This window comes from Collinsella sp. AM40-7AC (genome assembly GCF_003468125.1).
In the GTDB taxonomy this organism is placed as follows: Bacteria; Actinomycetota; Coriobacteriia; order Coriobacteriales; family Coriobacteriaceae; genus Collinsella; species Collinsella aerofaciens_O.
On the sequence record NZ_QSGK01000002.1, the window covers coordinates 229,092 to 286,421 of the forward strand.

Sequence of the window (57,330 nt, forward strand, 5' to 3'; positions counted from 1 at the left end):
GGCGAGCTTTGAGACCTATGTGGATAGAATCGTCGCCCAACTTAAGCATCAGGCCGAGCTCATGGACCCCAAGCGCGATCCATACGACGTTTGGCTCGACCAGTACGAGCGCGGCCTTTCCGCCAAGAGCTTCGACGCGTTTTGCGACGAGGTCAAGGCCACGGTCGTGCCGCTCGTGCACGCCATCGGCGAGCGCGGCCAGCAGCCGGCTGCCGACTTTTTGCACGCCCACGTGCCCGAGGCTGCCCAGCGCGCCATGAGCTTCGACCTTATGAAGCTTGTCGGCCTGGACCTGGACGACACCACGCTTGCCTTTACCGAGCATCCGTTTAGCGAGGGCTTTGCCGTGGGTGATGCGCGCATCGCGACGCACATCTACGAGGACGACTGCATCTCCAACGTCTACAGCATCATCCACGAGGCGGGGCACACCATGTACGAGCTGGGCGTCAATCCCGCCTACGCGCGCACCTGCCTGGAGGGCGGCACCTCCATGGGCATCCACGAGAGCCAGAGCCGCTTTTTCGAGAACACCGTGGGTCGCAGCCGCGCCTTTATGGGCCCGCTGCTCGAGGTGCTGCGTCGTCACGCGCCCGAGGTCTACGGCGACGTCGACGAAGACACGCTCTACCGCGCCGTGAACATCGCGCAGCCGTCGTTGATCCGCACCGAGGCCGACGAGCTCACCTATCCGCTGCATATTATGGTGCGCTACCAGATTGAGCGTATGCTGTTTGCCGGCGAGGCTGCGGCCAAGGACATCCCCGCGCTTTGGAACCGCTTTATGGACGAGTACCTGGGCATTCCCGTTCCCGACGACACGCACGGCTGCCTGCAGGATACGCATTGGAGCGGCGGTTCGTTTGGCTACTTCCCCACGTATGCGCTGGGTAGCGCCTACGATGCCATGTTTGTGCCGGCCATGTGCCGCGACGGCGTCGACCTTACCGGTGCCTGCGCGAGCGGCGATCTGGCGCCCGTCCGCGCCTGGCTGGGCGAGCACATTTGGCAGTGGGGCCGCGCCAAAGACGCGCCGGAACTCATCAAGGGCGCCTGCGGCATGGCCTTTGACGCCCGCTACTACTGCAGCTACCTGCAGGACAAGTTCACCACACTGTACGAGCTGTAAGGATTGACCAGCACGCCATCGCCAACGCCAACTATGTTGACGCCAATGTCTTGGCAACGTCAGCGAAAACGACCCTAAGCGAGCAAGGTGACGTGAAATGAAAGGGCGCTGACCTTCTGGTCGCGCCCTTGAAATTGAACGTCAGATTGCCGCTTAGGGGCGTTTGCAGCGTCGAGCAGTTACGCGGTTTGGTAAAACCGCGTAACTACAGAGCCTCGAACGCGTTGGCAATGCGCTTCATGGCGGCATCGGCGGATGCTTGGTCGGGTGCCTCGGCCAGCACGCGGATAACCGACTCGGTTCCACTCTTGCGTACGAGCACGCGGCCCTCGCCTGCCAGCGCAGCCTCGGCCTCGGCGATGGCGTTCTGCACGCCCATGTTCTCGAGCGCGGCGTCCTTGTCCGCCACGCGCACGGCCACCTGCGCCTGCGGCAGCAGCTTGCACGGAGCCGTGAGCTGCGAGAGCGTCTCGCGCTCGGCACGAATCACTTCCATCACGCGCAGCGAGGTCATAATGCCGTCGCCCGTGCGCTCGATATCGCCAAAGATCGTATGGCCCGTCTGCTCGCCGCCTAGGCTGTAACCGCCCTCGCGCATCTTGGCATACACGTGACGGTCGCCCACACCGCTGGTCACGGCACTTAGGCCGGCAAGCTCCAACGACTTGATCAGGCCAAAGTTGCTGGCAATCGTCGGAACCACGGTACCGCCCGAAAGGCGACCGTGCTTGTTCAGGTACACGCCGCACACGTACAGGATCTGGTCGCCATCGACCACGCGCCCGCGCTCGTCCACGGCCAGGCAGCGGTCGGCATCGCCGTCATAGGCAAAGCCCACGTCCAGGCCCTGCTCCACCACGTGGCGCTGCAGACGCTCCATATGCGTGGAGCCGCAGTCGACGTTGATGTTAAAACCATCGGGCGCGGCATTGATCACGCGCACGTCGGCGCCCAGCGCGTCGAACACCGGCTTGGCCACCGAGGACGCCGAGCCGTTGGCGCAGTCGATGCCGATCTTGACGCCCTGCAGCGAATAGTTCGCGCTGGCGATGAGCGAGGCAATGTAGCGGTTGCGGCCCTGCATGTAGTCCACCGTGGCGCCGATGTGGTTGCCCGTGGCCAGCGGCACCTCGCTCTTGCCATCGACGCAGTCCTCGATGAGCTCCAGTACGTCCTCGTCCATCTTAAAACCGTCGCTATTGACGAGCTTAATGCCGTTATCGCAAAACGGGTTGTGGCTCGCGCTGATCATGATGCCGCAATCGAAGCAGCCTTCCACGGTCTGATGCGCTACGCCCGGCGTGGGGATCACGTGCAGCATATAGGCGTCCGCACCGCTCGCGACCAGGCCACTCACCAGCGCCGCCTCGAACATATAACTCGAGCGACGCGTGTCCTTACCCACGATGACGCGCGCCTTGCGCTCGCGGTTGGCGCCGTAATACCAGCCCACAAAACGGCCAATCCTATAAGCGTGCTCTACCGTCAGCCCAACGTTAGCCTCACCGCGAAAGCCGTCGGTGCCAAAGTACTTCATGCGCTCTCCTTACAAAATAGGGGCGAACAGATTGCCTGTCCGCCCCAAAATGGTACTCGATTATCTGCGCTACCAGAAAAACCCTACGCCGACGCGCTGTCGCGAGCCGCCTGGCATGTAGGAGTCTGACGCAGCGTAAGCGGCTTGTCCCCCGCCTCGGCTGACGTGGTCAGCGTATATGTGATCGTCGTCGTCTCGCCAGCATGCAGGTCAACGGTGCCCGAATAGAAGGGGATTCCATGCCACGTAGCGGCGCCAAGACCAAACTGGGTGCCCTCGACGGTCAGGCCAGTAATGTTGCCGCCCGTCGGGGCAAACAACGAGACATTCAGACGTTCGTCGTCGCGCGCGGCATCAGGCGCGCTCGCCGCGACGTAGTCGGGCAGCTTGCCGGCCTCCTCCTGCGTCATGATGTTCGTCAGGGTAACGGTGATGCGATACGAGCATGTGCCGTCACCGTTCTTGATGCCCTGGCCAATCTGCGTATCGGCATTCAGGTACCAGTCGAGCTTGGAGAAGCTCAGGTTGTTAAAGTAGACACCAGCAACGGGATCTTCACTCGGGTCATCCGGATCGGGCAGCGAGGCGTCGATGTTCATCTCCTTGATAGCGTTCTGCTCGTCATCGTTTTTCATCCACGCGATCAGGCGGCCCTCTTCGGCACCGCGCTCAACGGCGCTGACAAGCTTCGTAACATCGACATCGCCGATACCGCCAAGGATCTTGTCGAAGGCGGCGCTGGCAACAGCCGCAAAGATACCGTCCGACTCCTCGACCGGATAGTTCCAGTACACATCGTGCATGAGGACCTTTGCGGCGTTGGTGCCGTCGACAACCGTTCCGTCGGGCAGCGACACGTTACCGACCAGGCCCAGCAGATACTGCAGGAACACCGGGTCGATACCCACGACGCCGTCAACGTCCTGGCCATATTGAGATTTCCACAGGGCTGCGACACGCTGCGAGTTGCGGGGCCAATCAGGCGAATAGGTATTGCCCGAGTTGTACAGGTTACTGTGGTTGCCGAACAGCGCCTCATCCTCTTCGTCGACGCTCTCGACTGCCTCATCCTCGCTGAGTCCAATGCGGGGAACAAACTCGCCAATCGACATCTGGCCGTCGGTGACCGAAATCAGGCCCTGCGAACCGCCAAAGCCGCCGCAGGCACGAATCTCGACGTTGTTCATGGCGTACACAAGGTAGTTGCGCGTCTGGCCGTTGGCGCCGAGCATCTGGGGAAGGACGGGGGCGACCTTCTCCGCCGCGTCAACCGCGCCGTTGAGGGTGGCAAAGCCGTCCTTGGCCTTATCGACCAGCTCGGTCACCTGGGAAATATGAGTATCGCCAATGCCCTGGACCTTCTCGTTGGCGCTCTTGAACACCTTTGAGCTATCGGAAAGCGAATCGGCAACGGCCTGCAGCGCGGACACGTTAATCATGCCGTCCTGAAACAACTTGCCGGGCGTGGCCTGCGAAAGGTTGTCGGCCATGGGAACCAGCGCGTTGCTCGAGACATCGGACAGGGCGTCGATCATGGTGCGGGCCGCATTGATGTCGCCGCCATACACCGGAATAAACGAAGCCGCCGTCCACAGCGGGCTCGAGGTCTCCGCCTTCATGCTGTCGCAGAGCTCATCGATCTTCTTCGCGTCGTCAGGCAGCGTCGAAAAATCGCCCGACGTGACCTTGTCCTTAAGGCCACCGACGATCTCGACAGCCTCCTTCGCTTCGCTCTTTACGGTCTTTGCCGAGTTAAGCAGCATAAAGCCGCTTGCGCCAAGCGCAACGAGAAGCACCGCGACCACAGCGGCAACAATGGCGCCGGTGTGACGCTTTTTGCGCTCGCCCTTGCGATGGCGATGACGGACCAGACCGTCAGAGGTCGAACTCGACGAAGCGTCGCTACCGTAGTTCAAGCCAAAATCGTAATAATCTTCCTTGGAACCCGAGCCCGCAAACTCGGCACCGCTATCATCCAGGCGGGCGAACGTGCCAGTCTCGGAGGCACCGGTGTAAATCGTACCAAGGTTACCCGTAAGCCCCGCGCCACCGGCAGAGGGAGTATTGTTGGCGGCCTTGCCGGCATTAACGTTGCCGGCGGCATTTGCGGCGTTGGCAGCACCTGCGTTGTTCGCAGGTACCGAAGGAGCCCCGCTCGGCTGCGACGCGGAGGTTGCACCGCCCGCAAAGACATTCCCTCTTGCACGGCCGGTCTTTTTTGCCTTTTGAGACTGCTCGTACAGAGCGGTAAACATCGCCGTCTCGCCCGGGGACACGCGCTTACCGGAACCGCCCTGTCCAGCGCCGCCCGGCGTGCCGGCCTTACCAGCCCCGTTCGGACGCGGCGGAACTGCAGGACGGCCGCTATCGCTGCCCTTAAAGTGATTACCAGCCATAAAGAAATCCTCGCAATTGAGTCGCAATGAAAAAGTCCATAACGTTACTAGTTTATGGCATTTTGAGCATCGACAGCTAAACTCCAGACACGGACATCAATTGGCGAAAATGCGGCACAACACCTTTTCCGTCCTGGCGGCGGCGCCAGCTACACCGTCAAAAACACCATCGCGATAATCATGGCAAAGCCCGCCAGGTCGGTGGGCAAAAACACCGTTCCCAGCATAAGGGCGCTGGTGATGGTGGCCGAAACCGGCTCCATGGTTCCAAGAAGGCTCGCGCGCACCGAGCCAATCTCCTTAACGCCCTGCATGTAGAACATATAGGCAAAGAACGATCCGACCACGATGAACACCGCGAGCGCGACGACGCCCGAGGGCTCGAGCGCCGGTACGTGGGCCCACGGCTGGGTAAAGATGCTCATCACGATTCCCGCCGAAAGCATGGCCGAGCCCGTGACGACCGGGCTACCGTATTTGTTGAGGATTCCGGCAGGGATGATTGCTATGCAGGCACCGCCCACTGCGCACAAAAGGCCCGCGAGCAGGCCCATTGGCGAGATACTGAGCGTACTAGGGTCGCCGCCCGTGGCAATTAAAAACGTTCCGCCTAAGGCGAGCAAAATGCCAAGCGCCTCGCGCGTGCGCGGCAGTCGATGCGCGGTGACGCAGGCATACCCCATGACGACCACCAACTGCAGACACTGAAAGACGGTCGCGGTGCCCGCGTTGGTCAGGCGCACGGCTGACAGATAGCAAAGCTGGTTGAACAGCAGGCCAAAAATCGTAAATAGGATGAGCTGCTTGCGGTCGGCGGGGGTGGTCCACAGTTTAACCAAGCGGTCGCGATCCTTTTTGAGCACGACGAGCATAAAGAGCAGGCCAGCACAAACCTGGCGCACGCTCATGAGCCAAAACGTCTCGATATGGCAAACATGGAAGAGGTAGCTGGCACAGGTGCCAGAAAAGCCCCAGAACGTTCCGCCGGCAGCCGCGGCGAGCACACCCAAGGCCATCTTGCGCGTCTGGGCGTCGTTGAGGCGGTCGCGCCATGCACGGCGGGTGCTGCGGCTCAGCTCGTCAGTCCCCTCGGGCACGACAAAATTGGACGCCGCCGTCATCGGCACCGAAGCCTTTTCGCATGCACGCTGCGCCGAGCGCTCCTGTTCCATTCCGCTCCCCCGAAATCAATTGGCAACAAAGCGCTCAAACTGTAGCACGAATATTGGTATGAAAAAGCGGATGATTCGGAACATCTATAGGCGTCCAAATTGCAGGGACGAAAGGCACAGACGCACTATGCCGAGCGGTTGGAATCGTCGAGGGCACCGGGGTCGGCTTTCGCACTCCCCTCAGCATGCCCACCGTCGCCCTGCTCCTTGTCGCTGTCCTGGCCTTCCTGCTCGCGACGGCGCTTTTCGCGAATCTGCTCCACGGCAGCACGCAGGGCGGCCTCGTCCTCGGCACGCGCCACCTCTTGCGTGGCTTTAACCATATGGCGAATCTCGAGCACCAGCAGCACAGTCAACGGCACCACGATAAACGGAAAGAACAGCAGCGGGTTGGTGAGCAGCGACACCACCACGCCCAGGCCTGCCGAGACAAAGACCACGCGGCCCACCACATCGGCGGCGGGCACGGGCGCGGCGTCCTCGACCGGATTGGCATCGCCCTTAGTGTGATAGACCAGCGAGCCGTCGGACGCGGCCTCCACGGATACGATACGGTGCGTGTTGAGCGAACCCTCCAGCGCGTCATCGGACGAATGGAAGGTGATGATATCGCCCGCCTGGTAGACCTGGCTGTTGTCGGTATCGACGACGATAAACGAATGCACGGGAATCGCCGGCTCCATCGAGCCGGTCAGCGTACGCATAAAGCCGTAGCCCATGATGGTGGGGATCTCGCCGGCGGGCGTGAACACCGTGCGCAGCAACACCACAAAGGCGACCAGGATCACCACGGTCGCCAGCACGTTGATCACGCGGAGCACGTGCTTCATCACTTGTCGGCGTCCTTTGCGGAAGTCTCGGGGTCGGCAGCGACCTCGGCCTCGGTGGCATCCGTCGCAGAAGCGCCATCCTCGTCAGGCGCGGCGGCCACGCCCTCGGCAGCCTCGCCGCGCAGGCGGGCCAGCAGATAGCGCGACAGGCTGTTGCCCTCGGCGCGGCGCTCGGCACGCTCGCGATTGCGCTCGGCCTGCTCCAGTTCTTGCGCCAGTGCATCCAGGCGCTGCTGCATCTCCGCGCGAGCGGCTTCGACCTCGCGCTCGCAAGCGGTGCGAACGGCAGCGACCTCCTGCTCGATGCGCTCCCCGGCCTCGAGCCCGGCGGCGGCAATGCGCGCATCGGCATCGGCACGAGCTTCCTCGGCGGCACGCGCGGCGGCGTCGCGCTCGGCGGCAGCGGTGGCGACCTTTTCGTTGGCATCCACCGCAGCCCGCTCAACAGCAGAGTCGGCGGCGGCGCGGGCGGCATCGATCGCGGCATCGGCGGCCTGCTGAGCAGCGGAGACCTTCGCCTCGGCCGCGGCAACGGTGTCGGCGAGCTTCTGCTCCACTACAGCAGCGGCGGCATCGGCCGCCTCCTGCGCGGCGCGGGCATCGCGCTCGGCCGTCAGCTGTACTTCCTCGACCTGCAGCTTGGCGGCAGCAATCTTGGCATCGGCATCGGCGCGAGCGGCCGTGACCTCGGCATCGGCCTCGGCGCGCATCTGCGCCAGCTGCGCTGCCGCGGTCTCACGCGCCTCGACAGCGTCGGCCTCGGCAGCTTTCTTGCCCGCCTCGACATCCTCCAGCGAAGCGCGCAGCTCCTCAACATCAGCCTCGGCCATCTGAGCGCGCTGCGTCAACGCCAGCTCGCGCGTCTTTGCCTCGTCCAGCTCGTCGGCCAGGTCGTCGCGCTCGTCGGTCAGCGCATGGGCCTGAACCTTCCAAGACTTAAGCTGCCCCTGCAGCTCCTCGATCTGCTCGCGCGCCTCGGCCAGCGCCTGCTCGGCATCGAGCTGGGCCTGCGTGACCTCCTCCACAAACACGCGACGGACCTCGACATCGGGCAGGTCGGGGCTATCGACCTGCACCTCCTGAATCTCCTTAATAAACTTGGGCGCCACCGGCGCGTGTTGCACGCTCTCGAGCTCCTGCAGGTTGCGCTCGTCGTCGGTCAGGCTCTTAAAGACGGTGTAGTTGTTAATGAGGTTGGTGTACATCTGCACCATGTACTCGTCATCGAACGCCAGCGCCTGCTGCTGCACGTCGATGTTGTAGCCCACCTTGTCGTAGCGTTCCATAAACAGCCACAGCTGGTAACACTTGCGGTAGTTGGGATCCTTCATGATGAGGTTGGTGCGCTGGATGGGGCTGCGGACCGCGCTGCAGCCGTTCATGATCTGGCAGAACGACGCGCCACGCAGCGCCATGACCAGGCGGCGCACGCGGTCGATGCGCATAAAGACGTCCATGTTGTCGGCGTCGTTCTCGGCAAAGCTCTGGCGGTTCTTGACCGTCATCTCGACGTTGTACTCGATCTCTTCGTACGCATCGTCGATCTTGCTGTGCATCTTAAAGCGGTTGCGGATCTCGTTGCCCGTCGACCAGAAGATCACGTCGGTACGCTTGTCCACAAACGTCAGCAGGCGCTGAATCAGGTGGTAGATAAAGCGGTTCTCATACAGGTCATACGTCTCGACGGTATTGACGTTGAGGATGCGCGTAGGGTGGACACTGCCGTCCTCGCTCGGCGCCAGGAACTGCGTGTTCTGGCTCAGGTGACGGACACTGTCGGCGCTGATCTTTTTGGCGAGCGAGACCGGCACCACCTCTTCCTCGGTGGTGATGAAGCGGCGCGGCTTTTCGATAATGGTGTTGATGGCGTCGAGCGAGTCCTCGATCATGCTGATCCATTCCTCGTCCACCACCTTGACGAGCTCCTCGCGCTGCTGCTCGATCGTAGTGCCCGAGGCCTGCGCCATCTCAAACAGATAGCGGAAGTAGCGGCTGTCCTCCTGGATGGGCTCCATCTGCTCGGAGAAGCTGGTATAGAGGTCGTGAATGGTCTCGGACATGGGTTACTCCATAGATTGGATCGATCGGAAAGGGGCGGGGCGGCATCACGCCGCCCCGCACTTATAGCATTAGTAGAAGTTCTGGATCCGCTGCAGGTACATGACGGAATCGGGCAGTCCGCCCTCGCCAAAGGTCTTCTCGATGTACTCGATTAGGCCCTTCATCTCGTCGCGCACAAAGCTCACGTTCATGGACTCAAACTTCTTGAGCACCTTGCGGGCGATGATGTAGTCCATGCCGCCCAGCTCGGTGCCGCCGCACGCCACGTACACGGGGATAAAGTCGTACATCTGCTTGATGATACGGTTACCAAAGGCCAGCTTAAAGCGAGTCTGCAGGTACTGGTCCAGCTTGTGCATCTTCTGGAGCAGCTCGTCGTCGATCACGTACTCAACCTTGGCCTTCTGGAACAGATACTGCAGGTGGTCGGCCGTCACGTGCACGCGCTCGTGCGGCTCGCACTCAAACGCGTCGGCACGCTCGTTGAGCTCGATGGGGATCGCGCGGTCGTACACCTTGTCCGTGATGGTAAAGGTGGAGTCGTCGTTGTTGGCCGTGCCGATGAACCACAGGCTGTCGGGGATGGTGAGCTTGCCGTCGTGCAGGCCCTTGGGGTCGGCGGCCCACTGGGTGGGCACCAGGTCGAGCACCCACTCGTCGTGGCTGGGCATCTCGAGCACCGATAGGATCTCGGCAAAGTAGTACTCCACGCGGGCGAGGTTCATCTCGTCGAGCACGATCATGGACGGGTCCTGGCGAAGGCCCGCCTCGTACACGGCACGGAGGAACTCGGTCTCGTTAAAGCGCTTGGAAAACTCGTTAAAGTAGCCGAGTACCTCGGTGCGGTCGCGAAAGCTCGGCTGCACCGACACGATGGTCGCGGGGTTGTCCAGGTAGCGGCTAAAGCTGTAGGGCAGCGACGTCTTACCGGTACCCGAGATGCCCTCCAGGATCAGCAGCTTGGAGGCGGCCATGCCGGCCACAAAGCGGCGGATGATTTCGGGCGTGTAGTAGAGCTTCATCTGGCTGCACGCAAACGCGCGGAAGCTGTCGACAAAGTCCTCCAGAGAGATGGCATCGTCGTAGACCGGCGTTTCCCAGTCGCGGTACTTAAGGTCCACCAGGGACAGCTTGGGGAAGCGGTTGGCCTGGGCGATTTCTTTTTCCTCGGCAAGGGTCTTGGCCTCGACGGTGGCCTTGGCCATGGCGGCCGCGGCGTCCTTGACGCCCGCGCCATCGAGCGCGAGCGACGCGTTGCCCGACATGACGGCCGTCGCCGGTGCGCCCTCGCCCGCAGGCGCACCGGCGCCCGCAGCGGCGCCCACCACGTTGCCCACCGTGGGCAGGTGGTCGTCGGCAAGAGCCGAGGCACCCACGTACGGAATCTGCTTGGTACCGCCCATGGCATTGACCTTGAGCGCCAGCAGCTTGTTCTTCTCGTCCATGAGGTCGAGTACCTGCTTGTTCAGGCGGCCGATCTCGCGATAGAGCGCCTTGTTGGACGTGTCGTCGCGATGCAGGCGGCGGTTGATACGGTAGCGGTAGACCAGGATGGCCACGATCAGCACGGGGACCGCGATGAGCATGGCAAACAGAATGACCGCGCCGATCTTGCCCACCAGGTCAAACGTGGTGAAGTAGGTCATAAAGATGTTGAAGTACTCAACCCAGCCAAACACCAGCAGGTTAAGGATGGAGCTCACAACGGCAACGACGTTGTAGACAACCTTTGCCAGCAGCTCCCAGGCAAATCCCAGAAACTCACTCACCGTCGGTATCCTCCTGCTTGGTCGCGTTCATCGCCGCCTCGGCCTCGGCCTTCAGACGACGGGCTTCCTCGAGCTTGGCCTCGGCCTGGGCGAGCTGCTCGGCGGCGTTATCGGCGGCAACGGTGGCGGTGTCACCCTTGCCCTCGGCATCCACGATGGCAGCCGCGGCGGCCAGGCGGTCTTCCTCGGCCATAGCGCGCTTAAGGTTCATGCCCACCACGATAAGGTGATACACCTGGTAGATAAAGAACAGCAGCATGGGCAGGACAATCACGATGAGGAAGCCCATAGAGCTGGACAGGAAGTCCATGACCTTGCCCATCTGCGGCAACGCGAACAGGTACTTACCAACGATGTCTCCGTCGCTGATGATGTGCGTATCGGCCACGTCGTTGTTATCGCCCTTGGTGGTAAAGCTGCGCATGCCGTTGACCTCGTCGATGGCGGCGATGCGGTGCGTGTTGAGCGCGTACTCGTTGTCGATGATGGTGTGGAACGTCACGATGTCGCCCACCTCGAGCTTAGAGGTGTCGCACTTTTGGATGACGATGAGGTCGCCCTTGTTAAACGTGGGCGCCATGGAGTCGGACTGCACGGCGAGCGGGGTGAAGCCGGCGATGTCCGAGACACTGCCGTCCTCGCGCGTGGCGAGCGTGGTGAACGCGTACAGGGCCGCTACCAGGATGATGATCCACATGACGACGCTCAGTGCGATGGATGCGGCTTTTTTAACAGATTGCATGATGTCCCTTACTACCGTGTCTGACTAGGTCGTGCGCGGCCCGGTGGCCGCCGTGCGTATCTACTGTTCCTCGATGCCCTCAAAGCGCATCGAAACCGAATAGTTAGCTCCCTTTAGCATATTAGTGCAATTTGGGTCCGTCCCCTCGAGCCATATGCGAACGGTCACCGGCTTGTCCGTTTCTTTTATCAGGTCGAACATATCGCTGGCCGAGGTTGCCGTACCCGAATCGAGTCCAAAGACCGTGACAGAACCCGATGAGCCGCCACCCCCGTTGGGGTTGTAGACCCAGGTGTGGCCGTCGGCGGTAAAGCTCATGCGCATGGCGCTGGCCATGCCCTGCGTTTCGGAGCTAAACCGCGTGCCGGATGCGCCGTTGTCGCCGTCCTGGCCGGTCAGGCGCACGCGCAGGTCCGTGCTGCTCATAAAGTGCAGCGTAAACTCCAGGTAGGCGCCGGCGGCGGGATCGGCGGTGGAACCATCCTCGAAGGTAAAGGTCTGGTAGTCGCTCGTGGTGACGGGTTTGAGCTTGGATGCGTCGATGTCCACGCCCTTTTCGCTGGCGATGCGCGCCGAGATCTGGTCGAAGCCCAGGCTGTGGACGTATTCGTCGAAGGTGGCATGCTCGTCCAGGTCAAAGCGCAGCGAACCGTCAGCGTTGGCGTCGATCATGAGCATGCGGGTTTTGGCGCTATCGGCGATGGAGAACCAGGCAAAGGTTGCCATGGCTATCGCCACCAGGGCAAACAGGACCAGCACCACGGTGGTGGTGAGCTTGCGGCGCAGATCGGTGTCGGCGGGCACGGCGGCGTTGGGCTTGCCGGTGGCGGGCGTGCAGTTGGCGGCGGGTTGCTTACGCGCCATGGCTACTCACCGTCCAAGGTCGCAAAGAGGGCCAGGTGCAGGGTGCCTGGATCCTGATAGAGATAGTCGGCGCTATCGGGGTCGGCTCCCTCGATGTAGTAATAGATGTCCAGGCGATAGGTCTGGCCCAGCGCCAGCGTGGCGAGCGAGTTTTGCGGGCGCTCGGCCGTCTCGCCGGCGTCCAGGGTAAAAGCGGCCGGGTCCTGCGTCACGTTGGCACCGCAAGCGAGCTGGCCGTTTTGCCAGCCCAGCAGCATGCCATCGGCGTAGCCCGCCAGGCCCGCAGGCGCGGTCGTGGGATGCTCGCCGCGATGGCCGCTGTCGGAACTGTCGAGCTCAAAGATGTTGGTGGCAAGCACCTGGCTGCCGCTCGAGATCTTGATGCCCACGCGGGCCGCGCGCAGCAGCTCGGCGTCGGCACCCTGCGGAACCAGCGATTCGGCCAGATACAGGCTCACCTTGCCCTTAACCTTGCTGGCGCCCGTGCCCGTAATGGTGGGACGCAGGTCAATCCAGCCGTGATAGTAGGTGGAGCCGTTGTCTTTTGCCTGCTCAAACACCGTGGCATCGCCGGCTGAGTTGTTTTGCGCGCAGGCCGCAAAGCCGTTGAGGTCAAAGGTCGAGACCGGGTAGAGCGTCGCGACCCCGCTCGCGGTGGAGGCCAGAGATGCATCGCCTTGCTGCGACCAGCTGCCGGCATCGGCGTCGCCCAGCTCCAATACCAGCTTGGACGTGTCGCTGTGCACGCTCACCGAGTTGGTGTTGACCTTCATGTTGCTGGTGAACCAGGCATAGGTTGCGGCACTCAGCGTGGCGGCGAGTGCCACCATGACGAGCACGATGTAGGCACGCGCGCGACGGGCGTGACGGCGGGCGGCGGAGTCCAAACCCACAGCGCGCTCGGCGGCAGCGGCGGGTACGGTCCCCGGGGTTGCGCCCGCGGACTCGCTGGCGCCTACCTGCATGTGCTTATTCTTGTGCATTTAGCTCGCCCCCTTATGCCTTGGCTGCGGCAAAGGCAAGCTGCAGCACCACATCGCGGGCCTGAGCCTCGTCGATGCAATTGGCGTCGCAGCCTTCCATGTACACAACGTAGCGAACGCTTGCCACTTCGTTGGCGGCTAGCGTACAGACGGGCGTGGCGCCTGCGCGCGCCGCGGGCGTGTCGCCGGTGCCGTCCATGCTGTAGGCGCTTATGGCGCGCGCGGGATCGGCGGTGTAGGCCCAGCCCGAGGCGCCAGCTGCCACGACCACGCCGTCTTGCGCGGTGGTGCGCCTACTGGTGGCGCCCGCGGTATTGCCCAGATCGTCGCAGGTAAAGATATGCGTTTGCGTGCCCGACTGGGTTGCAATTACCAGGCCCAGGCGCAGCGCGGCCAGCAACTGCGGATCGCTCGTCACGCCCATCTGGCCCTGATACAGGTACACGTTGAGTGCGCTATCGCTGCCCTTAAGGTACAGCGTGCCCGAAAGGGCGTAGTCGTCCAGCTGCGCGGTGCAGTCGGCGTAGTCGGTCGTGATGCCCGCGGCGTTTTGGAACGTGCCGCGCCAAAAGCGGGAAAGGTCTGCCGTCGAGATGGGATAGAGTGTCTTGTCGGCAGCGGCAAGCGTTGCCGTCGTGTCCCAGGGTCCGTTGGCCGAAAGGCCAATCTGCAGGTCGGAGCTCTCGTCGCTTACCGTGTGCGCCACGGGCGTCACGTTGGTGAAGCGCGAGTTGCTAAACCAGGCGTAGGTGGCGGCGCTCAAGGCGGTTACCAGCACCAACATCCATGCGGCCGCGGCAACCATGCGACGGCGCGAGCTCAGGATGTCTTTGATGTTCGACGCACTCATGTCCAGCCCCCTTACGAACGCTTGCCGGCAAAGCGCAACGCCAGCGATTGCAGGCTGGTGGCGGCCAGGTTGTTGGTGCAATCGGGGTCGCAGCCTTCCAGCCACACGTATACATCCACACGCACGGGCGTGCTACGGTTGGCGCCCTTGGCAGCGGCGGGCAGGCTGCAGATCTTGGTCGTGGCCTCCTTGAGGCTCACGATGCCGGTGTCTTCGTTGTAGTCGCAGAAATTTGCGCTGGTCAGCTGGTCAAAATGAACTGTTGTTCCATCGGAGCGGGTGCTGTCGAGCACCAGGTGATTCTGCTCGTTCTCGCCGGCATCCTTGCCGTCGAGCGTGTTGTAGCGCGCCTGGGGATTGCGCTCGCCCGAGACCTCAAAGACGTACTGGCCCGTAACGGTGTCGCCCTGCCCCGGAGCATAGGTAACCAGGCCCACGCGCAGGGCGGTGGAGATGGGGTTTGCCGGGTCCTGCTCGGTAAAGTCGATGCCCGACAGGTACACGTCGGTCGCGGCCGAATTGGTAGCCAGGTACAGGGAGGTCTTGTAGTAGTCGGAGTGCTCAGCGGCGCCAAACATGCTGGCAAAGAGCGAGTCCTGGGTGGTTCCGCCGGTAAAGCCCGTTACCTTTTGGAAGCCGTTGAGCACGTTGTCGGTCGAGACGGGATCGAGCAGGCCCGAAAAGCTCAGGCCGGCGTTGGTCTTGTACTCGCCGTCGTATTCGTTGGAGATAAGGAAGGTCACGCCCGTGCCGGCGGCCATCTTGACGTCGGTGATATGGCGGTTGGCGTTGTAGATGTACCAGGCATACGTTACGGCTCCGGCAGCAGCAAGGGCCACCAGCAACGTGGCGAGCATGCGATTGAACTGTTTTCGCAGCGAGCGCGCGTCCGACATGCCCCTCCCCCATTTGCCGCGTTGTAAACTGCCTGGGCACGACTTGCCCATAATGAAACCATTTTACGCGAACGTGCAGTTCATCGGGGGTACAAACGCGACTTTCCGCGTGCTGTTCGCGCTGCATCGGGGCGGATAGGGTCGCAAATCGGCGCTTTTTAAAAAATAGTTCTTGCCACTGGGTGGGAGCTCCGTTATATTATTCCCTGCGCACTCGCGCACCCTTGATCGGGCGTTTAGCTCAGGGGGAGAGCGCTTCCCTGACACGGAAGAGGTCAGAAGTTCAAATCTTCTAACGCCCACCAAATGTTCAACCGGTCTAGTTGCGGAAATGCGGTAGACCGGTTTCTTGTATATAGTGCTGTATCCCAAATGTATCCCAAAAGGCGGCGCGCGAGCACTCGCTGGAGGCGGCGATGAGGGACATCGCCAGAAACGACCTGGTCATCCTGGACGAGTTCGGCTACGTGCCGCTGGACCTCGACAGCGCGAGGCTGCTGTTCCAGGGGGTGTCGGACTGCTACGAGAGGCACAGCCTGGTCATCACCACAAACATTGAGTTCAGTAAGTGGGGCACGGTCCTGGGGGACGACAAGATGGCGGCGGCGATGATCGACCGCATCGTCCACCACGGCCGCCTGGTCGAGTTCACCGGCGCGAGTCACCGTATGGAGGCGACGCTCATGCTCGGCAAGGCGGTGGGATAGGTTAACGCGGCGTGTTTGCCAAAGTGCTCAATTTGGTCGCGCCACAATGTTCAGTTTGTCGTCGACACAAACAGCGGCTCCCGCGTTTGGCAGCCCCGTGGTCCCAGCGGGCGCGGGGGGGACCGAGAAGAGCCAGGGCTCCGCCTCCTTGAGCGCGCCCACGTCGCCCCCGTGTTCGTCGAGAAGGGCACGCGCGGCCTTGACGCTCCGCGCCCCAGCGAGCCTGAGCTCAGTACTCCACGCGCTCGTCGGCTGCTGCGCCCTCCACCGCTTCGATCTCCGAGCGAAGGGCGTCCGCCACCTCTGCCGACCTCGCGTCCTCTTGCCCTTCCGCGAGCTCGACCTTCGCCGCCTCGTCGCCATGAGTCTCACCGTCCATGTATCCTGCTTTCAAATCGCGGCAGGCACAACAAGGCGCCCGCCCAGTTATTCGATACGAGCAGCCTAGACGGGCGTCACAAAGTGGCAGAGGGGCACGACTCTAATGCCAGGCATCTGCTGGTATCATTAGAGTGCAGCATTGGTTATGGGAGAGGACTTCACATCCCACAGCCAGTCAGACCTAAGTTGGCTTCGTCCTGCTATAGATTGAGGTGAAGGCGATTGACTGATCAACAAAGTGAGACGATCGAGATTTCCGAACAGATTCGCGACAAGAAAAAGGATGTGCGATTCAGCACTCGCGAATACGTTGCGGAATACCTCATCAATAAGTTCAATGCTGATGCATTCTACATTCCGCTTGACTATCAACGGAACTTCGTTTGGACGGACGTTGACTGCAGCTACTTTATTGAGTCTGTGCTGATTGGCCTGCCCATTCCCTACATGTTCTTTGCCGATGCTGAAGATGGCAGAACGGAAATCGTTGATGGAGCGCAAAGGATGAACGCCTTGGTGAACTTTGCCAGAGGCGATTTAACCTTGTGCAATCTAGACATCCTTACATCTGTCAACGGAAAGACCTATTCAGAACTTCCCATAGAGGTACAAAGAAGATTCGATAACGCGAGCTTTCGAGTGGTTTACCTTGAGGAAGGGACCACCTTTGACGTCCGACAGGAGATTTTTCGTCGTATCAATTCATCGGGCAAGCAGCTCAAATCGCAAGAAATTCGCCGTGGCTCCATGGGCGGCGATTTTACAAAACTAGTAAGCGAGCTCTCCAAAGATCCGCTCTTTATAAAACTTGCCCCGTTAAGCGAGACGGCCCGCAAACACTACGATGACATGGAACTTGTCACTCGTTTCTTCGCCTATGCAGACGGCTACCCAGATTTCGAGGGTTACAAAGACCGCGTTGCTAGTTACCTGGATGAATACACGAAACGCATGAACATCGAGCTTGCCGAGTCACCTGACAAGCGCAATGAACTCGTCGCTCGCTTCAAAGAAATGTTGGAATACGTTGAGAAGTGCTTGGGAGACAGGGGTTTCAAAAAGACACCGACAGGAAAAACGACTCCTCATGCGCGTTTCGAAGCTATTGCGGTCGGCGTTGCCGTGGCGTTGTCGGAGGACAAGGACCTTTCGCGCAAAGACATGTCTTGGGTTGATTGCGAAGAGTTCCAGACCCTTGTGCGGTCAGACTCGGCAAACGTAAAGGCCAAGTTGAAAGCTCGCATTGATTTCGTTGCCAACAAGCTGAAGGCGGAGCGGTAAACCTTATGGATTCCAATGACTTTAACTTGGGGTACGAAGAGGTCTACAACGACCGCCTTGGTGAGACCAAGAGCATGATTACGCTCGCGACCCTGCTCGATTCGCTTGACCAAGGTGCAGAGGGCGTGCGCTACAATGCTGTAATGCGGGGAGCGTACGAAATCGCTGAAAAGGCAAATCCCAGTGGCCTGCCCTCATCGACACCAGATGTGACCCTCGTTTCCAGTGTCATCCGCTCCAACGTCAAGCTTATGATCTACAACATCATTGAGTACTCAGTCACTAATCTCATGCAGGCGATTTACGACAGAGTAAAGGACGAGGGTTGCGGCTACGCTGAGGTTTCCGAAAAGCTTCAATCGATTTGGCACCATACCCAAATGTATAACGGGTTGAGCGACCCAAAAGCCAGCAATAGTACTGCCGAGTCCATAAGCAAGAGGTTGCTTGATCATGCTGTTAAAAATAACGTACTTCAATTCAGCGTTCGGAACACCATCGCCGGTGGAAATCTAGATGCAGACAAAATCCTCAAGCTCTTTGATGACCACGGAATATCGATTCATGATGATATAGCGAACTGCAAGAGGGATGAGATTAAGAGCGAGCTTAAAGACATCAAGAATCGACGGAATGACCTAGCTCATGGATCAATATCGTTTGCAGAAGCAAGCAATCAGGTGACAACACCGGAGCTTGCGGAGCTAGTCAATCATGTTGACTCATTTTTGATGCAGCTCCGCAAGGATGTTTCGACCTACCTCAACGCCGGTGAATATCGGCGCGGTATGACCGAATCAGAAGAGGGCTAGTGTACGCAAGCGGCAATTATGCTTTTGCCAACCGCTTCGCCGAGCTTTGGTGGCACGGCGTTTCCAATATGCCGTGCCACAGCTTTCTTGCTGATCTTCTCGCCAGGCCTAATGAACTTGTAATCCTGCGGGAAGCTCTGCAAGACGGCACCCTCACGCAAGGTTAGGGCTCGATTTTGCTCTGGATGCCCAAACCGGCCCGTACCGTACATATAGAACTGCGTAGTTATAGTTGGGGACGTCTCGTCCCAAGCCATCCTCCCGTAGACCGCAGGGTACGTTTGGCCAGCAGCCTTTTTATGACAATCAAGCCTCAGGTCCTCAGGCCAATCTCGCCACGTGCCATTAGGCGTCGAAGCCTTAATGCGCTTCAAGTTTAGTTCTGATAGCGCCGACGCCGTTTGCAGAGAGTCCCCCCTGCAAGAGCCGCCAGCGCTCACGGCAGGCAGCGCACCTATTGCCTGCCGAACCGTAACAGCATGAGCGTTATCATTCGTAGGGTCAATCAAGCTGATGGACCCATTTCTAGAAGCTAGCAGAATCAATCGCCGCCTATGCTGGGGCACACCGTACTCCTCAGCCTTTACGACGCTGTATTCCACCGAGTATCCGGACTCCTTAAGCGTGTTCAAGAAACCAGAGAAGATGCTCTCCTTCTCGAGCTCGGGCACGTTCTCCATGGACACGTAATCTGGCTGCACTTCACGTACAAGCCTCCCAAACTGCGCAAGCAACCCCCAGTCCTTGTGCTTCTCGCGATGCTTCTTGTCCTTGCGGTGCTTCGAGAAGGGCTGGCAAGGAGCGCACCCTACCAAGACTTTGATGTCAAAGTCCTTCAGGAGCTCCTTGACTTCCTCCCCGGTGACCTCGGCGATGTTCTTGCAGATGAACTTGTCCTTGCCGTTGTTCGCATCGTAGGCGTACTGGCAAGAGGAATCGAGGTCAAACCCAGCCACCACATCGATGCCAGCGGTGCGTAAACCGTAGGTCAGGCCCCCGACCCCGCAAAACAAATCCACAGCACCAATGGAGGCGCTCTGAGCCTTATCCTCCGTGGAACTATCAACGCTCATCGCAATCACCCCTTCGGCGTCCTAGAATGACCGTATGCGAGCGTCACAAACTCGAAAAGAATTCAACTCGCTAACTTTATAGATTAGCAGCAATCAGGGGGATTGGAGACCTGAGCTTGAAAACGTCACCGAACGGCTGTTTGCTTCTCGTAAACAGCAGAAGTGCAGGTAAAACGCCTTGGCCTCGATTTGCTTGATCGCCTGCTCCAAGTACGGCAATACGGAGAGGTCCTGGCCGCCGGAGGCCGTGCAAAGCGCTCCGCTTGTATGGTCGCCCGTGCTCTTTCAGCCTGCGTTCGCCGCATGCCAGAAGAGCGTGCCCGCCGTGATCCTACCGCCCTCGTCCACATGCTCGAAGAGCTTGCGGGTAACGGCCTCGTCGTACTTCTCGGGGTCGTGGGAGCACCAGCTGAGGAACGTGTCGTGGTCGCCTCCAGCGGCCTCGTAGCTGATGCCGATGTTCTTCCAAGTCTCGTAGTTCTTGGGCGGCTCCATAGAGAGGAACGCCAAGTCGGCCTTCTCCTTATCGTTCATGCTGGCTCACCCCGCAATCGAGCTGCGAGGCGGCGCTCCCCGTGACCGAGCTGTATGATGCAGCCACGACAGGCCCCCGTCCTGTCCACTCGCCGCCGGTGGCCCCACCGCCAAGTATACGGCCACCGGTGTCATTTTCCTTGAATGCTTCCATAGGCATCGCTAGTCCTCAATGCCGAGCATGTCGCAGATTTTCTGCCCGCTGATCGCCCAGGTGCCGCCGATCATCATCGCGGGGAGCGTCCCGTCCGCGCACCACTTCTGGACTTGGCGCAGGCTCCACCCGCCGATCTCGGCCACGTGCTTGGGGGTCTCGCACACCTTCACGTCCGCGCGCCGGATTTGCGAGCAGCCGAGCGGCTCCTTCCCATGCCCTATTCTCGCCTTTGTACCGAGCCATTCAGTCACCGCCCTAACCTCTGAGCTACTAATGACGTGTGATCACGGTTAAGACTGTACAAGAGCGAATTGCCGCGTTTAACTGTGGTTATGTAGTGCAGCAGTGGCAAAACTGCTTGACGGCGCGGGACTTCCATTTTGCTTTGCGACTGCTTGGACGGCCAAATTGCTCATTTGCTGACTTATAGCAATGCCCCAACGGCACCGTCGCGTTTGCAAACAGCCGCGGCCAACAGCAAGAACATCAGCAATTCCGTCGGCATGCATCGGACGTTCGCCGCTGGGGTATCCTTGGAGCACATGCACCGCAAGCCGCACAAAGGAGCCGCCATGCGCACCGAGCTCGATGTTCCCTTTTCGCACAAAGACCAGGCCAAGGCCCTGGGCGCCAAGTGGGACCGGGTCAAGAAGATCTGGTACGTGCCCGGTGGCGTCAACCCCGAGCCCTTTGCCGCGTGGCTGCCCGGCGTGGATCGCTCCGACCCCAGCGCGCCCTACATCTACCTGGTGCTGGGCAAGCGCGAATGCTGGAAGTGTCACGAGCAGACGACGGTCGCGGCCTTTGGCATTCCGTATTGGGCGGCCGAGGACTCGGGCAGCAAGGCTGCGCCCAGCACCGCGCCCACCATGGACGACACGGGGCACATCGCGATCGACACCGCCCGCGCCAACGCCGTGGCCATCGTCCCCGCGCTGGGCTGCGTGCCGGCCGAGATCCGCGACTACCTGCGCGAGCGCTGTGGCTACAAGCCCGTAACGTCGCGCACCACCAAGACCGCATCGCTCGCCAGCACTTGCACCGGCTGCGGCGCGCTGCAAGGCAGCCATTACCTGTTCGAGGAGCCCACGTCGCCGTTTGCACTCACGGCCATCAACAAACTGCCCGCGCTGGAGTTCGTGCGCGTGGAAGTCGCCGGCGTCTTTGGCATCCCCGCCAGCCAGGACAACTTTGACCAGGCGCTCTTCACCTGGGCACGCGATCACCACACCCAGTTTCACAAGACCCTGTGCGAGGGGATTTACCTGTAGGGCAAAACTCGAAAATCGAGTCCAGATATCCTCGGAAATCCAGTGCGAAAATCCTCGGAAATCGAGTATGTGCAGGTAGTTGAGTTGTTGGTGTAACGCAGAAAATGTCGAATCACCGGGTTTGCCCGACTAGATATTCAGTCTTCGAAGCTATGACTCCGGGTCGTCATAGGTAATGGCACATTCGCAGGTTGGGCATTGTTGAGGATAGATTGGAAGGCGCAGGCCTGCTCGAACCCGCTGGTTGGTAGCGTGTTTGTCGCGGACGTCGATGAAGCTGATGTCTAGGCATGGAAGGTCTGCGCCGCAGCGAGGACAGGGCAAGCAGATTTGACTGCAGCTGGCCTCGACGAGCGGAAATAAGCTCCGATCCATCAGGACGCGCGGCAGGTTTCCGTACACGCCTCGCGCGATATCGCTTCGCCATCCCATGGTCTCCCCTTTCCCGTTTTACCTGTTGAGGAAAGGATGGCAGGATCGCGCGACCATTGATGTGGCATGGCGCGATCCGATCAATCGACATGATTGGGTTGAAACGGGCGGCAGCCGACTAATACGGAGCAACGGCCTCCGCATGACGTCGCGATTCCGAGAAATCGAACTCGGCGCGATGGGCCTCGAGGAATCGAGCGTTGGGGCGAAAGCGATGTTCGTCCGGCTCGCGCAATACCGAGCCCGCAAACGTCGCATAATCCGTATGCTGTAGAAGGTACGAACCGCAAAGTTGATAATCGCCGCGTACCAGCTCAAACGAAATCAGATGGGCATCGAACAGCGAATGCAAATCGCGGCGCAGCAGAATACCGTTGCTGGCAGCCTGCGACTTGGGACCCGAGTAGTTCTCGATATGCGCAGCTTCGAGCGCTTCGTCGACATTGCAACCCGAGACGGCGCATCGACCGGCATAAGCTTCAAAGAGCTGCGTGCGGAAACGCTGCTGGCCGATTCGCTCGCGACGCAGCGCATAGCGAACCTTTTCGTCGTCGCTCGCCGGAGCGCCGGAAAACTCTGCCGCGACTGGGGCGTCCTTCATATAGCTCATATCGGGGTAGAAACGCGCATCGGGTCCACCTTTATGGACAGGACCATGCAGTACAAACCAGCTGTTCTCCGGCTCATAGCGCTCAACGAACGCTAGGCCCAGCACCTTGTAGCCAGCACCCGTTACAAAGAACACACCAACGGGAACGCCGCACTCCATGCAGTTGATCATTTTCTAGTTGTAGCGCTGATCGCGCCAGTTTTCGACCGAAGCACTTTACGATGAATACTTGAACACCCACGCGCCGTCCTCAAGATAGAGCGGGGGAACATCGGGGTAGGCGCCGCGCTCGGAATTGTGCACCGAAAGAGCGAAGGTCTTCTCGCGCGGCTGTTTAACGCGCCCGCGACCAGGTCAAAAGATGCCCGAATCGCGCGCACCGGAAAGAGCTCGGAATCAATCGTCAGGCGGAAGGGATATTGAGGGCTATCGGCATTGGTGCGATGAGGGAGCTTGTCCCACAGGCCGCCACGCTGCTCCTCGCGCAAGAACCATTCCCAAGCCTGGACATATTCGGACGGCACAAAGCTGCAAGTGCGGTCATAACTCGGCCGAGCAATCAGCGGAACACCAGAAGCGATGCCGTCCATAAGGAACCTCCAGGAAGAACAGCTCCCCACATTATCGCCGAATTACGTAGGCTCATGTGCAGCCGTTTTGTGCAAAGCCATCGCACAAGAAAGGAGCCGCTTCGAATTTGAACCGGCCCCTATCAGGCGGATTCAGTTAATGGCTTAGCCCTACTTGGAATCAGGCACGATGCCAACCAAGCTTACGGTGACATCAAAGGTCGGAGCAACGGTGTTCTTGTCCCGCTCGGACCAGTTTTGGCAGTCGGAGTCGGTGCCTTCCATCCAGATGACGATCTTCATGTTCGTGCCGTTGTAGCCAACGTTCTTTGCAATGGCTTTCGGATTCGCTCCAGCAGGTTTGGAATAAGAACCGCTCGATCCGGTGGCGGCCCAATCGCCGCCGCTCTGGTCGGTTAGACTCGCGCCGGCAACATGCGCATACGATGGCGCCTGAGTCGCCGTTCCTTCAGCCGCGACGCAGCTCCAACCAATCGTTGAGGAGGCGTCATTGCCATGCTCAGTAGTCGAAGGCTCTACGGGAGCATAAACAACCTTAAGCTCGTCATCAATAACAATGCCGACGCGCAGGCTGCCCTTAATCTTGCTGAACCATTCATTCGTTACGTTGTCGGAGGGCTTGATGGTAACAGGATTCGTGCCGTCTAGATAAACATCCGCGATGCCCGTGTTCGTCACGGTGTAGAGGGTGTAGTCAGCAGCGACATAGGCATAATAAGAATCGGTGCCGCTCGTCAGCGTGTACTTGCCGCCAGCGTCTGTGTTTACCTTCTGGTAGCCAGAGACATCAGTGCCCTGCCAGGACTTGGGAACAAACCAAGACTGCGCATCGTTCGTCGATGAAGGGCTGATTTCGTGACCATTGGAGCTGGCAGTGGTCTGCTTGTCCGAACCGTCATGGTTAACATTTTTACCCTGAGCAATTTGCAGCACCATGCCATTCGCTTGAGCGGAAATGGTGCTCGTAGTTGCGTGGACCCTACTGTTCGTGACAAACCATGCGTAGGTAGTTGCAGAAAGCGCCACCGCCGAGACGACGACGGTCAACGCCGCTCCAACAAGCTGAACCTTAAGCCTCTTTACTGAATCGTGCATACCCGTCGCCTCCCTTCGTTAAGGAAAAGGGCAGGATCCCGGGCTGGGGACCTGCCCTTCACAAGCTGTATATGGAACTACTTTATTTCTTATTCTGATTATCAGCAGTAAAAGTTACGGTCAGTTTGGAAGAATCGGTCAGCTTCTTGAGGTTGTTCGTATAAACCTTTGCATCGCTGCCCTCGAAGAAGACGTAAATATCGACCTCAGTATCCTTGTCGGCAGTAATAGTGTCAGCAAGAACGCCATTGGCAGCAGTGATGCCATTGGAACCAAGCTTGAACGTACCGTCCTTGTCAAGAACAACCCACCTTTCCCCACACTTCACCAAAAGACGAAGCGCAGAGTTGATGCCAGATGCGGTAGCAAGGTCCGTCGCCTTACCGTCAGCAGATTTCGCCTCGACAGAAGCGACCTTCAAGTTGGAGAGGTTCTGGCCGCGGGAACTGATATTGAAAACATTCTTCTTAGCAAAGCCATTGGTAGCGGCCTCATCGGGCGTACCTGTAGCGCCAACAGTGTTCAATTTTCCGGACAGAGTTCCATCGTCCACAGTACTGCCGTAACCCGTCATAAACTGGCCCTCGGTAGAACCATTCTGCTCACCAAAGGTGGCGGGATACAGTTTGGTTGCTTCCGTATCGCCGGCAACGTCAAATGTGCTGTCCGCTCCCACAGCAGTGGCGTTGTACTTGATCGTCATATACGACGCGTTGGACTGAGCGCTGATGCTGCTCGTCGTCGCCTTGACGGTGTTGTTCGTCACAAACCATGCGAACGTGGCAGAGCCCAACGCCACGGCTGCTACCAGCACCATGGCGATGGCGGCGCCCATCTGCTTCTTTAATGCCTTGGTATCCATGCGGACCCCTTTCTTTCCCCATTCATCCCAGATGACCCTCGAGAAGCCCGGAAGGGGAGCCCGCGCTTTCGTGTTGGATGTTGCTTGCCCATCCTTTAGATATGGAATCGAGAATACCATAATTCTTACGATTTCCTTATGAGTTTTTGGCAACCTACATTCCGACGGATTCATAGGTTTACCTCGGGTTATATGTGGTGCTATGTGAACATCGTTTACCTTATTTGATCACTCTCCAGCGCAGCCATAAGTCCCTCTTAAGCCTTGCGACCGCAGCGCCACGCCAACGCATGCATACGCCCCCCGCCATGCTTCGCCCTAGTCCTTCCCCCTCGCTATACTGGTGTAGAACGTGTCATTTTTGCCTGCTTAACGGGCTATTTGTTGGGAGGGCCCCATGGCTGCCGCCACTCAACCCAAGGGAAGCGTTTCTGCCGGATCGATCAAGCCGGTGACGCGCAAAGCCGTTCGCTGCCAGCGCGAAGTCGCCTGGCTGGTCACGCAGGCGGCCGGCAAGCTCGTCGCCACCACCGACGACGTCAACGCTCCCACGCCTAGCTTTGTGCTGGCGGCGGCGTTGTCGTACACCCACGAGCAGGAGCGGGCCGCACAAAACGGTGGACACACGATTGACTACGAGGCCGTCATGAGCCCCAGCCTTGCGAGCTTTTGTCACGCCGCGGGGCTGCCCACAGCACCCAACGCGCTTTCGGACGTGGGCTACATGTTCACGCTCTCGGGCGCGAACCTCATCCGCGACCTCTACGCCTACTGTAGTGACCTGGGCGAACGCATGGGAGACGCGGTGCAGGTCAAACCAGGTTACGCGATCAAACTAGCGCTGCGGCTGTTCTTGCTGGATGCCGCCACCGGCAACGACTCCACCTCCAAAGACAACACTTGCGCATAGCAAAAGCGCCGGGTCGGAACATCAATCCCGGCCCGGCGCTTGTTCGCCCTACTTGTCCCCATCGCCTGCAGGCGAGTTCTTTTGGTTGCGGCGGTTACTCCATGTCACGTTGTGCTCCTTGTAGTAATCGGGCGCCTCGTTACCGCTCGCGCTAATGGGGTCGTTGCCGGTCAGGGTGTCGGCAATATCCTCCACGAACTTAATGAACAGGCTCGTGTCATCGGTCTCGGACGAATCAAAATCGAAGCCAAACTCCACTGCGCCGCCGATAATCTTGTCCACGCACTCCGGGTCGTCGCCGTCCAGCCAAATGACCACGGTGTACTTGTCCACATCGCCCACGCGGAAGTTAGTGTGGCTAATGGTCGTCACCACGTCCTTGGACGCAAACGGCTCGGTATTGGGCTCGGGGTTGCCGTCGGCCGCGGTCGCCGCGTAGGTGGTGGGCTCGCCATTGCGATACACCCTCACGCGCGCTGCCTTCTCCACGCCCTTGCTGGCGCTGACCACCTTGAGTTTGGCACTGTAGCCCAGATCGGTCTTGCCGGCGTTGCGGATATAGAAGGTATACGCCACGTAGTTTTTGCCGTTGTGGCTACCGTCGATGTCGTCCAGGTTGTCGGGCAGGTCGTCGGTAGCGATATTGGTGCCGTTGTCCACGGCGTCGGCCGCCAGACGCGCGGTGGCATTTTTAAAGTCGCCGTTGTCGGCAATGGCCACGCCGCGGCGGAACAGCTCCAGGCGGTTGAGGTTGATGGTGAAGTTGCCCATGTTTTCCTGCATAAACGACAGGGCGAACAGCACGCCAAAGGCAAGCGCCAGCGCCACGAGGGCCTTTTGCAGCTTGTCCATGCGCAGCAGCGCCGCGCCGATGCGCTCCATACGGCGCTTGGGCATGTACATGGACACGACCGCATCGGGGTCGATGTCGTCGAGGTCCTGGTCGGCCAGCGCCTGCTCCAGCTCCTCGATGCGCACCACGCCGCGCAGGTCGCGCTTGGGTTTGGGCTTGCGGTTGCCGGAGCGTTTGCGTGGGGCGGGGTCGGTGCTGTGGGTGTCCTCGGGCTGGCCCTCGGTCAAATCCTCAGCCATGCCCTCGGCATGATTCTCGGCTACACCCTCGGCCAAATCCTCAGCAGCTTGCTCTTTATTGTTGTTACGCTTGAACAGAGCCATGGCGATCAGAGCTTATATTTGGCGCGAATGTAGCCGACGTATTCTTTGACGAGCTCGCGCTCCATGTCGTCGGCGTAGCGGAACTGCAGGCCGCAGACGTTGCGGTACAGGCTGCCCTTGGGCGCGCGGCGCACCCAGCACACGATGCCCAGCTGCTCGGGTAGCTCGTGGCGCTCGCCTTGCAGACGGATTGTGGGCATTTGCACAGCCAGGGCCTCGCCCACGTCGGGATAATCGTTGAGGTAGACGGCCAGACCGCCGGCCGAGACGTCGATGGTCATGGCGTCCTCGGGCTCGGGGGTCGGCGCGTTGTCGCGCTGGTAGGTCAGGCGCATGGCGACCTTAAAACGCTCGTCGCGGCGCCTGACGAAGGTGCGCTGCTCGGCGACTTTGCGCATTTTCCAGTAGGTGCGGATGCCCTTTTTCTCGACTGCCTCGGGATAGCCGGCGAGCACGAACGTTTCCTCGCCTACTTTGTACTGCAGCAGCAGCTTTTGGTTTTCGTCCATGAGCAGCGGTTTGCCGGCGAGCATGGGCGCGCTCATAAGGAAGTACGCGTCGTCCAGGTTCTCTTTGTACGTGGCAAGCATGTTGAAGTCGGTTTTTTGGCCCATGGGCACATCGAATGCCACCTGAAGCTTGGTCCCCGGCGTTATCTGTTGCTCTGCCATGTTGTCTCCCCCAGTCGCGGGCGCCGATATCATCGTCGTGCGCGATGCACATTGGGCTATTGTAGCTGCTTTGCTGCAGGTTTCGACGTGCAGTGCACGAAATGGCGGGATGAGGCGGGGCGGGCGCTAGTGCAGCTGCTTTGCGCGCGGCATCAATCTGACGGCGATGCATGTCCCCGACAGACCGTCTGCCTGTCTATCTCTCAGCTATCTCTCATAATTATCTCTCGTCTCTCATTTCTCTCTCACATTAGTGATGAGTGAGAGACGAGAGACAAAAATGCCGTTATCGGTTCAATCAAGTCACGTTCGCACAGGTAAACACATGTATACGGGAACTTTGACTCGATCCCCAGCCACCTTGCAGCATTGTTATCTCTCATATTTATCTCTCGTCTTTCTGCTATCTCTCGTATTAGTGACGAATGAGAGATGAGAGATACGTGAGTGATGGACGAGCGTGGATTATTGGACGGTCGGAAAATCCCTCGAACAAAAAACGGGGCCGGCCTTACGCCGAGCCCCGTTTTCAAACGGTCAGTTAGTTATCGAGCGCGCGAGCATAGCAGTCAACATTACGCCGCCGCGAACACTCCCAAGCCCGTTCCGATGATGCAGATTGCAAAGATGCCCAAGATGATCCAAATGGTCTTGACGCCCTTTTTGTACAGGGCGACGCAAGCGAACGTTGCCAGCAAGGGCAGCAGACCGGGGAAGATCGAATCGAACAGATCCTGCAGGACAATCTCCGAACCACCCACGTCAAAGGTCAAAGCCGTGGACAGCGAGACCTGTGCCGCAATCATGGCGCCGATAACGGTCATTCCGAGAACACCGGCAGCATGCGTCATGCGAGACATAAGGTTGCTCTCTTCGGACTGCTGCAAAAACTTGGTTCCCAGGTCGTATCCCAGATGGGTGGCGACGATACGCGTTGCAAAGTTAATCACGGAGTAGATGAGCGCGTACACGATGGGGCCGAGCGGGTTGCCCGTCGAAGCGATGCCGATACCAATGCCGGCGGCAACCACGCGGAACGTTCCCCAGTAGAACGAATCGCCAATGCCGGAAAGCGGTCCCATGAGACCAACCTTCATGGCGTTAATCGAGGACGTGTCGAAGTTCTTATCGGCAGCCGCCTGCTCTTCCATCGAAACCGTTAGGCCGGCTACAAACGGAAGCACATGAGGCGTGATGTTAAAGAACTCGGTATGGCGATCGAGCGCCGCATAGTAATCGTCGTCGTTGGGATAGATCTTTCGCAGGGGCTTCTGAATGGTGTACATGAAGCCCATTGCCATCATCTTGTCGTACGACTGCGAGCACTGGCTCGTAAACTGGCGAAGGAACATGCTCCGATACATATCGGGAGTCATAATCGCGTCCTTCTTGGCCTCTTTGAGGTCGGTGTTCTGGATAGCCATTAGAAGTCCTCCTCTTCATCTGCAGCAACCGTCTGCGGACCGGACGAGCCCTCGCGGAAGGCCAGGAGCAGCGCGACGCAAATGGCAGCTGCGGCGACGCCGATAACGTCCATCTTGAGGTAGATGACCATAATGAATCCCAGGAACAGCCAGGGAAGAAGCTTATTATCGCCCATGGTCCTAATGAGAAGAGCGAAGCCGATGCAGACCATGACGCCGGACGCAACGTTGAGGCCGTCCATCACAAACTGCGGAATCGCGTTGAGTGCATTGTTGATGAGGTCGGCACCAAAGAACAGCGAGCCAAACACCAGCAGTGCAGACGGAATGCCAATCGACAGCGGCACGATGGTCAGATGGTACAGATTCGCCTTGGCAAGATCGCGATTTGCCAGAGCGGTCTCAATCTTCTTGCAGGCAAAGGCACCCGGAACGGCGTAGCAGAAGTTGCGCCACACCTGAAGGAAGACGGAGACGGGAAGGGCAAGCGCGACGGCAGTTGCCGTGCCCGTACCCGTAATGACGGCAAACGCGCAGCCAAGCACACCGGAGGCATAGACCTCGGGAGGAACCGCCGCGCCGACCATGATGGCGCCCATGAACATGGACTCCAAAGCAGCGCCGACGATAACGCCCTGCTGGACATCGCCAAGGATCAAGCCGACAAACAGGCTCGTAAACAGCGGACGACCAAGCATCGTAATGCCAAATAATTGCTCGTCCATGGACGCAATAAATGCGACCAGTGCAACTAGAAGATACTGGACAACCATTTCGATCAACCCCAGAAATAGGTCTGCAGGCGAGGCGTTCTGCGCAGCTCGCCTGCAGACAACCGCAGCAATTTGAGAGGATTAGTAGTTCATCTGGTGATAGTAACGACGCGTGGTGAGCGGGTGGTTACGGACGTGCTCGAGATGGCAGCTCAGACGCTCGGTGATGGTGTAGGTGACCATCGGGGAGACAATCTTGCGGAACTCGGGGTCGCTGAACGGCAGCTCGACCTCGGCGGTGTCAAACTTGTTCACGCGGACGTTGACGCCCTTCTCGTCGGCGAGCATGTGGGTAAAGTTGTCCACGCGGTCCATGAGCTTACGGGTGTCGTCCTCGCCGTAGAGCATAATGAGGCTCGTGCCCTCCTCGCACAGCTCGATGGTGCCGTGGAAGAACTCGGCGGCGTGGATAGACTTGGTCTTGATCCACTGCATCTCCTCGAGGATGCACATGGCGTAGTCGTAGGCCTCGCCCCAGAGCATGCCGGATCCGATCACCATGTGGTAGTCGGTGTCCTTGAAGTCCTCGGCCATGGCGGCGCAGCGCTCGTCCTGGGCGTCCTTGGCCTTGATGAGGTACGGAGCGATGTTGCCGAACTCCTCCATGAAGGTGTCGTACTTGGGGAAGGCGCCGGCGTTCTTGAGGAAGCGGGCGACCAGCGTGATCTGGTAGGTGTAGATGGCCTCGCACAGGACGTCGTCCTCGGCGAAGCTGAAGAACTTGTAATCGGCGTACTCGGTGGCCGGGGTGTTGTCGTTGGAGACATACATCAGCGTGCGGGCGCCCTGCTCCTGGCAGAACTTGGCAGCCTCGATGATCTCGGGGGTGGTGCCGGTACGGGTGGAGAAGACACAGACCGAATCCTTGTTGAAGGTCTTGGGCGGGCACGCGAGGAACTCAGCGGCGATCTCGCAGTGGACGTCGACGTCGGCCGTGGTGGTCTCGACCCAATACTTCATCGGGAGCGTGTGGGCCCAGGTGCCGCCGCAGCCGATGAAGAAGATGTTGGAATAACCCTGCTCGCAGACCTCGTCCACGGCAGCCTCAATCTGAGGACGGAGAGCGAGGGCATCGCTCACAACCTTCTCGTAACGAGGCTCATCGAAATTGAACATCCCTTACTCCTAACTCACTTGGATGAACCCTTCATTCATCCCATGACGTTATAATACTTTATATAACTAACTATGCAAGAACAATTTCAGACTATTTTGATTTATCTTCAATAAAAAGCCCGTCGATCAAATGATCGACGGGCTTAGGCATAGAGCATTGGTTCAATAAATGCCGAGCATCAACGTGTTTCCGGCTAGAAAACGTCACTAGAACTCTTCTTCTTTGGCGCCGGCAAGCATGTCCGCCGCCTCGCAAAGCTGAATAAACGCACGCGATCCCTCGACCGCGGCTTTGGCCTTGCCCGCATCCAGAGAGTCCAGCTGCGTAACCATTTCGACAAGCAACGGAAGATTCATTCCAGCAATCAACGTAAACGATCCGTCGACTTGTCGCTGAATGAATTCGTTGCTTACAGAGCCGCCAAAGATGTCAGTCACGACAAACCAAGAGTCGGCAGGATCCTTCGCCTCCATCCATGCATCAATCAACGCCGCGACGTCCCTTGAGTCGTCATCGACATAGGCGCACAGGCACTCGATTCGGTCGTCGGTACCCATCAGAATCTCCAGAGAGCTTTTCATACCTTGGGCGAGATAACCATGACTCGCTAGCAATATCTTATTCATAGTTCTCCAATATCAATAAGACGTACTATATTGTCATAACAAAGTATATTAGCAATCTCCACCTACGCGGTATGTCACAATTTTCCAAATCCGCGAACGGTAACAATTGGTCGGTAAACCAATCTATCTCTAATTTACAAATAGAACTTCAGTCGCTCGGTGCAGTACACCTGACGGGAGATGAAAAGCGGCTCGCCACTTGGAGCATAACGTCTATCGACAAACAGAAGTAGCGAAGAGTCCAGCTCCACGTTAAGGTATGCCGCCTCAAGCTCGCTCGCATAGCAGACCTCGAGCGTACGCGTGTTTGGACCCATCTTGATCCCCTGGCGATCGAGTACCGCCATCAGCGAATCCTCGAGGGATTCATGCTCCAAAAAAGAAAGCGCAGCGGAATAGCTATTGGTTTCCAGCATCGTGGGCTTGCCATCCACAAGGCGCAGACGACGACTACGCAATACCTTTTGGGTATCGTCTACGCCCAGGAACTTCGCGTCTCGCAGGTTTGGGAAGTCCCAGCCCATTTCGAGAACCCTGGTAGACGCCTGTTTTCCCGCAAGCTGGCACGAATGGGTAAAGCTCTCACGGTCGTCCGCGGCATACATCTGTGTGTCCGACGAAACGAACGTGCCCTTGCCGCGGGCCCTCTCAACAAGCCCAGCATCTTCCATTTCTTTAATTGCGGAGCGAACCGTTATTCGGCTCACGCCAAATTGCTCGACAAGCTCCGTCTCGGTCGGGAGCTTATCTCCCGGGCGGTACGTGCCGTTGGCGATCGAATCAGAAAGCGCACGAACAATCTGTTTGTACAGGGGGATAACGCTATTTGCTTCAACCATATCAACCATACCTTTGCAAGGAATCAACAATTTATAGATATATGACTTATATTGTATTAGAACTTTTAGCACTCCATGCCATTTTCTATATGTTTCGACAGGCAAGGGTTATTTTGTGTAAGCGGTGTAGAGTCCATCCATCTCCGCATACAGCCTCAACCTGATGGCGATAAATGCATCCGATAAGCCGATTGATTTTTATCTTCTGTCTGTCTCTCAGTTATCCCTCGTCATAGAGATGAATGTGAGGCGAGAGATACGTGGTTGACGCATGAGCGTGGATTATTGGACGGATTTTGGGCTTTTGCGGCAGATTCCGTCCGAAAATCCACGCTCATCCGGCAGATTGGTCGAGGGCCCCATATGGGTATACTCTCGAGGATTCGACTCGATTCGCCCCCGCTGGGGCGTCAAAGGAGACTGCATATGCCCACCACCTCAACCGACCCGCGCGCCGCGGCCGCCGCGCTGCTGGTGCCCGGTACCACCTGCCACGGCTTTGCCGTCGAGCGCTGCGAGACCGTGCCCGAGCTCGACTCGGATGCCTACGTGCTGCGCCACACCGCCTCGGGCGCTCGCCTGCTGTACCTGGCATGCGACGATGAGAACAAGGCCTTTGCCATTGGCTTTAAGACGCCGCCGGCCGATTCCACCGGCGTGTTCCATATTCTTGAGCACTCGGTGCTGTGCGGATCGGCCAAATTCCCCGTCAAGGAGCCGTTTGTCGACTTGATCAAGAGCTCCATGCAGACGTTCCTCAACGCCATGACCTACCCCGACAAGACCATCTATCCCGTTGCGACCACCAACGAGCAGGACCTGTACAACCTGATGGACGTGTACCTGGACGCGGTGTTCAACCCGGCCATCTACACCAAGCCCACTATTTTTGAGCAGGAGGGCTGGCACTACGAGCTGGACCTGCCGGAGGGCGCCGAGGGCGAAGGCGACGGCGGCACCGCCAGCCTGCGCAAGGGCACGCTGCGCTATAACGGCGTGGTGTTCAACGAGATGAAGGGCGCGCTGTCCGATCCCATGAGCGTGCTGGACGACGCTGTCAACGCTGCGCTCTATCCCGACACCGCCTATGCGCACGAAAGCGGCGGCGACCCGCGCGCGATTCCCGCGCTCACCTACGAGCAGTTCCTGGACACGCACGCGCGCCACTACAATCCTTCTAACTCCTACATCACGCTCTACGGCGACCTGGACGTGGACCGAGCGTTGGCCTTTTTGGACGAGCGCTATCTGTCGCAGTCGAGTGCCGCGAGCCGCCGCATGGACGCCGCCGTTGCCGCCGGCGAGGACCCGTCCGCGCTGGCGCCCAATCCGCTGGACGTGCAGGCGCCTGTGACCTGCGAGTATAAGCGCGTCGAGATGGCCACTACACCCGAGAACGCCCTGGTGGGCCTGGGCCTGGTGCTGGGCAGCGCGCTCGACCGCAAGCGCACGATCGCAGCGGATATCCTGTTCGAGGCGCTGCTGGGCTCCAACGAAGCGCCGGTTAAGAAGGCCATTCTGGCCGCCGGCCTGGGCGGCAACGTGGTGAGCTACACCGCGGCCGAGAGCCTGCAGCCCTACGAGCTCATCATGCTGCAAAACGCGCAGCCCGGCGTGGCGCGCGAGCTGCGCCGCGTATTCCAGGGCGCCTGCCGCGACCTGTGCGAGCACGGCGTTCCGCGCGAGCGCCTGGAAGCTATCATCAGCAGCAACGAGTACGACCTGCGCCAGCGCGACTACGGCATCGCCGACGGCGTGGCCATTGCGTGCGACGCGCTGAGCACCTGGCTCTACGATGACAACGCCGCGACGCTGGCGCTTAAGTACGGCCCGGTGTACGAGGAGCTGCGTGGCGAGCTGGACGGCAGCTATTTTGAGGACCTGCTGCGCGAGCTGGTGCTGCAAAACGACCACATGGCGCTGGTCGAGCTGGTGCCGGTGGACACTGCCGAGAGCCCGGAGGGCGCCGAAGCTGCTGAGCTGACTGCCAAGCGGGACGCCATGACCGATGCCGAGCTGGCGGACGTGGTCGAGCGCACGGCCGTACTGCGTGCCGCACAGGAGGCCGAGGACACGCCCGAGGACAAGGCCACGCTGCCGCGCCTGCGCGTGTCCGACATTGGCGAGGCGCGCCCCGAGCCGCCGCTGATCGTGGACACCACTGCACCCATCCCCTGCCTGCGCCACGGCATCCCCACCAACCGCTTGGCCTACGCCATGCAGTATTTCGACCTGAGCTGTGTCGCGTTTGAGGACCTACCCTATGTGACACTGCTCTGCCGCCTGCTTAAGCAGCTGCCCACGCGCGAGCATTCGGCCGAGGAACTCGACAACCTGCTCGCCGGCAAGCTGGGCTTTTTGAGCTTTACGACCGAAGTCATGACGCAGCCCGAAGTGGACGGCGTGCGCCCCTACCTGTTGGTGAGCGCCGGCGCCCTGTCCGAGAAGATCGATGCACTGGCGAGTCTGCCGCGCGAGGTATGGTCGAGCACGCTTTTGGCAGACGCCGACGCCGACCGCGTGCGCGACGTGCTCACGCAGATTCGCATTGGGCTTGAGCAGGGCTTTATCAACAACGGCCACTCGGCGGCGCTCGGTCGCGCGATGAGCTACAGCTCGCCTTCGGCCGTGGTGCGCGAGCAGCTCTCGGGCGTGGACTTCTACCTGTTCCTGCGCGATCTGCTCGAGCACTTTGACGAGCGCTTGGACGGCTTACGTGCCAAGCTCGCCGAGCTGGCGGGCCGCATCTTTGTGGCCGATGGCTGCCTGGCGAGCTTTACCGGCAGCGATGATGACTTTAACGCGTACTGGGCCGCCGCGGGCGACCTGAGGCTGGGCGCGGGCGCTGTCGGCCGCGACGCGCTCGTAGTGCCGACGCCGCGCGACCGCCACGAGGCATTTGTCATCCCCAGCGACATCTGCTTTGCCGCGCGTGCGTGCGATCCGCGTCGCTTGGGCATTGACGTGACAGGCGCTTGGGCGGTTGCCGCCAACGCGCTCTCCTACGACTACCTGTGGAACGAGATTCGCGTGAAGGGCGGTGCGTACGGCTGCGGATTCCGCGCAGCCGGCGAGCGCCAGACGGCGTTCTACACCTACCGCGACCCGGCGATCGATCCTTCGATTGAGCGCGTGGAGCGCGCGGGTGCATGGCTTGGCAGCTTTGAGCCCGACGAGGCCGCCTTTGAGGGCTTTATCGTAAGCTGCGTGAGCGGCATGGACGCGCCGGTGAAGCCGTACGCGCTCACCAAGCGCCGCAACACGACCTACCTGGCCGGACTCGATCCCAACGCGCGCGAAAAGCGCCGCGCCCAGATGCTCGCCGCCACGCCCGGTGAACTGCGCTCGCTCGGCGCCGACGTGACACGCATCGCAGCCGAGTCGCCGACCTGCGTCTTTGGCGGCCGAGATGTCATCGCCAAGAGCAACGCCGGTTTCAACGTCATCGACCTGCTCGCCTAACCACCAAAGGTAGATTTTTGGGACATGCCCGAAAATCTACCTTTTTCTTTGGCGCACAGGGGGGCAGGCGCCTTTGCGGTGGTTCGAACATGGGTGTCTGCATCAGATATAATTTGCAACTGTAATATAGTTGCAGCTATGAAGCGGAACGCCTTGGAACATCGTTCGCTTTCTGCAAGATGTCGGAGGTAGTCATGAGTAACGTTTTGGCATACAAGGGTTATTTCGCCCCGGTCGAGTTCGATGCCGAACAGCATGTGCTAACAGGTATGGTCGCCGGCATTAGGGACGCAATCGTATTTGAGGGCTCCACGGCTGACGGAGTTGAGCAATGCTTCCACGACGCCGTCGACGATTACCTTGAGTTTTGCGCCGAGCAGGGCAAGGAACCCGAACGGGCTTTCAAAGGCTCGTTCAACGTAAGAACGGGTTCCGAACTCCACAAGCAGGCAGCGCTGGCAGCGGCAAAGAAGGGTGAGTCACTCAATAAGTTTGTGACCGAAGCAATCGCTGCTGCGCTATAGCGTTAACGCATGGGCCCAAACCACCACAAAGGGGACAGGCGCCTTTGTGGTGGTTTTGGGCTGTCATTATCGCGTTTGCCCAGATAAAACCTGCCAAAATAAACCTGTCCCTTTTTGGCAGGTTTGGGAGAGGAAGCCGGGATGGACAAGGCTGAGTTGCGGCGGGCGGTGATTGCTCGGCGCGATGCTCTTGATTTGGACTTGCGGGCGGCGAAGTCTGCTGATATCTGTGCGCGGCTGGTTGAGCTGCTAGGCCGCTTGGATGCCGCGGCGCCGCACACCGTTGCCGTCTATGCCGCGATGGGTTCCGAAGTCGACCCAGCCGCGTTTGCCGCGGCTGCCGCCAAACGCGGCTGGCGCGTGGCCTATCCGTGCATGCTCTCGGCAACAGACGCCGCAGCTTGTGGCCAGCGCATGTGCATGCGGGCAGTCGCGGCTGGAGACGCGGCCGCGGCCCCGTTTATCGCCCACCCCACGCGTACCTTTGCGGCCACGGACATCGACAGCGTCCGCTTCCCCATTGTGCCTGCCGAGGCTCTCAACATGATCGTCGTGCCGCTCGTAGCCTTCGACCACGCCGGCGCGCGCCTGGGCTACGGCGGCGGCTGCTACGACCGCTACCTGACCATGCTCTCGCCCGCATGCCAAATCGTCGGTATCGCCTTTGACGAGCAGCGTGTCGATCACGTTCCCACCGATGTCCACGACCTGCCGCTACCCCACATCATCAGCGCCTAACGGCTGGCGCACCTCCCGACAGGCCTAGTGCTCTTCGCCGGCGCGGGCCAGGTCGTAGGGTGTGGTCTGGTAGACGTAGTAGTTGAGCCAATTGGTGTAGAACAGCTGAGCCTGGCTGCGCCAGACGTTACGCGGCTCGGCGGTGGGGTCGTCGTTCGGGAAGTAATGCGCCGGCACCTGAGGGTTGAGGCCGCGCTTAACGTCGCGCTCGTACTCCAGACGCAACGTGTCGGTATCGTACTCGGGATGGCCAAAGACAAAGAAGCGACGGCTGTCGGTCGACTTGACAATGTACAGGCCTACCTCGTCGGACACGGCCACGACTTCAAGCTGCGGCTCGGCCTCCACGTCCTCGCGACGCACATCGGTGTTGCGCGAATGCACGGCATAGAAACGGTCATCGAAGCCGCGGACCAGCGGGCTTTGCGGCTTCACCAGATAATGCTCGAACACGCCGCTCGCCTTTGCCGGCAGGTCGTGCTTCTGGATACCGTAGTGATGGTAGAGCCCCGCCTGTGCGCCCCAACAAATATGCAACGTAGAGTGCACGTGCGTGGTGGACCAATCCATGATCTGGCAGAGCTCGGGCCAGTAGTCGACCTCCTCGAACGGCATCTGCTCCACCGGCGCGCCCGTGATGATCAGGCCGTCATAGTGGATGTCGCGGATGTCGTCGAACGTGCGGTAGAACGTCTCCAGGTGGCCGGCACTCACGTGCGTGGCCTCGTGCGTTTTGGTGCGCAGCAGGTCCACCTCCACCTGCAGCGGCGTGTTGGAGAGTTTGCGCATGATCTGCGTCTCGGTGGCGATCTTGGTGGGCATGAGGTTGAGGATGAGCACGCGCAGCGGACGGATGTCCTGGTGCAGCGCGCGGTACTCGGTCATGACAAAGATGTTCTCGCTCTCGAGCTGCGCGGCGGCAGGGAGGGCGTCGGGGATGCGAATGGGCATGGATGCTCCTTACGAGTCAGTTGCAGCTATGGTACAACGAGCGGCCCCATCCGCGCGAGCACATCGCCCGGCGATGTCGCCAGCGGCCCAAATCACTCCAAAAGTAGAGATTAAAGCATGTCCCAAAAATCTACTTCGCTTTAGCCTAGCAAAGTGACGGCAGGAGGCTACAATGGTTCGACGCGAGAAACTCGGCCGAAAGGATACATATATGTACCAGACGCGTAAGATCGGTGTGGTCGGCCAGGGCCACGTAGGAGCACATGTCGCCAACAGCCTGCTCATGCAGGGCATTGCCGATGAGCTGTACCTGTGCGATATCAACGAGACCAAGGTGACATCCGAGGTCCAGGACCTGCGCGACTCCCTTTCGTTTGTCCCGTACAACACCAAGATCGTCAACTGCTACGACCACTACGAGGAGCTGGCCTGCTGCGACGTCATCGTCAACGCTGCCGGCAAGGTCGCGCTGGCCGCCGGCAACCGCGACGGTGAGCTGTTCTTTACCACCGACGCCGCCCGCACCTTTGCCAAGCGCATCGTCGACGCCGGCTTTGACGGCATCTTCGTGAGCATCTCCAACCCCTGCGACGTCGTGTGCACCGAGCTGTGGCACCTGACCGGCTACGATCCCAAGAAGATCATCGGCTCGGGCTGCGGTCTGGACTCCGCCCGCCTGCGCACCGAGATCTCCAAGAAGGTCGGTGTGAGCCCCAAGTCCATCGACGCCTACATGATCGGCGAGCATGGCTTTAGCCAGCTGGCCGCCTTTAAGGCCGCAACCATCGCCGGCAAGAGCCTCAACGAGCTTCAGGCCGAAAACCCCGACAAGTACGCCTTTGACCACATGGAGGTCGAGGAGCTCGCGCGCAAGGGCGGCTATGTGACCTACCAGGGCAAGCAGTGCACCGAGTACGCCGTCGCCAACTCCGCTGCGCGTGTCTGCGCCGCCGTGCTGCACAACGAGCATGCCGTGCTTTCGGCCTCCACGCTCATGACCGGCCAGTATGGCGAGGAGGGCATCTTCACCTCCCTGCCGTGCGTGATCGGCGCCGAGGGCGTCGAGGAGGTCTACACGCTCGACCTTTCCGAGCACGAGCTCGAGGGCTTCCACAAGAGCTGCCAGCACATTCGCGACAACATCGCCCAGCTCGACTGGTGGGATGCCGAGGCCTACGACGCAAAGTAGTTCGCCGGTTGACGCGGCAACTCGCTCATAACGGACGCAATGCAGGGCGGGCCGTGCCGGAAATCCCCGGCACGGCCCGCTTTTTTGGCTCACGCGACACGCTCGCAGATTCAGGTCTAATACTTTTCCCGCAAAGTGAGCGAGCAAAATCGGACCCCCGAAGCATCGACACTTTTCAGCTGCTATTTCCTGCGGTTTCATCGAGATTTTCCTGCGGTTTTGGCGCCAAAAAGTGCGGATGCTTCAGGGGTCCAAAATAGGTCGTTCACTTCTGGGGAAAGTATTTGACTTCGTTATCAGACAGCTGGGACGGGGTGCCGCGACGCAAACGGGACCCTCGTTTGGTGAAGGCCCCGTCGTAAAAGATTGCTTTCCCAGCTACTTAGTACTGCTCGATGCCCATGTAGCGACGAACCTCGGGGCTGTGGTCGAACACCTTGCCGCGAGCGGCGCGCAGCTCGCGGCTCATCGCGTAGAAGAAGATCGGCTCTAGGAACGAACGCACGCTGGCGGGCACCTCACCCACGCCGTACTCGAGCGCATCGAGCACCATGACCGTATCGGTATGCGTGTTGAGGAATGCGAGCGCCCGCTCCTCCATGGGGCGACACTCGCCCGATCCGAGCTGTACAAAGTAGAACACGCCGGGCTCGGTGGCTTCGAACGGGCCGTGGAAGTACTCGCCGGAGTGGATGTAGCAGCAGTGCTGCCACTGCATCTCCATGAGCGAGCAGATGGCCATGGCGTAGGTCTGGCTAAAGTTGGGGCCGGATCCCAGGATGTAGAAGAACTCGTGCTGCTGGCAGAGCTCGGCAAAGCGATCGCCCAGCTCGGCATTAACCTTCTCGCGGGCAGCGGGCAACAGCGCATCCATCTGCTTAAGGCCGGCGTACATATCGGCGAGCGCCTCGTAACCCTCCTGCTGGTGGAGCAGTTCGGCGGCGATCAGAGCGCCGATGCCCTGCGGCACCTCGGCCTGCGACACGCCCTCGCCCCAAGGGTAGACCCAGGTGGTCCACTTGCCGTTATCAATCTTGGAGCCCTCGCAGTCTGTCATGGCCACGACCTCGGCGCCGGCTGCCAGCGCCATCTCGCAACCGTCGACGACCTCCTGCGTATTGCCGCTGTGGCTGCAGGCGATGACGAGTGACTTCGGCCCTAGGCTCTTGGGGGCCATCAGGCAAAACTCGCGCGCTGTGTAGACCGTCGAGGTAAACGTGGTGGCCTCGCGCTTGAGCAGTTCGTTAGCCGGCATGAGGTCGATCATCGAACCGCCGCAGGCGATCCAAAAGACATTCTCGACCTTGCCCTTGCGCTCGATGATTTCCTGAATCAGATCGTGTGCGTTCACGGTGACGCTCCTCCTTGTGTGGCGGCTTTGGACGACGGCAGCTCGTACCTGCAGTCGTTCTATGTTGTTCTATTTATAGCATGCAAGCAGGTGCCCGTGAAGTCATTTCAGCAAATTTGTTCTATGTTGTTCTATCTATGGACGTTAGATGTCGAACACGTAGCGCGAGCCCACGATCTTTTGGCGCCCGAGCAGCAGGGGCCGCCCGTCCGCATCGGTAAAGTACGCCTCCATATAGAAGAGCGGCTCGCCGACCGGCACCTCCAGCAGCGGGGCCGCCTGGGCATCCGCCAGCGCAATCTCCACGGTGCAGGGGTCGGACTTGAGCGGCGCGCGGCCCGAATGCTCGGCAACGAGTGCAAAGATCGAGTTATCGGCAAGGTCCTCGTCGGCAAGCGTCTGCAGGTAGGGATGGTCGGCCAGCACAAAAGAGTTGTTCTCGAGCATGACGGGCACGCCATCTGCCGTGCGCACGCGCTCGACTACGATGAGCTCGCAGCCGGGCTCCACGCCAAAGAACGCCGCGTCCTCGCGCGTCGCCGCGACCACCGTGCGCGACACCAGGCGCGCTCCGGCAACCATGTCGTTGGCAGCGCAACCCTCGGAAAAGCTCTGAACGTCACCCTTCTGGCGAATCTTGCGCTTGAGCTTGGGAGCGCACACAAAAGTGCCCCTCCCCTGTTGGCGGTTGAGATACCCCGCGCGCGACAGCTCCTCGATGGCGCGGCGCACGGTGATGCGCCCCACGCCGTAAGACTTCGCGAGCTCCATCTCGGAAGGAATGCGCGAGCCGGCCGCATACACGCCGCGCGCGATCTCGCCCTTCAGGTCGTCCATGACCTGCTGGTACAGTGGTACGGCGGATACGCCAGCGCGGTCGGTTTTATCGTCGGTTGCCATCGTTACGCTCCATCCCGCGCATGCTCGGACTCAAACTCTTCAATCGCCGCCATAAACTGCTCGCCAAAGGCGTCGGCCTTTTTCTCGCCGATGCCGTTGACCTGGATAAGCTCGTCGCGCGTCTGCGGGCGCAGGCGGCACAGGCCGCGCAGGGCCTTGTCGGAGAAGACCATATACGGCGCCATCTCGAGCTCGGTCGAGATTTCCTTGCGCAGGGCGCGCAGGCGCTCGAACAGCTCGGCATCGTCGCCCACGCGCGGGCGCTGATCCAGCTCGGCCTCCTCGCGCAGCAGATCCACCGCACGGCGGGCGCGGGCCGAGGCCTTGCGCTTGGACGCGCGACGCTTAACGGTAAAGGCGAACGCCTCGTTCTCGACCTCGCCGGCACGCGGGCCCAGCCCCACGACCGGGTACTGCCCCTGCGAGGTGGCCAAATAACCGCGGCCGCACAGCTGGCCGATGATATCCTTGATGCGCCCGACCGATTCGCTCGACAGCTCACCGTAGCCGCGGTCCTCGTCCAGATGCATCTGGCGAATGCGCTCGGTGTTGCCGCCGTGGAGCACATCGGCGACCAGCGATTTGCCAAAGCGCATGGGACGCGTGGCCACATAGCGCACGGCGGCGCGGGCCATATCGGTGACGTCCTCGACCTCGAACTTCGTGAGGCAGTTGCTGCAGTTGCCGCAGCCCTCGGCGTCGTCCGTGGCGGTGCTGCCCGCACCAGCCGCGGCAGCATGCTCGGCCGCGGCCTCGTCGCCAAAGTAGCGCAGCATGTATTCGCGCAGGCAGCCGGTGGTATTGCAGTAGCCCTCCATCTGGCTGAGCAGGCGATATCGATTCTGGAGCGCCCACGCGCGCTGCTCGTCGTCGAGCGCCTCATCGGCAGCATCGCCGCGGTCGATCAAAAAGCGACGCATGCGAAAATCGTTACCGTTCCACAGCAGATGGCAGCTGGCCGGGTCGCCATCGCGGCCGGCTCGACCCGCCTCTTGGTAGTATGCCTCGATGCTCTCGGGCACGTTGTTGTGAATCACGTAGCGCACGTTGGGCTTGTCGATGCCCATGCCAAAGGCGTTGGTGGCAACCATCACCTGGATATCGTCGTCGATAAAGGCACGCTGGCTTTGGCGGCGGGCGTCGTTACCCATGCCGGCATGGTAGCGGCCAACGCGAATGCCGCTGGGTCCCAGCGCCTCGGCAAGCTCGCCTGCCAGCGCATCGACCGTCTTGCGGGTGGAGCAATACACGATGCCGCTCTCGCTCGAATGCGCGATCACGTAGTCGCGCACCCAGGCAGTCTTGGCCTTGTCGCCCATCTCCTCGCAACCAAAGTAGAGGTTCTTGCGATCGAAGCCCGTCACCACCGTCGCGGGGTTTTGCAAGCCGAGCATCTGCTGAATGTCCGCACGCACGCGCTCGGTCGCCGTAGCGGTAAAGGCAGCCACGATGGGGCGCTGCGGCAGCGAATCGATAAACTCGCGAATCTGCAGGTAAGCGGGGCGAAAATCCTGGCCCCATTGGCTCACGCAGTGGGCCTCGTCAATGGCCACGAGCGGCACGCCGATGCCGCCGTCCGCCGCGGCCTCCTGCGCAAAGGCTAAAAAGCGCGGCTCGAGCAGGCGCTCGGGCGCCACGTACATAAGCTGGTAGCGGCCCTCGCGCGCCCGCTTGAGCACGGTGTTTTGCTGGGCCGGAGTAAGGCTGGAGTTGAGATAGCTGGGCCGCGCACCCGCCGCGAGCAATGCGCGGGTCTGATCCTCCATAAGCGACAGCAGCGGACTCACCACAAAGGTGATGCCGGGCAGCATGAGCGCGGGCACCTGGTAGCAAATGGACTTGCCGGCGCCTGTGGGCATAACACCCAGCGCATCGCGACCGGCAAGGATCGCATCGACCATGCGGTCCTGTCCCGGGCGAAACGAGGTGTAGCCAAAATAGGCGCCGAGCGTGTCGAGCGCCATCTGCTGCATGCTATCGGTCATGGTTTCCTAACGTCCAAGTCATCTGCCGCCGATTATACGCCGCCACGCGGACCGGTGCCGCACGGCCACCAGCGATGGGCTACGCAATCCGAAGGGGACGAGCGTGGATTTTTAGACACTTTCCGGATGAGCGTGGATAATCTCCCACTTTGGGCCCGTCACCAAACCAAAAACGGGAGATTATCCACGCTCATTCTGGGGGTAGTCGATGTTTTGGCGCGGACAGCGAAAGCCCGCCAGAGCGAGCAAGGTGCCTTGAAACAAGGCGGCATTGACCTTCTGGTCATGCCGCCAAAGTTGAAAGGCAGATTGCCGTTCTGGCGGGCTTGCAGCGTCGAGCCGTTGCGCGGTTTGGAAAACCGCGCAACTAGGGCTACATAACCATGACGTAGCGGCTGCCCACGTAGTACTGCTTACCCATCAGGACCGGCTCGCCATTGGGGCCGATAAAGCCGGCACGCAGGTTGAGCAGCGGATCGTGCGGAGCAATGCCCAGCTCAGCCGCCTGCTCGGCATTGGCGCGAACGGCCTCGACCGTGCGGTAGCCAACCGAGACAATCGGCGTTCCGCCAACACGCTCGACCTCGGCAAAAATCGACTTGTCCTCAAGATCGGCCGTCAACAGCTCACGGTAGGCGTCAAACGGCACAAAGATGTTCTCCTCAAAGATGGGCTCACCGTCGGCCGTACGCACGCGCTTGATATGCAGCAGCAGCGCATCCTTCTGCAGGCCAAAGAACTCCATCTCGTTTTGGCGCGCCGGAACAATCTGACGATCGATCACATGTGCGCCCGCCTTCATGCCGTTGTCGGCACACAGCGCGGTAAACGTCTGCAGCGTCGAGGCGTGAAACTGGCGATTGATGTGCGGCGTGGAAACAAAGGTGCCGCGGCCCTGCTGCTTAACCAGGTAGCCATCGGAGCACAACTCCTCGACGGCGCGGCGCACCGTAATTCGGCTCACCTCGTACTGCTCGGCTAGCTCGAGCTCGGACGGAATACGCTCCTTGGGTGCATAAACACCTTTCTCGATCGCATCCTTGATTTCGTCGTAAATCTGCTGGTAAAGCGGTGCATTTTTGGGCGCAGGCATATCTAATCACTCTTATCGAAATATTAAAATAACTAATACGTATATAACGTCTTTTTATATGTTACCTCAGTTGGATAAAACGATACACCACATACAGCAAAACCTTACTTGCCGTCGTCCTGTTGCAGACTGTCCTGCTCGCTGAGGCGCGCCTGCCTGCTGGCCATGCGTGCGGGCTTGTCGGGATCGGGAACGGCCGTGGGCATGGGCTCGTCGACATGACCACCCCACCAGCCGCCCACAAAGCTGAGCGTGTGGAACACGTTGATCACGGCACCGGGATCAATGTCGCACACTAGCTTGATAATGTCCTGGCTCTCGTAGGTCGAGACAACGGTGTGCAGCAGGTACATCTTTTCACGGCTGTATCCGCCGATGACCTCGGCGCAGCTAATACCATGCTGAAAATGGTCAACATAGGCGGTCATGACCTCGTCTGCCTTGCGCGTTGTGATCTGCAGCGTCACACGGTCGTAGCGATGATAGAAGCTGTCGATGGTCTTGGTCGAAATAAACTGGAACACTATGGAGTACGCCGCGTTATCCCAGCCAAACATAAAGCCAAAGATCGCCAGGATAAAGCAGTTGAAACCAAAGATGACACCCCAGATGGTCTTACCCGTGTGGTTGGAGACCCACAGCGCGATAAAGTCGGTGCCGCCGGTAGATGCGCCGGACTTAAGCGCGATGGCAGCGCCCAGACCCGAGACCACGCCGCCAAAAATGATTAGCATGATCTTGTCGCCCAAAAACGGCGCGAAGTGAAAGACGTTGAGGAACAGCGACGAGAGCACGACCTGCGTCATCGAGAAGATGACGAAACGCTTGCTAATGCCGCTCCAGCATAGGAGCGCCACGGGGATGTTGAGCGCGAGCATACCGAGCGAGATGTCGATGTGAACGCCACCGAGCGAGGTAACGCGATCGAGCAGGACCGCGACGCCGGTAAGGCCGCTCGGAAGCAGGTCGGCGGGTTGAATGAACGCCTGGATCAGGAATGTCTGGAGAACGGCAGAAATGGTGACCGCCACGGCAGTAATGGCGCGGCGAACGATGGTGAGGCGGCCGAGCACGAGCACGCGGTCCGTGAGCTGATCGATGGCGTTCGCCACGTAGGCTCCTTTCGAAGGCAGATGTAGTTGTGGGGCGTGGCCGCGATTGTAGCATGGAGCATGCGGGGGCGCTTCAATTCACCCTCTCTCGACAACCAAAGCGGGACCAGCAACCCCACGACCAAAGGCCCAAATTACAAGTGAGTAGACTTTACGCGATCTGCAGAGCACACCCAAAACCGCCACCCCTGTGACCTGCGGTTTTACTAGAGCAGATGCGCTTTGTGCTCGTCCTGCACCAAAAAGTCTACTCACTTAGTCCGAATCGAAGCCAAACGGATCCAAATAGATGACAAATTAAGCCAATCCGCAGCAAATGACGCGTGAACCAGTGCTTCTCGCGGTGGATTGACACTACAGAGCGGCCAAAATGTCGCTCAGGTTGTCGATGACGACGTCGGCGGCGGACTGGTCCAGGTTGACGCCCTCATGCGGACGCAGTGCCAGGACGCGGGCGCCGGAGCGCTTGCCGGCCTCGATACCCAAAGGCGAGTCCTCGATAACCAGGCACTCGGCGGGGTCAACTCCCAGCGCCTTCATGGCACGCAGGTAGATCTCGGGGTCGGGCTTAAACGCACTGCACTCGTGACCGCTGATGGTGTAGTCCAGCACGTCGGCGATACCGGCAATCTCAACCAGCTCGTCAATGAGCTCACGATAGGACGAGCTTGCGATGGCGCACTTCACGCCGCGCTCGTGCAGCTCGCGCATCACCGGCTCCGTCTGCTCGTTGAGCAGCTCGGCATACGGAACGGGGTGAACCGGGCTGTAGACCTGCTTGTACTCCACGCGCAGACGCTCGCGCAGCTCAATATCGTCGGGCACCAGCGACTTCCAAATGGCAGGCTCGTTAGACCCCGAAAGATCGGGGATCTCGTCAAAATGGAACCCCTTCTCTTCCATAAACGCCACGCGACGGCGGTTGTAGAACCACTCGGTATCGACCAGCACGCCGTCCATGTCAAACAGCACTGCCTTAATCATACGCATCTCCTCCCACCTGCCGAAAAGGGACAGGTTTATTTTGGTAGGTTTTATCTGGTGTTTTGCGACGCGACAGACACGCCCTCCCCAAAGCAAAAAAGGGGACGGGGCAAAACCCCATCCCCTCTCAATCAACCCGTAAGGTCTACTTACTTGTGATTAGTAGGAAAGCTTCCACATGTAGCGACGCATGGTCAGCGGGTGCTGACGGGCCTCGGCGATCTGGTTGCCGTACTCGCGCATAACGGCGAGGTGCAGCAGCGGGTTGAAGTAGGTGACGACGCTTGCCGGCACGGCGTCGGCCAGACCGTAGTCCTTGGAGTCGATCAGAGCGACCTTGGCGCCCATGCGCTTAAGGAAGGTGAGGGCGCGGGCGTCCATCGGACGGGTGGCACCATCGGACATGAAGAAGACGTAGGGCTTACCCTCGGTGGAAACCTCGAACGGGCCGTGGAAGTACTCGCCGGTGTTGTAGGCGGCGGCGTCGATCCACTGCATCTCGGTGAACAGGAAGGCGGCGTGAGAATAAGCCATCTTCTCGGAGGCACCAGAGGCCATGAAGTAGATCATCTTGTCGTCCTTGAAGTCCTGGGCGAACTGCTTGGCGAGGCCCTTGGCGGACTGAGCGGCGTTCTCGCAGAGCTCGAAGACGTTGGTGAGGCCGGTGATCATGTCCTCGTAGTGGTCATAGCCCTCGGTCTGCTGAAGGATCTCGAGAGCAAGAGCGATGGCGTAGCCAGGCTTCTCGCACTTGGCAGCGTAGTTGGCATGGAAGCCGTGAACGATGACGTGGTCGGCGTCGACGGTCAGAGCGGAGCCGGCCTTGTTGGTGAGGGAGACGACCGGGCAGTTGTGCTTCTTGGCGGTCTTGTTGGCCTCGACGGTCTCGGGCGTGGAGCCACCGAGGGAGCAGGTGATCACGAAGGTGTGCTCGTTGACCCAGGAAGGCGTGTCGTAGTTGAACTCGTTAGCGGTGAAAATCTGAACGTTCAGCTTGTCCGTGTTGTTGGCCAGGAAGTACTTGGCAGGGTAAAGGTCGGACATGGAAGCACCGCAGCCGACGAAGGCGACGCTGTGGATCTCGTGGTTGGACAGGACGTCAGCGACGATCTGCTTAGGGAGGTTAAGGTCGATCTCGTACATCTGACACATTCCTTTCGATTTTTTGCGGCGCCACATTGCCGGGCGCTCGCAGGGTTACCGTGGTTTGGACCGAGTCGCCGGCCCGTTGAGGATGTGTCAAAGGAACTGTCCCTTTGACACATCTAGGGATGGAAGCCTGCCTGGGGTATGGGATGCCAGGCAGGCCCCCGGGGGAAAGCGGTTAGGCGCTTGGTCGCGACTAGGCCAGGATGCCGGCCGCGGAGAGGGCGATGCCGCCCACGATGGCGATCACGAGAAGCCAACCGGTGTTGACGTTCTTCTTGATGAGCCAGTACATAAGGCCAGTGAGGCCAAGGGAGATCATCTGGGGCATCATACCGTCCAGGATGTCCTGGATAACGACGGTGCCCTCAGCGAACTGCAGCGGGGTGGTGGCGCCGATCAGCGTAGCGATCATGCCGCCCACGGACATAAGACCTACGATGCCGCAGACATACATGAGCTTTTCCATGAGGTCGCCGCCCTGAAGCTTGCTCAGGTACTCGTGGCCGCCCTGATAGCCCATCTTGGCTGCGAACCAAGTGATCAGCACAGAGGGGACGATGGAGATGAGCATGGCCAGGATCGGGCCCATGATGGAGCCCTGCTGAGCCAGCTGAACGCCCAGGCCAAAGGCGATAACGCGGATGGTGCCCTGGAAGAGGGAGTCACCGATGCCGGAAAGCGGACCCATGAGGGAGGTCTTGACCGCGTTGATCGAATCGGGATCGAAGTTCTCGGGATCCTTGGCGTACTCCTCCTCCATGGAGGCGGCGAGACCTAGGACAAAAGCGCTCGTCTGCGGGGTGCAGTTGTAGAACGCCATGTGACGGTGGTAAGCCTCTTTCTTAGCAGCGAGCTGCTTGGGGTCGGACTCGTCCGGATAGAGGCGGTCGAGCGTAGGAACCATGCCGTAGAGGAAGCCCATGTTCATCTGACGCTCGTAGTTCCAAGAGGCCTGGATGGCCCAGGAGCGCCAGAAGAACTGGCTGACCTTCTTGTTCAGGGACACGTCCTTGGTTGCGGTTGCCATAGTGTGTTCCTCCTTAGTCTTCGTCGTCTTCGAGCGGATCGTAGTCGGAATCGACACCGGCGGTTGCATGGGAGCCATTGAACTTGAAGCCCATGAAGACGATAGCCAGGCACACACCGATCAGAGCGACCGCGATGACGGACAGGTTGAGGTAGGCGGCGAGCAGGAAACCGATGAACAGGAACGGGGTCATACCCTTCTTGATCATCATGGTGAGCAGCAGAGCCAGACCGTAGGCGGTCATGATCTTGGTCGAAACGTTCAGACCAACGGACAGCCACTCGGGAACCATGTTGACGATGGCCTGAACCAGGTCGGTGCCAACAAAGACGGCCAGGAAGATCGGCAGGAAGTACATGATGGCGTACAGACCGGAGCCGGCGCAGATGTGCATACGGTAGGCGGTCTTGAAGTTACCGTTATCGATCGCGCTATCGGCCACATGGGTGAGGGCGGCGATGATGGAACGGAACACGATGCCGAGGAGCTGACCCAGGACGGCGACCGGGATGGCGATCGTCATGGCGGTCTCAGCAGAAGCATCGGTCAGGCACGCGAAGGCAGCTGCCACGATGCCGCCCAGGACCATATCGGGCGGAACGGCGGCGCCGACCTGCACCAGGCCCATGGACACGAGCTCGACGGCGGCACCGACGGCAAGGCCGGTGGGCACATCGCCCAGCAGCAGACCGACGAGCGTAGCGCCAACGAGGGGCTGCTCGAAGTTAAGACGACCGAGCAGGCGGGAGTCCCACATGCAGAACACGCCGACGAGGCCGACGAGCACCGCACTGATGAACGTATTCATACCCTTCTCCTTTCAGTCAGGCAAAAGCCTGGTTGATTACAGCTTGGCGTCGATGTCGACGCTCTGATACGTAGGGGTCTGCTGGACGTAGAGCTTGATGCCCATGTCGAGCAGCTGGTTGACGTCGGCCTTCTGGGTGGCGTCGAGGAAGACGGAGCTGTCCTTGCCGCCGATCTGATCGGCACCGTCGTGGTTGGCGGTGGCGCCCAGGTTGATGGCGTCGAGCTTGTAGCCCTGGCAGAACTGCAGCATCTCGGCCGTGTTGCCAAAGACGAACATGACGCGCTCGCCGAGGGTGTTGAGCTTGTCCATCTTGGCGAGGGCACGCTCGACGGTAAAGACGTTCAGGCGCACGCCCTGGGGCTTGGCAAGCTTGAGAGCGCCCTTCTTGATGTCATCGTTGGCGGCAGCGTTGTCGACGACGATGATGCGCTCGGCCTGGACCTTGGTGGTCCAGGTAAAGACGACCTGGCCGTGCAGCAGACGGTAGTCAAGACGCGCGAGGACGATCTTGGCGGGGCCGGAGCTGTGACGGGGTGCCTTGGCCTTCTTGGCGGGAGCCGCGGCGACCTCGACCGGTGCGTTGGGGTTGGTCAGACCGGTGCGGGCCTCGTTGATGAGGGCCGCGAGCTCGGCACCCTTGATGGGGGCGGGGCTCATAGCGAGCGTCAGTGCCAGCGGGATGTTGAAACCGCTGACAACCGTGAACTTCGTGCCGTTCTTGGAAAGCTCGACCATGTTGTTGTTGACCGAGCTGCCGAGCATATCGGTCAACACATAGACGGTGTCGTCCGCGTTGAACGTGGCGATCATGGCGTCCACCTTATTGGTGATGGGCTCCTTGTCGTCACGAGCAAGCGACACGACGTGGACGTTCGACACGTCGCCGAGAACCATCTCGAGCGTGTCTTTGGCGCCTGCGGCCAGGCCGCCATGAGATGCGAGAATGATCTGATTCATCTTGCCTCCTCCTTTTCGTTATGGTCATTATAACGTCTTATACGTTGCGGATATTGATAATTAGTATATAAACCGTTCGCGGGTGAAAAACGACCGTTGGCGGGTTTAACGCAATCGAAACGATGGTCTTGGGTAGGCCGGCGCTGGCTGGATAACCCCAGGTCGGACGCCGCGCGCAACCCCCTATCGCACGAAGTACCAGGGGCTTTCCTGCACGGTGGGCTCCAGCGCAATGCCCGTGCGCTCGCGGAAGAGATCCATGTCCTGCGATTTCTCCGTCCACCACGCGTTGGGCTTAAAGGTCATGCTCTCAACGACATGACCGACAAACACACTGTTGCGCAGCTTGGAAAAGTCGGTGTTCATAATCACGATGGACGCGAGCACCAAAACGATGCCCAGAACTTTGATCGCGCCGGCGGGCTCGGCGTAGACACCAATGCCCAGCAGTACGGTGACGACTGTCTCGAATGACATTACGACGGGAACTTTCGACGTCTCGAGCCCCATGGACAGACCCTGCATATATAAGATGTAAGCCACAGCTGTGGGGATGAGTCCAAAGCCAAGGAACAGCAGCAGCAGCTGTGGCGACATTGCCGCGGCGACATCCGGCCACGGAGCCGCGATAGCTGCCATAACCGCACCGCCAAAAACAAGGCCCCAAAACGTGACAGCCAGCGGGTGGACCGTCTTGGTTGCTATCCGGCTAAACACCGCGAGCGACGCGCCACAAAAGCCCGCAATCACGCCCGACGTGACGCCCCAAACCGAAAAATGAAAACCGGAAAGGTCGCCATCGGTCACTGCAAGCACACAGCCACCGATGTTAAAAGCGATGGCAACGAGCTTGTTGGGAGTCACATCCTCGCGATAAAGTACGCGGCCGAGCATGACGCCAAACACCGGCGAGGTGTAGAGCAGCACCGAGGCCGTGGACATGCCCACCTCGCCCATGCACTCGTAATAAAGCGTGTTAGCGGTGGCGAGGCCGATAATGCCAAGAAGCGCACAAGGAACAAGCTCTTTAGGACTTGCCTTGAACAGTGCCAGGGGACCCGATGCCTTTCCCTCACGAGCACCTCCCTGGCAACCCATGAATGCCAAGACCGGAGCCATTAAGACGGCACCCGACAACAAGCGAAAGGCAGCCATACTCTGGGACGTAACGCCCATGGCCGAGATGCCGTTTACAAAGATTCCGATGCTGCCCCACATAAGCGCGGCGATCAGCACCAGCACATAGCCCAGATTGCTTTTCTTCAACGCAGCCTCCTCGGTATTGTTTCCAATATGTTTCACACTACGTTATAGTCGTTATATACATTTTTCAAGGCACAAATCGGCAGACGGGAAAATCTGCTTTTCCGCTACAACCCATTAGTGCAAAGAGGCCAGGTTCATATGCACCAACTTGGTGCATATGAACCTGGCCCCAATGCACCAACCCCTTAACAAACACGACGACGCCGACGTTTTGGCAACGTCAGCGAGCGCCCGTCATTTGAGCCAAGGTGCCGTGAAATGAAAAGGCGCTGACCTTCTGGTCGCGCCTTTGAAATTGAACGGCAGATTGGCCAAATGCCGGGCGCGCAGCGTCGAGCCGTTACGCCGTTCGGTAGAACGGCGTAACTAGTAGTCCAGCTTCCACATGTAGCGGCGCGTCATGTAGTCCTTGTGGGTAACGGCAGAGAGTGCACGCATGTACACGTTGTTGAGGATCGGGGCAAAGATCAGGTGGTTGAAGTACTCGCTCACGCTGTCCTTGATGTCGTTGAGGCCGAGCTCCTTGGCGTCGAGCTGATAGACGCGCTCGCCACCGTGCTGATTGACAAAACGGATGCCGCGCTCGTCGTTGCAGCGGCTGCGGCCGACGCTGATGAGCTGGAACAGCGAGGTACGCTTGTCCAGAATCTCGAAGGGGCCGTGGAAGAAGTCGCAGGTGTTGATGGTGCAGGAGTCGATCTGCAGCATCTCCTGCACGTTGCAGATGCTAAAGACGTAGGCGGCACCAAAGAGCGGACCCTGAGCCATCACGTTGATGCAGGGCTTGTCGGCGTTCTGCTCGGCCCACTTGGCAGCAAGCGGACGGGTGTACTCGACGGCCTTTCGATAGATGGGGTCGACCAAGTCGAAAGCGGCCATAGCGGTCTCGTACTCGGCATAGCCCTCGGTCTGCTGCGTAAGCTCCATGGCGATCATGGTCACGACGGCGGAGTTGGTGCGGCCCATGCAGGACTCATCGACGGCCAAGCTGTCATACTGGATCTTGTAGTCGCAGACTTCGGTGAGGCCGGACTCGTCGACATAGATGGCGATGGTGCTGGCGCCGTGATCCTTGGCGACCTGGGCGGCGACGATGGTCTCCTTGGTGCCGCGCATGGACACGACGACGGCCAGGGTGTTCTCGTTAACGTAGGCCGGGGTGGCGTGCACGAACTCGTTGCTGGTGTAGCTGGAGCTCACGACCTGCGTGGCCTCGTGCTCCATAAAGTACTGGGCAGGATAGTTACCGCCGTTGGATCCGCCAGCGCCGATCCACACGACGCGCTTGATGCCGCCCTTGTCCGCCTTGTCAGCCAAAACCTGGGAGACGACGTCCTTAACCTGTTCCTGAGTAGTCATCGTGCATCAGCCTTTCTTCTCGTTTGATGCTCTCGATGGCATACAAGTTACATACATGTTTTGGTTATGTCGACTAGTTGTATGCTATATTTGTCTTAGAAATTTTGCTGGTAAAGTTTTCGGCAATCTATTACCAGCGGTTTTGTTGTCATGTTGGATACATGCTTGGTTCGGTAAGCATATAAGTTAGATACAGGTTATTCGCATGAGCACTTCGTCAAAAAAGAACTTGGCCCAATACGAGCGTCTGGCGGGTACGCTGCGTGACCGCATCGCCGCCGGCACCTACGCACGCGGAGACAAGCTGCCGTCCGAGATGGAGCTCATGGACGAATCGGGGCTGTCGCGCAGCACCGTGCGCCACGCGCTTAAGGTGTTAGTTGACGAGGGCCTGGTGCGCACCGAGCGCGGACGTGGCACCTTTGTGGCCGACACGCCCGCGCTCCACGAGAACAACCTGGTGTTTTCGAGCTATACCAAGCAGGTCGAAGGCCGGGGCATGAAGCCCACCACGCGCACGGTGGACTCGGGCTTTGCCAAAGCAATGGGCAGCGTGGCCAAGTTCTTTGACGCTACCGTGGGCAGCAAGCTTGTCAAACTTGTCCGCCTGCGTTACCTGGACGATGCGCCACTGTGCCTGGAGACCACCTATCTACCACCGAGCTTTGAAGCACTCATCGATCGCGATATCAACGGTTCGCTCTACGCCACGCTGCGCCAAGAATTCCATCGCGCGCCGGCACAGGGGCATAAGACCTTTGAGGTGTGCTACGCCTCGCAAAACGAGGCGTTTTTGCTCAACGTTGAGCGCGGGCAGGCACTGATCCTTATCACTGACTACGTCTACGACACCGACGGCCGCCCGCTGCACATCTCCAAGCGCATCCAACGCACCGACCGCGCCAAATACACCGAGCCCATCGGCTAGCGCGCCAAACCAGGCAAAATGCACCTAATATACGTTTTACCTGCGGTTTTTATAAAATCTCAAACCAGCATGGCGCAAATGCCAGCATCGCCTGGCAACGCACGCCGTCCAAGCTCAACTGTTCCTGTCCAGAATATCCAGCACCGTAAACCTAAGTGAGTAGACTTTTCGCGATCTGCCGAGCACACCCAAAACAGCCATCTCTGTGACCTGCGGTTTTAGTAAGGCAGATGCGCTTTGTGCTCGCCCTGCGCCAAAAAGTCTACTCACTTAGCTCGCAAGGCGTCCCGAGGGGACGATTCAGGTCAAAATAGCATACGAACGCCGTGCTTCTTGCGGCGATTTGATGCCACAAGACAGCCAAAAACCTGCCAAAAAGGGACAGGTCTAGTTTGGTCGGTTTTATCTGGAGCTTTGCTGCATCCGCAGGTCAATCGCCTTGGTCATACACACCCAAAACAAAAGCCGCCGCGAAGGTATCCGCATCCTTCGCAGCGGCTTGCAACGTTTGCCCAGATAAAACCTGCCAAAATAAACCTGTCCCTAAATGGTAGGTTTGGGGAGGTCGGGGAACCAGGTTGGTTTGGGTTGGTTGGGCGTGCGCTCGGCCAGGACCAGCTCCATCCAACACATGTCGTACCAGCGACCGAACTTTTGGGCGCAGCGGTCGAAGGCACCCACCAGGCGATACCCCATATGGGCATGGAAGTCCTGGCTGTTGTGCGTCAGGTACTCGTCGTCCTTGTCGTGCGGCACGGCGATGAGCGCGCACATGTTGGTGATGCCCATCGCGACCAGACATTGCTTGAGCGCGTCATGCAGCTTGCGGCCCAGCCCGCCGTGGCGCACATCACGCGCCAGGTAGATCGATGTCTCGACCGACCAGTCGTATGCCTCGCGGCTGTTGAGCGGACTCACATAGGCATAACCTACCGGACGCCCATCCAGCTCCATCACCAAATACGGATAGCGCTTGAGCGTGCGCTCGATGCGCCCGGCGAACTCCTCAACGCTCGGCACCTCGTATTCGCAGGTAATCGCCGTCTGGCGCACATACGGCTCATAGATGGCAAGCAACGCCGGCGCATCATCGGGCGTCGCCAGGCGAATCGTCGGCTCGGACATCTCGGTCATACAACCCTTCCCCCTCAAAAACAAAGGCCGCCTTGCGCCAAACCCAGCGCAAGGCGGCCCCTCGTCATTACATCAGGCTACAGAACCGCCGCCAACGCGTCGATATCCTCCTGCGTCGTGGCCCAGCTGGTGCAAAAGCGCACCACCGTGTGGGTCTCGTCGTACTTTTCCCAGTACTCGATCGCCGCATGCTCGCGAATGCGGGCCATGTCCTCGTTGGGCAGAATCACGAACTGCTGGTTAGTCGGCGTCTCCAAGAAGAACCGGTAGCCGTGCTCGTGCAGCACGCGACGAAGCGCCTGCGCGGTTTCGATCGCCTGACGGCCAATCTCAAAATACAGGCCATCGGTAAAGAGCGCCTCAAACTGGACGCCCGTCAGGCGGCCCTTGGCCAACAGCGCACCGTGCTGCTTAATGCGCGGAATGGGATGCGCCGGAGCGTGTATGCCGCAAAACACCACAGCCTCGCCGCACAGAGCGCCGCACTTGGTGCCGCCGATGTAGAACACGTCGCACAGCTGCGCCAGCTCGGGCAGGGTAATGTCGCACTCATCGGCCGCCAGCGCATAGGCCAGGCGGGCACCGTCCACAAACAGCGGAATCTGGCGCTTCTGGCACACCGCATGGATCGCCGCGAGCTCGGCCTTGGAGTACAGCGTGCCGTACTCGGTCGATAGGCTCACGTACACGGCGCCTGGGAACACCGTATGCTCGTAGCTCTCGTTTTCGTAGAACACCTGGATATAGTTCTCGAGGTCCTCGGCGTGCATCTTGCCCTCGTAGCCGGGGATGGTGAGCACCTTGTGGCCGCCAAACTCGATGGCGCCCGCCTCGTGGCAGGCGACGTGGCCGGTCTCGGCAGCAACGACGCCCTCGTACGGCGCGAGCAACATGTCGATCACCGTCGCGTTGGCCTGCGTGCCGCCCACCAGAAAAAACACGTCGGCATCGGGGGCCTGGCAGGCCTCGCGAATAAGTTGCTTGGCGCGCTCGGTATGTGCATCGGTACCGTAGCCGGGCTGCGGCTCCATGTTGGTATCGACGAGCGCCTGCAGCACCGCCGGGTGTGCGCCGTGGGAATAATCGTTGTTGAACGCGAGCATGGCAATCCTCTCTTACCGGGTATCGGCCAGATGATTCAAACGGAGCTATTGTACGCCGTTGGGATAGGCAATGCGCGCGGCAAGGCACTCAAGCGCCAGCACCAGAGCAAAGCCGCAGCTCACGTCACTCAAAAAGTGCGCTCCGATCACGATGCGGCCAAGCGCGACGAGCGCCGCGACCACAGCCGCCGTCCAAAAGACCACACGACGGCGTGACGGCTTTTCCTTAAAGGCCGCCGCGGGAAGCCCGGCGAGCATAAGGCCGATCGCCGCGTGCGCCGTGTGTCCGCTCGCAAACGACTTGAAGCCGTCCTTGATCACGCCGGCGGCGATATAAGTCCACTTGTCGGGGTTACCGATCACCCACCACGGCTGAAAATCGAGTCCCGGCGTGACCTCGATCACGCGCATGCGCGGACGCGACCACAGCGGCTTGACGATCACGTTGAGGATGATGGCCTGAGCGATCCACACGGCAAGCACCATCAACGCCCAGCGCGTGAGCTCGTCGGGCTCGGTCGTGCGCGTGAGGCGATAGACGATAAGGTTGGCAGCGATGACCAGCACAAACGTCAGCACCAACTGAGCCGCAATGAGTTTACCGCCAACCCTCAGGGACGAAACGATCTCGTAGCCGGTCAGGCCAACGTTGACGAGGATGCCGAGCGCGGCAAGCCATTTGCTGCCCCTGGAGTCGGGACGCACCGCGCGCACGAGCATAACGCCCGCGATGCTCG

Annotated in this window: 53 protein-coding genes and 1 tRNA gene (2 of these 54 running past the window's edge); 12 read left to right on the forward strand and 42 right to left on the reverse strand. The window is 59.8% G+C overall.

What is annotated here, in order from left to right; translation table 11 throughout:
• A protein-coding gene (locus DW892_RS02740; RefSeq protein ID WP_117583829.1) for a carboxypeptidase M32 crosses the window boundary here: on the forward strand, positions 1-1,129 show its 3' portion. It extends 446 nt beyond the left edge of the window; the window shows 1,129 of its 1,575 coding nt (coding positions 447-1,575); its start codon lies off the left edge, out of view; the stop codon is at positions 1,127-1,129.
• Between the two features lie 205 nt (positions 1,130-1,334).
• Here DW892_RS02740 and glmM read toward each other — a convergent pair whose 3' ends face one another.
• From glmM to DW892_RS02795, 11 genes are all read right to left on the reverse strand, one after another.
• On the reverse strand, positions 1,335-2,666 hold the full coding sequence (glmM, locus tag DW892_RS02745) for a phosphoglucosamine mutase (RefSeq protein ID WP_117765486.1): 1,332 nt from the start codon (positions 2,664-2,666) through the stop codon (positions 1,335-1,337).
• A gap of 83 nt (positions 2,667-2,749) precedes the next feature.
• Positions 2,750-5,062 (reverse strand): DUF4012 domain-containing protein, encoded by a 2,313-nt coding sequence (locus tag DW892_RS02750; protein ID WP_117765488.1) that lies wholly within the window; start codon positions 5,060-5,062, stop codon positions 2,750-2,752.
• A gap of 149 nt (positions 5,063-5,211) precedes the next feature.
• Positions 5,212-6,234: a DMT family transporter gene (locus DW892_RS02755; protein ID WP_187364967.1), complete on the reverse strand. Its 1,023-nt coding sequence runs from the start codon at positions 6,232-6,234 to the stop codon at positions 5,212-5,214.
• A gap of 125 nt (positions 6,235-6,359) precedes the next feature.
• On the reverse strand, positions 6,360-7,064 hold the full coding sequence (locus DW892_RS02760; protein WP_117765490.1) for a signal peptidase I: 705 nt from the start codon (positions 7,062-7,064) through the stop codon (positions 6,360-6,362).
• Positions 7,064-9,124, reverse strand: a complete 2,061-nt coding sequence (locus tag DW892_RS02765; protein ID WP_117765492.1) for a DUF2357 domain-containing protein — start codon at positions 9,122-9,124, stop codon at positions 7,064-7,066. The genes DW892_RS02760 and DW892_RS02765 overlap by 1 nt, the downstream gene beginning before the upstream one ends.
• A 69-nt stretch (positions 9,125-9,193) precedes the next feature.
• Positions 9,194-10,894: a hypothetical protein gene (locus tag DW892_RS02770; protein ID WP_117765494.1), complete on the reverse strand. Its 1,701-nt coding sequence runs from the start codon at positions 10,892-10,894 to the stop codon at positions 9,194-9,196.
• On the reverse strand, positions 10,887-11,636 hold the full coding sequence (locus DW892_RS02775; protein ID WP_117765496.1) for a signal peptidase I: 750 nt from the start codon (positions 11,634-11,636) through the stop codon (positions 10,887-10,889). Before DW892_RS02775 ends, DW892_RS02770 begins: the two co-directional genes overlap by 8 nt.
• Positions 11,637-11,696: 60 nt before the next feature.
• The gene (locus DW892_RS02780) at positions 11,697-12,500 is read right to left on the reverse strand and encodes a hypothetical protein (protein ID WP_117765498.1); all 804 of its coding nucleotides are present in this window, start codon (positions 12,498-12,500) and stop codon (positions 11,697-11,699) included.
• A gap of 2 nt (positions 12,501-12,502) precedes the next feature.
• The gene (locus DW892_RS02785) at positions 12,503-13,483 is read right to left on the reverse strand and encodes a hypothetical protein (RefSeq protein WP_117765500.1); all 981 of its coding nucleotides are present in this window, start codon (positions 13,481-13,483) and stop codon (positions 12,503-12,505) included.
• Between the two features lie 13 nt (positions 13,484-13,496).
• Positions 13,497-14,333, reverse strand: coding sequence for a hypothetical protein (locus DW892_RS02790; RefSeq protein ID WP_117765502.1), 837 nt, complete (start codon positions 14,331-14,333; stop codon positions 13,497-13,499).
• 11 nt (positions 14,334-14,344) lie between these two features.
• On the reverse strand, positions 14,345-15,229 hold the full coding sequence (locus DW892_RS02795; RefSeq protein WP_117765504.1) for a hypothetical protein: 885 nt from the start codon (positions 15,227-15,229) through the stop codon (positions 14,345-14,347).
• A 230-nt stretch (positions 15,230-15,459) separates the two neighbouring features.
• Here DW892_RS02795 and DW892_RS02800 point away from each other — a divergent pair.
• Together DW892_RS02800 and DW892_RS02805 are read left to right on the forward strand one after the other, a co-directional pair.
• Positions 15,460-15,534, forward strand: a tRNA-Val gene (locus DW892_RS02800).
• Positions 15,535-15,594: 60 nt separating this feature from the next.
• Positions 15,595-15,936, forward strand: coding sequence for an ATP-binding protein (locus DW892_RS02805; RefSeq protein WP_117765506.1), 342 nt, complete (start codon positions 15,595-15,597; stop codon positions 15,934-15,936).
• 229 nt (positions 15,937-16,165) lie between these two features.
• Here DW892_RS02805 and DW892_RS10385 read toward each other — a convergent pair whose 3' ends face one another.
• The gene (locus DW892_RS10385) at positions 16,166-16,315 is read right to left on the reverse strand and encodes a hypothetical protein (protein WP_158559600.1); all 150 of its coding nucleotides are present in this window, start codon (positions 16,313-16,315) and stop codon (positions 16,166-16,168) included.
• Positions 16,316-16,539: 224 nt separating this feature from the next.
• On the opposite strand from DW892_RS10385, the gene DW892_RS02810 reads away from it, so the two are divergent.
• Both DW892_RS02810 and DW892_RS02815 read left to right on the forward strand, forming a co-directional pair.
• Positions 16,540-17,598, forward strand: coding sequence for a DUF262 domain-containing protein (locus tag DW892_RS02810; protein ID WP_117765508.1), 1,059 nt, complete (start codon positions 16,540-16,542; stop codon positions 17,596-17,598).
• 5 nt (positions 17,599-17,603) lie between these two features.
• Positions 17,604-18,410 carry an MAE_28990/MAE_18760 family HEPN-like nuclease gene (locus DW892_RS02815; RefSeq protein ID WP_117765510.1) on the forward strand — a complete coding sequence of 269 codons (807 nt, stop codon included), beginning with the start codon at positions 17,604-17,606 and terminating at the stop codon, positions 18,408-18,410.
• On the opposite strand, the gene DW892_RS02820 is transcribed toward DW892_RS02815, so the two are convergent.
• The 3 genes from DW892_RS02820 to DW892_RS02830 form a co-directional block, all read right to left on the reverse strand.
• Positions 18,407-19,483, reverse strand: coding sequence for a DNA cytosine methyltransferase (locus tag DW892_RS02820; protein WP_117765512.1), 1,077 nt, complete (start codon positions 19,481-19,483; stop codon positions 18,407-18,409). The genes DW892_RS02815 and DW892_RS02820 overlap by 4 nt on opposite strands.
• Before the next feature lie 285 nt (positions 19,484-19,768).
• Entirely contained in the window at positions 19,769-20,017 is a 249-nt protein-coding gene (locus DW892_RS02825; RefSeq protein ID WP_117765514.1) for a PriCT-2 domain-containing protein, read from the reverse strand.
• A 162-nt stretch (positions 20,018-20,179) separates the two neighbouring features.
• Positions 20,180-20,425 carry a helix-turn-helix domain-containing protein gene (locus DW892_RS02830; RefSeq protein ID WP_147336052.1) on the reverse strand — a complete coding sequence of 82 codons (246 nt, stop codon included), beginning with the start codon at positions 20,423-20,425 and terminating at the stop codon, positions 20,180-20,182.
• A 321-nt stretch (positions 20,426-20,746) separates the two neighbouring features.
• Between DW892_RS02830 and DW892_RS02835 the strand changes: the two genes are divergently transcribed.
• Complete coding sequence (locus tag DW892_RS02835) at positions 20,747-21,445, forward strand: DUF5710 domain-containing protein (protein ID WP_117765518.1); 699 nt, start codon at positions 20,747-20,749, stop codon at positions 21,443-21,445.
• Between the two features lie 550 nt (positions 21,446-21,995).
• Here DW892_RS02835 and DW892_RS02840 read toward each other — a convergent pair.
• From DW892_RS02840 to DW892_RS02850, 4 genes are all read right to left on the reverse strand, one after another.
• Positions 21,996-22,646, reverse strand: a complete 651-nt coding sequence (locus DW892_RS02840) for an HNH endonuclease (protein ID WP_158567010.1) — start codon at positions 22,644-22,646, stop codon at positions 21,996-21,998.
• A gap of 8 nt (positions 22,647-22,654) precedes the next feature.
• Complete coding sequence (locus tag DW892_RS10285; protein ID WP_147349835.1) at positions 22,655-23,077, reverse strand: hypothetical protein; 423 nt, start codon at positions 23,075-23,077, stop codon at positions 22,655-22,657.
• Between the two features lie 150 nt (positions 23,078-23,227).
• Complete coding sequence (locus tag DW892_RS02845) at positions 23,228-24,172, reverse strand: hypothetical protein (protein WP_147349836.1); 945 nt, start codon at positions 24,170-24,172, stop codon at positions 23,228-23,230.
• An 82-nt stretch (positions 24,173-24,254) separates the two neighbouring features.
• Positions 24,255-25,034, reverse strand: a complete 780-nt coding sequence (locus DW892_RS02850) for a hypothetical protein (RefSeq protein WP_117765524.1) — start codon at positions 25,032-25,034, stop codon at positions 24,255-24,257.
• 397 nt (positions 25,035-25,431) lie between these two features.
• On the opposite strand from DW892_RS02850, the gene DW892_RS02855 reads away from it, so the two are divergent.
• Complete coding sequence (locus DW892_RS02855) at positions 25,432-25,944, forward strand: hypothetical protein (protein WP_117765526.1); 513 nt, start codon at positions 25,432-25,434, stop codon at positions 25,942-25,944.
• Positions 25,945-25,992: 48 nt separating this feature from the next.
• Here the strand turns inward: DW892_RS02855 and DW892_RS02860 are convergent, their stop codons facing one another.
• The 7 genes from DW892_RS02860 to DW892_RS02890 all read right to left on the reverse strand — a co-directional run bounded on the left by DW892_RS02860 (position 25,993) and on the right by DW892_RS02890 (position 32,570).
• Positions 25,993-27,120, reverse strand: a complete 1,128-nt coding sequence (locus tag DW892_RS02860; protein WP_117765528.1) for a hypothetical protein — start codon at positions 27,118-27,120, stop codon at positions 25,993-25,995.
• A 5-nt stretch (positions 27,121-27,125) separates the two neighbouring features.
• Positions 27,126-27,791 (reverse strand): PilZ domain-containing protein, encoded by a 666-nt coding sequence (locus DW892_RS02865; RefSeq protein WP_158567011.1) that lies wholly within the window; start codon positions 27,789-27,791, stop codon positions 27,126-27,128.
• 575 nt (positions 27,792-28,366) lie between these two features.
• A complete protein-coding gene (locus tag DW892_RS02870; protein WP_187364968.1) occupies positions 28,367-29,215 on the reverse strand; it encodes a PTS system mannose/fructose/sorbose family transporter subunit IID in 849 nt (282 codons plus the stop codon).
• Positions 29,215-29,988, reverse strand: a complete 774-nt coding sequence (locus DW892_RS02875) for a PTS sugar transporter subunit IIC (RefSeq protein WP_117765532.1) — start codon at positions 29,986-29,988, stop codon at positions 29,215-29,217. Before DW892_RS02875 ends, DW892_RS02870 begins: the two co-directional genes overlap by 1 nt.
• Positions 29,989-30,069: 81 nt before the next feature.
• The gene (locus DW892_RS02880; RefSeq protein WP_117640663.1) at positions 30,070-31,104 is read right to left on the reverse strand and encodes an SIS domain-containing protein; all 1,035 of its coding nucleotides are present in this window, start codon (positions 31,102-31,104) and stop codon (positions 30,070-30,072) included.
• A gap of 207 nt (positions 31,105-31,311) precedes the next feature.
• Positions 31,312-31,731 (reverse strand): PTS sugar transporter subunit IIA, encoded by a 420-nt coding sequence (locus tag DW892_RS02885; RefSeq protein ID WP_117765534.1) that lies wholly within the window; start codon positions 31,729-31,731, stop codon positions 31,312-31,314.
• Positions 31,732-31,865: 134 nt separating this feature from the next.
• Positions 31,866-32,570: a GntR family transcriptional regulator gene (locus DW892_RS02890; protein ID WP_117765536.1), complete on the reverse strand. Its 705-nt coding sequence runs from the start codon at positions 32,568-32,570 to the stop codon at positions 31,866-31,868.
• A gap of 426 nt (positions 32,571-32,996) precedes the next feature.
• Between DW892_RS02890 and DW892_RS02895 the strand changes: the two genes are divergently transcribed.
• The 3 genes from DW892_RS02895 to DW892_RS02905 all read left to right on the forward strand — a co-directional run bounded on the left by DW892_RS02895 (position 32,997) and on the right by DW892_RS02905 (position 37,294).
• A complete protein-coding gene (locus DW892_RS02895; RefSeq protein WP_117765538.1) occupies positions 32,997-36,032 on the forward strand; it encodes an insulinase family protein in 3,036 nt (1,011 codons plus the stop codon).
• Between the two features lie 194 nt (positions 36,033-36,226).
• Positions 36,227-36,556 carry a type II toxin-antitoxin system HicB family antitoxin gene (locus DW892_RS02900; RefSeq protein WP_117765594.1) on the forward strand — a complete coding sequence of 110 codons (330 nt, stop codon included), beginning with the start codon at positions 36,227-36,229 and terminating at the stop codon, positions 36,554-36,556.
• 141 nt (positions 36,557-36,697) lie between these two features.
• On the forward strand, positions 36,698-37,294 hold the full coding sequence (locus DW892_RS02905) for a 5-formyltetrahydrofolate cyclo-ligase (RefSeq protein ID WP_117765540.1): 597 nt from the start codon (positions 36,698-36,700) through the stop codon (positions 37,292-37,294).
• A gap of 24 nt (positions 37,295-37,318) precedes the next feature.
• On the opposite strand, the gene metA is transcribed toward DW892_RS02905, so the two are convergent.
• Positions 37,319-38,245, reverse strand: a complete 927-nt coding sequence (gene metA / locus DW892_RS02910) for a homoserine O-succinyltransferase (protein WP_117765542.1) — start codon at positions 38,243-38,245, stop codon at positions 37,319-37,321.
• A gap of 211 nt (positions 38,246-38,456) precedes the next feature.
• Between metA and DW892_RS02915 the strand changes: the two genes are divergently transcribed.
• Positions 38,457-39,434: an L-lactate dehydrogenase gene (locus DW892_RS02915; protein WP_117765544.1), complete on the forward strand. Its 978-nt coding sequence runs from the start codon at positions 38,457-38,459 to the stop codon at positions 39,432-39,434.
• A 382-nt stretch (positions 39,435-39,816) separates the two neighbouring features.
• On the opposite strand, the gene DW892_RS02920 is transcribed toward DW892_RS02915, so the two are convergent.
• The 12 genes from DW892_RS02920 to DW892_RS02980 all read right to left on the reverse strand — a co-directional run bounded on the left by DW892_RS02920 (position 39,817) and on the right by DW892_RS02980 (position 53,428).
• Positions 39,817-40,785: an SIS domain-containing protein gene (locus DW892_RS02920; RefSeq protein ID WP_117583847.1), complete on the reverse strand. Its 969-nt coding sequence runs from the start codon at positions 40,783-40,785 to the stop codon at positions 39,817-39,819.
• 144 nt (positions 40,786-40,929) lie between these two features.
• Positions 40,930-41,685: a GntR family transcriptional regulator gene (locus DW892_RS02925; RefSeq protein WP_117583848.1), complete on the reverse strand. Its 756-nt coding sequence runs from the start codon at positions 41,683-41,685 to the stop codon at positions 40,930-40,932.
• 2 nt (positions 41,686-41,687) lie between these two features.
• Positions 41,688-43,670 (reverse strand): ATP-dependent DNA helicase RecQ, encoded by a 1,983-nt coding sequence (locus DW892_RS02930; RefSeq protein ID WP_117637427.1) that lies wholly within the window; start codon positions 43,668-43,670, stop codon positions 41,688-41,690.
• A gap of 373 nt (positions 43,671-44,043) precedes the next feature.
• Positions 44,044-44,763: a GntR family transcriptional regulator gene (locus DW892_RS02940; RefSeq protein ID WP_117637428.1), complete on the reverse strand. Its 720-nt coding sequence runs from the start codon at positions 44,761-44,763 to the stop codon at positions 44,044-44,046.
• Between the two features lie 104 nt (positions 44,764-44,867).
• Positions 44,868-45,875 (reverse strand): YitT family protein, encoded by a 1,008-nt coding sequence (locus tag DW892_RS02945; RefSeq protein WP_117637429.1) that lies wholly within the window; start codon positions 45,873-45,875, stop codon positions 44,868-44,870.
• Positions 45,876-46,229: 354 nt separating this feature from the next.
• Positions 46,230-46,859, reverse strand: a complete 630-nt coding sequence (locus tag DW892_RS02950; RefSeq protein WP_158565245.1) for an HAD family phosphatase — start codon at positions 46,857-46,859, stop codon at positions 46,230-46,232.
• Positions 46,860-47,018: 159 nt separating this feature from the next.
• The gene (locus tag DW892_RS02955) at positions 47,019-48,002 is read right to left on the reverse strand and encodes an SIS domain-containing protein (protein ID WP_233503150.1); all 984 of its coding nucleotides are present in this window, start codon (positions 48,000-48,002) and stop codon (positions 47,019-47,021) included.
• 199 nt (positions 48,003-48,201) lie between these two features.
• Complete coding sequence (locus DW892_RS02960; protein ID WP_117765550.1) at positions 48,202-49,035, reverse strand: PTS system mannose/fructose/sorbose family transporter subunit IID; 834 nt, start codon at positions 49,033-49,035, stop codon at positions 48,202-48,204.
• 13 nt (positions 49,036-49,048) lie between these two features.
• Positions 49,049-49,843, reverse strand: a complete 795-nt coding sequence (locus DW892_RS02965; RefSeq protein WP_117634395.1) for a PTS sugar transporter subunit IIC — start codon at positions 49,841-49,843, stop codon at positions 49,049-49,051.
• A gap of 36 nt (positions 49,844-49,879) precedes the next feature.
• Positions 49,880-50,803 (reverse strand): PTS mannose/fructose/sorbose transporter subunit IIAB, encoded by a 924-nt coding sequence (locus tag DW892_RS02970; RefSeq protein ID WP_117765552.1) that lies wholly within the window; start codon positions 50,801-50,803, stop codon positions 49,880-49,882.
• Positions 50,804-50,986: 183 nt separating this feature from the next.
• Positions 50,987-52,069, reverse strand: a complete 1,083-nt coding sequence (locus tag DW892_RS02975; RefSeq protein ID WP_117765554.1) for a DMT family transporter — start codon at positions 52,067-52,069, stop codon at positions 50,987-50,989.
• Between the two features lie 366 nt (positions 52,070-52,435).
• Entirely contained in the window at positions 52,436-53,428 is a 993-nt protein-coding gene (locus tag DW892_RS02980) for an SIS domain-containing protein (protein WP_117765556.1), read from the reverse strand.
• A 205-nt stretch (positions 53,429-53,633) separates the two neighbouring features.
• Between DW892_RS02980 and DW892_RS02985 the strand changes: the two genes are divergently transcribed.
• Positions 53,634-54,356, forward strand: coding sequence for a GntR family transcriptional regulator (locus DW892_RS02985; RefSeq protein WP_117637435.1), 723 nt, complete (start codon positions 53,634-53,636; stop codon positions 54,354-54,356).
• Positions 54,357-54,899: 543 nt separating this feature from the next.
• Here the strand turns inward: DW892_RS02985 and DW892_RS02990 are convergent.
• The 3 genes from DW892_RS02990 to DW892_RS03000 all read right to left on the reverse strand — a co-directional run.
• Positions 54,900-55,490: a GNAT family N-acetyltransferase gene (locus DW892_RS02990; RefSeq protein ID WP_117765558.1), complete on the reverse strand. Its 591-nt coding sequence runs from the start codon at positions 55,488-55,490 to the stop codon at positions 54,900-54,902.
• 77 nt (positions 55,491-55,567) lie between these two features.
• Positions 55,568-56,593 carry a low specificity L-threonine aldolase gene (locus DW892_RS02995; protein WP_117765560.1) on the reverse strand — a complete coding sequence of 342 codons (1,026 nt, stop codon included), beginning with the start codon at positions 56,591-56,593 and terminating at the stop codon, positions 55,568-55,570.
• 45 nt (positions 56,594-56,638) lie between these two features.
• Positions 56,639-57,330, reverse strand: partial view of a phosphatase PAP2 family protein gene (locus tag DW892_RS03000; RefSeq protein ID WP_117765562.1) — the 3' portion only. Its footprint extends 172 nt past the window's final position; only the last 692 of its 864 coding nucleotides appear in the window; its start codon lies off the right edge, out of view; the stop codon is at positions 56,639-56,641.

Excerpts from the sequence above, each read along its gene's own strand:
- glmM (WP_117765486.1), bottom strand. The coding sequence starts at position 2,666 with ATGAAGTACTTTGGCACCGACGGCTTTCGCGGTGAGGCTAACGTTGGG.
- DW892_RS02750 (WP_117765488.1), bottom strand. The coding sequence starts at position 5,062 with ATGGCTGGTAATCACTTTAAGGGCAGCGATAGCGGCCGTCCTGCAGTT.
- DW892_RS02755 (WP_187364967.1), bottom strand. The coding sequence starts at position 6,234 with ATGGAACAGGAGCGCTCGGCGCAGCGTGCATGCGAAAAGGCTTCGGTG.
- DW892_RS02760 (WP_117765490.1), bottom strand. The coding sequence starts at position 7,064 with ATGAAGCACGTGCTCCGCGTGATCAACGTGCTGGCGACCGTGGTGATC.
- DW892_RS02765 (WP_117765492.1), bottom strand. The coding sequence starts at position 9,124 with ATGTCCGAGACCATTCACGACCTCTATACCAGCTTCTCCGAGCAGATG.
- DW892_RS02775 (WP_117765496.1), bottom strand. The coding sequence starts at position 11,636 with ATGCAATCTGTTAAAAAAGCCGCATCCATCGCACTGAGCGTCGTCATG.
- DW892_RS02780 (WP_117765498.1), bottom strand. The coding sequence starts at position 12,500 with ATGGCGCGTAAGCAACCCGCCGCCAACTGCACGCCCGCCACCGGCAAG.
- DW892_RS02785 (WP_117765500.1), bottom strand. The coding sequence starts at position 13,483 with ATGCACAAGAATAAGCACATGCAGGTAGGCGCCAGCGAGTCCGCGGGC.
- DW892_RS02790 (WP_117765502.1), bottom strand. The coding sequence starts at position 14,333 with ATGAGTGCGTCGAACATCAAAGACATCCTGAGCTCGCGCCGTCGCATG.
- DW892_RS02795 (WP_117765504.1), bottom strand. The coding sequence starts at position 15,229 with ATGTCGGACGCGCGCTCGCTGCGAAAACAGTTCAATCGCATGCTCGCC.
- DW892_RS10385 (WP_158559600.1), bottom strand. The coding sequence starts at position 16,315 with ATGGACGGTGAGACTCATGGCGACGAGGCGGCGAAGGTCGAGCTCGCG.
- DW892_RS02815 (WP_117765510.1), top strand. The coding sequence starts at position 17,604 with ATGGATTCCAATGACTTTAACTTGGGGTACGAAGAGGTCTACAACGAC.
- DW892_RS02820 (WP_117765512.1), bottom strand. The coding sequence starts at position 19,483 with ATGAGCGTTGATAGTTCCACGGAGGATAAGGCTCAGAGCGCCTCCATT.
- DW892_RS02825 (WP_117765514.1), bottom strand. The coding sequence starts at position 20,017 with ATGAACGATAAGGAGAAGGCCGACTTGGCGTTCCTCTCTATGGAGCCG.
- DW892_RS02835 (WP_117765518.1), top strand. The coding sequence starts at position 20,747 with ATGCGCACCGAGCTCGATGTTCCCTTTTCGCACAAAGACCAGGCCAAG.
- DW892_RS02840 (WP_158567010.1), bottom strand. The coding sequence starts at position 22,646 with ATGGAGTGCGGCGTTCCCGTTGGTGTGTTCTTTGTAACGGGTGCTGGC.
- DW892_RS10285 (WP_147349835.1), bottom strand. The coding sequence starts at position 23,077 with ATGGACGGCATCGCTTCTGGTGTTCCGCTGATTGCTCGGCCGAGTTAT.
- DW892_RS02845 (WP_147349836.1), bottom strand. The coding sequence starts at position 24,172 with ATGCACGATTCAGTAAAGAGGCTTAAGGTTCAGCTTGTTGGAGCGGCG.
- DW892_RS02850 (WP_117765524.1), bottom strand. The coding sequence starts at position 25,034 with ATGGATACCAAGGCATTAAAGAAGCAGATGGGCGCCGCCATCGCCATG.
- DW892_RS02855 (WP_117765526.1), top strand. The coding sequence starts at position 25,432 with ATGGCTGCCGCCACTCAACCCAAGGGAAGCGTTTCTGCCGGATCGATC.
- DW892_RS02860 (WP_117765528.1), bottom strand. The coding sequence starts at position 27,120 with ATGGCTCTGTTCAAGCGTAACAACAATAAAGAGCAAGCTGCTGAGGAT.
- DW892_RS02865 (WP_158567011.1), bottom strand. The coding sequence starts at position 27,791 with ATGGCAGAGCAACAGATAACGCCGGGGACCAAGCTTCAGGTGGCATTC.
- DW892_RS02870 (WP_187364968.1), bottom strand. The coding sequence starts at position 29,215 with ATGGCTATCCAGAACACCGACCTCAAAGAGGCCAAGAAGGACGCGATT.
- DW892_RS02875 (WP_117765532.1), bottom strand. The coding sequence starts at position 29,988 with ATGGTTGTCCAGTATCTTCTAGTTGCACTGGTCGCATTTATTGCGTCC.
- DW892_RS02880 (WP_117640663.1), bottom strand. The coding sequence starts at position 31,104 with ATGTTCAATTTCGATGAGCCTCGTTACGAGAAGGTTGTGAGCGATGCC.
- DW892_RS02885 (WP_117765534.1), bottom strand. The coding sequence starts at position 31,731 with ATGAATAAGATATTGCTAGCGAGTCATGGTTATCTCGCCCAAGGTATG.
- DW892_RS02890 (WP_117765536.1), bottom strand. The coding sequence starts at position 32,570 with ATGGTTGAAGCAAATAGCGTTATCCCCCTGTACAAACAGATTGTTCGT.
- DW892_RS02895 (WP_117765538.1), top strand. The coding sequence starts at position 32,997 with ATGCCCACCACCTCAACCGACCCGCGCGCCGCGGCCGCCGCGCTGCTG.
- DW892_RS02900 (WP_117765594.1), top strand. The coding sequence starts at position 36,227 with ATGAGTAACGTTTTGGCATACAAGGGTTATTTCGCCCCGGTCGAGTTC.
- DW892_RS02905 (WP_117765540.1), top strand. The coding sequence starts at position 36,698 with ATGGACAAGGCTGAGTTGCGGCGGGCGGTGATTGCTCGGCGCGATGCT.
- metA (WP_117765542.1), bottom strand. The coding sequence starts at position 38,245 with ATGCCCATTCGCATCCCCGACGCCCTCCCTGCCGCCGCGCAGCTCGAG.
- DW892_RS02915 (WP_117765544.1), top strand. The coding sequence starts at position 38,457 with ATGTACCAGACGCGTAAGATCGGTGTGGTCGGCCAGGGCCACGTAGGA.
- DW892_RS02925 (WP_117583848.1), bottom strand. The coding sequence starts at position 41,685 with ATGGCAACCGACGATAAAACCGACCGCGCTGGCGTATCCGCCGTACCA.
- DW892_RS02930 (WP_117637427.1), bottom strand. The coding sequence starts at position 43,670 with ATGACCGATAGCATGCAGCAGATGGCGCTCGACACGCTCGGCGCCTAT.
- DW892_RS02940 (WP_117637428.1), bottom strand. The coding sequence starts at position 44,763 with ATGCCTGCGCCCAAAAATGCACCGCTTTACCAGCAGATTTACGACGAA.
- DW892_RS02950 (WP_158565245.1), bottom strand. The coding sequence starts at position 46,859 with ATGATTAAGGCAGTGCTGTTTGACATGGACGGCGTGCTGGTCGATACC.
- DW892_RS02955 (WP_233503150.1), bottom strand. The coding sequence starts at position 48,002 with ATGTACGAGATCGACCTTAACCTCCCTAAGCAGATCGTCGCTGACGTC.
- DW892_RS02960 (WP_117765550.1), bottom strand. The coding sequence starts at position 49,035 with ATGGCAACCGCAACCAAGGACGTGTCCCTGAACAAGAAGGTCAGCCAG.
- DW892_RS02965 (WP_117634395.1), bottom strand. The coding sequence starts at position 49,843 with ATGAATACGTTCATCAGTGCGGTGCTCGTCGGCCTCGTCGGCGTGTTC.
- DW892_RS02970 (WP_117765552.1), bottom strand. The coding sequence starts at position 50,803 with ATGAATCAGATCATTCTCGCATCTCATGGCGGCCTGGCCGCAGGCGCC.
- DW892_RS02980 (WP_117765556.1), bottom strand. The coding sequence starts at position 53,428 with ATGACTACTCAGGAACAGGTTAAGGACGTCGTCTCCCAGGTTTTGGCT.
- DW892_RS02985 (WP_117637435.1), top strand. The coding sequence starts at position 53,634 with ATGAGCACTTCGTCAAAAAAGAACTTGGCCCAATACGAGCGTCTGGCG.
- DW892_RS02990 (WP_117765558.1), bottom strand. The coding sequence starts at position 55,490 with ATGACCGAGATGTCCGAGCCGACGATTCGCCTGGCGACGCCCGATGAT.
- DW892_RS02995 (WP_117765560.1), bottom strand. The coding sequence starts at position 56,593 with ATGCTCGCGTTCAACAACGATTATTCCCACGGCGCACACCCGGCGGTG.